This window comes from Alteromonas sp. ABV4_515 (assembly GCF_056160345.1).
The window spans coordinates 692,056-749,726 of record NZ_JBSWWZ010000001.1 but is presented as its reverse complement, the minus strand read 5'-3'; the positions used below and the strand labels follow the sequence as shown (position 1 = coordinate 749,726).

40 protein-coding genes (2 of these 40 only partly in view) are annotated in these 57,671 nt (G+C 46.9%); 30 read left to right on the top strand and 10 right to left on the bottom strand.

Annotated features, from left to right (window positions below; genetic code table 11):
* Together ACXAGX_RS03130 and tkt are read left to right on the top strand one after the other, a co-directional pair.
* A protein-coding gene (locus ACXAGX_RS03130; protein WP_474836526.1) for a carotenoid oxygenase family protein crosses the window boundary here: on the top strand, positions 1 to 870 show its 3' portion. 624 nt of this gene lie to the left of the window's left edge; only the last 870 of its 1,494 coding nucleotides appear in the window; its start codon lies off the left edge, out of view; its stop codon occupies positions 868 to 870.
* A gap of 319 nt (positions 871 to 1,189) precedes the next feature.
* On the top strand, positions 1,190 to 3,181 hold the full coding sequence (tkt, locus tag ACXAGX_RS03125) for a transketolase (protein WP_474818760.1): 1,992 nt from the start codon (positions 1,190 to 1,192) through the stop codon (positions 3,179 to 3,181).
* 147 nt (positions 3,182 to 3,328) lie between these two features.
* Here the strand turns inward: tkt and tal are convergent, their stop codons facing one another.
* Complete coding sequence (gene tal, locus ACXAGX_RS03120; RefSeq protein WP_474818761.1) at positions 3,329 to 4,282, bottom strand: transaldolase; 954 nt, start codon at positions 4,280 to 4,282, stop codon at positions 3,329 to 3,331.
* A 223-nt stretch (positions 4,283 to 4,505) separates the two neighbouring features.
* On the opposite strand from tal, the gene ACXAGX_RS03115 reads away from it, so the two are divergent.
* The 6 genes from ACXAGX_RS03115 to ACXAGX_RS03090 all read left to right on the top strand — a co-directional run bounded on the left by ACXAGX_RS03115 (position 4,506) and on the right by ACXAGX_RS03090 (position 12,330).
* Positions 4,506 to 6,164 (top strand): ribulokinase, encoded by a 1,659-nt coding sequence (locus ACXAGX_RS03115; RefSeq protein WP_474818762.1) that lies wholly within the window; start codon positions 4,506 to 4,508, stop codon positions 6,162 to 6,164.
* Positions 6,161 to 6,853 carry an L-ribulose-5-phosphate 4-epimerase gene (locus tag ACXAGX_RS03110; RefSeq protein WP_474818763.1) on the top strand — a complete coding sequence of 231 codons (693 nt, stop codon included), beginning with the start codon at positions 6,161 to 6,163 and terminating at the stop codon, positions 6,851 to 6,853. The genes ACXAGX_RS03115 and ACXAGX_RS03110 overlap by 4 nt, the downstream gene beginning before the upstream one ends.
* A 31-nt stretch (positions 6,854 to 6,884) precedes the next feature.
* Complete coding sequence (gene araA / locus ACXAGX_RS03105; RefSeq protein ID WP_474836524.1) at positions 6,885 to 8,384, top strand: L-arabinose isomerase; 1,500 nt, start codon at positions 6,885 to 6,887, stop codon at positions 8,382 to 8,384.
* 136 nt (positions 8,385 to 8,520) lie between these two features.
* The gene (locus ACXAGX_RS03100; RefSeq protein ID WP_474818765.1) at positions 8,521 to 9,105 is read left to right on the top strand and encodes a beta-phosphoglucomutase family hydrolase; all 585 of its coding nucleotides are present in this window, start codon (positions 8,521 to 8,523) and stop codon (positions 9,103 to 9,105) included.
* A gap of 90 nt (positions 9,106 to 9,195) precedes the next feature.
* Positions 9,196 to 10,395: an aldose epimerase family protein gene (locus ACXAGX_RS03095; protein ID WP_474836522.1), complete on the top strand. Its 1,200-nt coding sequence runs from the start codon at positions 9,196 to 9,198 to the stop codon at positions 10,393 to 10,395.
* A gap of 6 nt (positions 10,396 to 10,401) precedes the next feature.
* Positions 10,402 to 12,330 carry an RICIN domain-containing protein gene (locus ACXAGX_RS03090; RefSeq protein WP_474836520.1) on the top strand — a complete coding sequence of 643 codons (1,929 nt, stop codon included), beginning with the start codon at positions 10,402 to 10,404 and terminating at the stop codon, positions 12,328 to 12,330.
* A 147-nt stretch (positions 12,331 to 12,477) separates the two neighbouring features.
* Here ACXAGX_RS03090 and ACXAGX_RS03085 read toward each other — a convergent pair whose 3' ends face one another.
* On the bottom strand, positions 12,478 to 14,016 hold the full coding sequence (locus tag ACXAGX_RS03085) for an alpha-N-arabinofuranosidase (protein WP_474836518.1): 1,539 nt from the start codon (positions 14,014 to 14,016) through the stop codon (positions 12,478 to 12,480).
* A 1-nt stretch (position 14,017) separates the two neighbouring features.
* Positions 14,018 to 14,983, bottom strand: coding sequence for a glycoside hydrolase family 43 protein (locus ACXAGX_RS03080; protein WP_474818769.1), 966 nt, complete (start codon positions 14,981 to 14,983; stop codon positions 14,018 to 14,020).
* Positions 14,984 to 15,308: 325 nt separating this feature from the next.
* On the opposite strand from ACXAGX_RS03080, the gene ACXAGX_RS03075 reads away from it, so the two are divergent.
* From ACXAGX_RS03075 to ACXAGX_RS03040, 8 genes are all read left to right on the top strand, one after another.
* Positions 15,309 to 18,743, top strand: a complete 3,435-nt coding sequence (locus tag ACXAGX_RS03075) for a LamG-like jellyroll fold domain-containing protein (protein WP_474836515.1) — start codon at positions 15,309 to 15,311, stop codon at positions 18,741 to 18,743.
* A 90-nt stretch (positions 18,744 to 18,833) separates the two neighbouring features.
* On the top strand, positions 18,834 to 21,755 hold the full coding sequence (locus ACXAGX_RS03070) for a TonB-dependent receptor (RefSeq protein ID WP_474836513.1): 2,922 nt from the start codon (positions 18,834 to 18,836) through the stop codon (positions 21,753 to 21,755).
* Between the two features lie 573 nt (positions 21,756 to 22,328).
* On the top strand, positions 22,329 to 25,127 hold the full coding sequence (locus ACXAGX_RS03065) for a TonB-dependent receptor (protein ID WP_474818772.1): 2,799 nt from the start codon (positions 22,329 to 22,331) through the stop codon (positions 25,125 to 25,127).
* Between the two features lie 438 nt (positions 25,128 to 25,565).
* Complete coding sequence (locus tag ACXAGX_RS03060) at positions 25,566 to 28,235, top strand: TonB-dependent receptor (protein WP_474818773.1); 2,670 nt, start codon at positions 25,566 to 25,568, stop codon at positions 28,233 to 28,235.
* A 205-nt stretch (positions 28,236 to 28,440) separates the two neighbouring features.
* Positions 28,441 to 29,862 (top strand): MFS transporter, encoded by a 1,422-nt coding sequence (locus ACXAGX_RS03055; protein ID WP_474818774.1) that lies wholly within the window; start codon positions 28,441 to 28,443, stop codon positions 29,860 to 29,862.
* Positions 29,862 to 30,803 carry a glycoside hydrolase family 43 protein gene (locus ACXAGX_RS03050; protein ID WP_474836815.1) on the top strand — a complete coding sequence of 314 codons (942 nt, stop codon included), beginning with the start codon at positions 29,862 to 29,864 and terminating at the stop codon, positions 30,801 to 30,803. Before ACXAGX_RS03055 ends, ACXAGX_RS03050 begins: the two co-directional genes overlap by 1 nt.
* Before the next feature lie 8 nt (positions 30,804 to 30,811).
* Complete coding sequence (locus tag ACXAGX_RS03045; RefSeq protein ID WP_474836511.1) at positions 30,812 to 33,274, top strand: beta-L-arabinofuranosidase domain-containing protein; 2,463 nt, start codon at positions 30,812 to 30,814, stop codon at positions 33,272 to 33,274.
* Between the two features lie 72 nt (positions 33,275 to 33,346).
* Positions 33,347 to 33,784 carry an FKBP-type peptidyl-prolyl cis-trans isomerase gene (locus ACXAGX_RS03040; protein WP_474836509.1) on the top strand — a complete coding sequence of 146 codons (438 nt, stop codon included), beginning with the start codon at positions 33,347 to 33,349 and terminating at the stop codon, positions 33,782 to 33,784.
* 35 nt (positions 33,785 to 33,819) lie between these two features.
* Here the strand turns inward: ACXAGX_RS03040 and ACXAGX_RS03035 are convergent, their stop codons facing one another.
* On the bottom strand, positions 33,820 to 34,845 hold the full coding sequence (locus tag ACXAGX_RS03035; RefSeq protein ID WP_474836507.1) for a family 43 glycosylhydrolase: 1,026 nt from the start codon (positions 34,843 to 34,845) through the stop codon (positions 33,820 to 33,822).
* A gap of 115 nt (positions 34,846 to 34,960) precedes the next feature.
* Here ACXAGX_RS03035 and ACXAGX_RS03030 point away from each other — a divergent pair, with 115 nt between their 5' ends.
* Positions 34,961 to 35,983, top strand: coding sequence for a glycoside hydrolase family 43 protein (locus ACXAGX_RS03030; RefSeq protein ID WP_474818778.1), 1,023 nt, complete (start codon positions 34,961 to 34,963; stop codon positions 35,981 to 35,983).
* Positions 35,984 to 36,064: 81 nt separating this feature from the next.
* Here ACXAGX_RS03030 and ACXAGX_RS03025 read toward each other — a convergent pair whose 3' ends face one another.
* On the bottom strand, positions 36,065 to 37,693 hold the full coding sequence (locus ACXAGX_RS03025; RefSeq protein ID WP_474818779.1) for a sodium:solute symporter: 1,629 nt from the start codon (positions 37,691 to 37,693) through the stop codon (positions 36,065 to 36,067).
* 244 nt (positions 37,694 to 37,937) lie between these two features.
* Between ACXAGX_RS03025 and ACXAGX_RS03020 the strand changes: the two genes are divergently transcribed.
* The 4 genes from ACXAGX_RS03020 to ACXAGX_RS03005 all read left to right on the top strand — a co-directional run bounded on the left by ACXAGX_RS03020 (position 37,938) and on the right by ACXAGX_RS03005 (position 41,256).
* Positions 37,938 to 38,657 (top strand): FadR/GntR family transcriptional regulator, encoded by a 720-nt coding sequence (locus ACXAGX_RS03020; protein WP_474818780.1) that lies wholly within the window; start codon positions 37,938 to 37,940, stop codon positions 38,655 to 38,657.
* 42 nt (positions 38,658 to 38,699) lie between these two features.
* On the top strand, positions 38,700 to 39,479 hold the full coding sequence (locus tag ACXAGX_RS03015) for an SDR family NAD(P)-dependent oxidoreductase (RefSeq protein WP_474836505.1): 780 nt from the start codon (positions 38,700 to 38,702) through the stop codon (positions 39,477 to 39,479).
* Between the two features lie 116 nt (positions 39,480 to 39,595).
* Positions 39,596 to 40,303 carry a TSUP family transporter gene (locus ACXAGX_RS03010; protein WP_474818782.1) on the top strand — a complete coding sequence of 236 codons (708 nt, stop codon included), beginning with the start codon at positions 39,596 to 39,598 and terminating at the stop codon, positions 40,301 to 40,303.
* A 47-nt stretch (positions 40,304 to 40,350) separates the two neighbouring features.
* Positions 40,351 to 41,256, top strand: a complete 906-nt coding sequence (locus ACXAGX_RS03005) for an SMP-30/gluconolactonase/LRE family protein (RefSeq protein ID WP_474818783.1) — start codon at positions 40,351 to 40,353, stop codon at positions 41,254 to 41,256.
* A gap of 5 nt (positions 41,257 to 41,261) precedes the next feature.
* Here the strand turns inward: ACXAGX_RS03005 and ACXAGX_RS03000 are convergent, their stop codons facing one another.
* Positions 41,262 to 42,686, bottom strand: coding sequence for a sensor domain-containing diguanylate cyclase (locus tag ACXAGX_RS03000; RefSeq protein WP_474836504.1), 1,425 nt, complete (start codon positions 42,684 to 42,686; stop codon positions 41,262 to 41,264).
* A 214-nt stretch (positions 42,687 to 42,900) separates the two neighbouring features.
* Here ACXAGX_RS03000 and glmU point away from each other — a divergent pair, with 214 nt between their 5' ends.
* A complete protein-coding gene (gene glmU, locus ACXAGX_RS02995; RefSeq protein WP_474836502.1) occupies positions 42,901 to 44,259 on the top strand; it encodes a bifunctional UDP-N-acetylglucosamine diphosphorylase/glucosamine-1-phosphate N-acetyltransferase GlmU in 1,359 nt (452 codons plus the stop codon).
* Between the two features lie 48 nt (positions 44,260 to 44,307).
* Here the strand turns inward: glmU and ACXAGX_RS02990 are convergent, their stop codons facing one another.
* Positions 44,308 to 44,799, bottom strand: coding sequence for an acyl-CoA thioesterase (locus ACXAGX_RS02990; RefSeq protein WP_070123454.1), 492 nt, complete (start codon positions 44,797 to 44,799; stop codon positions 44,308 to 44,310).
* Between the two features lie 169 nt (positions 44,800 to 44,968).
* Here ACXAGX_RS02990 and ACXAGX_RS02985 point away from each other — a divergent pair, with 169 nt between their 5' ends.
* From ACXAGX_RS02985 to ACXAGX_RS02950, 8 genes are all read left to right on the top strand, one after another.
* Positions 44,969 to 46,015 (top strand): Gfo/Idh/MocA family oxidoreductase, encoded by a 1,047-nt coding sequence (locus ACXAGX_RS02985; RefSeq protein ID WP_474836500.1) that lies wholly within the window; start codon positions 44,969 to 44,971, stop codon positions 46,013 to 46,015.
* Between the two features lie 65 nt (positions 46,016 to 46,080).
* The gene (locus tag ACXAGX_RS02980) at positions 46,081 to 46,908 is read left to right on the top strand and encodes a DeoR/GlpR family DNA-binding transcription regulator (RefSeq protein ID WP_474836498.1); all 828 of its coding nucleotides are present in this window, start codon (positions 46,081 to 46,083) and stop codon (positions 46,906 to 46,908) included.
* Positions 46,909 to 46,911: 3 nt separating this feature from the next.
* Positions 46,912 to 48,744: a glutamine--fructose-6-phosphate transaminase (isomerizing) gene (gene glmS, locus ACXAGX_RS02975; RefSeq protein WP_474836496.1), complete on the top strand. Its 1,833-nt coding sequence runs from the start codon at positions 46,912 to 46,914 to the stop codon at positions 48,742 to 48,744.
* Positions 48,745 to 49,109: 365 nt separating this feature from the next.
* Complete coding sequence (locus ACXAGX_RS02970; RefSeq protein ID WP_474836494.1) at positions 49,110 to 49,439, top strand: helix-turn-helix domain-containing protein; 330 nt, start codon at positions 49,110 to 49,112, stop codon at positions 49,437 to 49,439.
* Complete coding sequence (locus tag ACXAGX_RS02965) at positions 49,439 to 50,725, top strand: type II toxin-antitoxin system HipA family toxin (protein ID WP_474836492.1); 1,287 nt, start codon at positions 49,439 to 49,441, stop codon at positions 50,723 to 50,725. The genes ACXAGX_RS02970 and ACXAGX_RS02965 overlap by 1 nt, the downstream gene beginning before the upstream one ends.
* Positions 50,726 to 50,876: 151 nt before the next feature.
* Positions 50,877 to 53,051 carry a TonB-dependent receptor gene (locus tag ACXAGX_RS02960; RefSeq protein WP_474818791.1) on the top strand — a complete coding sequence of 725 codons (2,175 nt, stop codon included), beginning with the start codon at positions 50,877 to 50,879 and terminating at the stop codon, positions 53,049 to 53,051.
* Between the two features lie 10 nt (positions 53,052 to 53,061).
* Positions 53,062 to 53,619: a hypothetical protein gene (locus ACXAGX_RS02955; protein WP_474836490.1), complete on the top strand. Its 558-nt coding sequence runs from the start codon at positions 53,062 to 53,064 to the stop codon at positions 53,617 to 53,619.
* A gap of 1 nt (position 53,620) precedes the next feature.
* A complete protein-coding gene (locus ACXAGX_RS02950; protein ID WP_474836488.1) occupies positions 53,621 to 55,057 on the top strand; it encodes a PepSY-associated TM helix domain-containing protein in 1,437 nt (478 codons plus the stop codon).
* A gap of 57 nt (positions 55,058 to 55,114) precedes the next feature.
* Here the strand turns inward: ACXAGX_RS02950 and ACXAGX_RS02945 are convergent, their stop codons facing one another.
* The 3 genes from ACXAGX_RS02945 to ACXAGX_RS02935 form a co-directional block, all read right to left on the bottom strand.
* Positions 55,115 to 55,825: a DUF6445 family protein gene (locus tag ACXAGX_RS02945; protein ID WP_474836486.1), complete on the bottom strand. Its 711-nt coding sequence runs from the start codon at positions 55,823 to 55,825 to the stop codon at positions 55,115 to 55,117.
* 6 nt (positions 55,826 to 55,831) lie between these two features.
* The gene (locus ACXAGX_RS02940) at positions 55,832 to 57,346 is read right to left on the bottom strand and encodes a glycoside hydrolase family 30 protein (protein WP_474836484.1); all 1,515 of its coding nucleotides are present in this window, start codon (positions 57,344 to 57,346) and stop codon (positions 55,832 to 55,834) included.
* A gap of 77 nt (positions 57,347 to 57,423) precedes the next feature.
* A protein-coding gene (locus ACXAGX_RS02935) for a carbohydrate-binding protein (RefSeq protein WP_474836482.1) crosses the window boundary here: on the bottom strand, positions 57,424 to 57,671 show its 3' portion. 2,308 nt of this gene lie beyond the right edge of the window; only the last 248 of its 2,556 coding nucleotides appear in the window; its start codon lies beyond the right edge, outside the window — the gene reads right to left on this strand; the stop codon is at positions 57,424 to 57,426.

The window sequence follows — 57,671 nt, the reverse complement described above, 5'->3', positions numbered from 1 at the left end:
GCAGACAGATTTGGCAATTTATGGAATTTCGGTGATCTATCGTTCTTTGGGCACCAGGGAATGATGGTGTATCAGATGAGTCCTCAGGGTAAAATGTTGAACTATAAAGTGGTGTCCGCACCGGCCAGCTACGTGCATGATTTTGCGGTAACAGACAATTATTTGATTTTTTATTTTCCGCCAATCAATAAAGTTCATGGAGAAACCCTTATCGACGGCATGCAATGGCAGGGTGATAAGCCGGGACAACTACTTATTGTTGATAAAAATACCCTTGAACCTACGCTGCAACTGCCTTTCCATGCCGGATTTATCTTTCATTTTGGTAATGCCTGGCAGCAAGGACAATCGCTGGTGGTGAATGCCTGCTGGTACAATAATGCAGATGTAATGTTGCAAGGGGTTGAGCAAGTTTTTAGCGTTGATGGCGGGAATCATGACAGAAGTACTGCCGCTCAAATTCATATTGATTTAGCCGCAAGAACAGTCCGCCTTGAAAATACCGCGCATATTATGGAGTTTGTTCAGTTTGACAGCCGGTTTACCGGCGAATTCACTTCACATCAATTTGGCGTGTATGCTTCAAACACCGTCGGAAGAGGCGATTACAATAGTATTGCCAGTCTGAATACAAACACCGGCGCACTGGATTTGCATGTGCTCGGTAATGACTTCCTCACAGAGGAGCCGCTGTTTATTCCTGTTGGCAGTAAACAAGGGGAAGGGTATCTGGTAAATACCGCACTAAATTTCGTAGAAGGAGCGACCTATTGCATGGTATTCGATGCTCAACACGTAAGCGACGGCCCCGTTGCCTGGGCAAAATTAGATACCTATATGCCGATGGGATTTCACGGCGCAATTATATAAATACGTGTGACGTAGCCGCAGTGAACGGCGAATCAGTGTCGAAAAACTAAGTATTTCACTTCTAATGTTGCAAGGTAAAGTGGGAGGGTGATTTATGATTTGCCAAACAATTCTGCTGCTCAAAAAGAGGTGAAAATCCCTCCACTTTATATGTTGGAGTTAGATCTGAATACAGAAGGCGGCGCGCTGATTATCCTATAAGTGATAAAGCGACCTCTCTTTCTTGTTTTAAACTTTTGTTGAAGGTTTTTAAGGTTGTATTCAATCGTTAATTTTGTCATATTAATTATAATATAATAGTAACAAAGTGAAGATAAATATGACCTTTAACGGTACACCTTCTGCAAATGCAATTCGTGCTCTGGCAGTTGATGCTGTTCAGAAAGCTAAATCAGGCCATCCTGGCGCACCTATGGGAATGGCTGAAATTGCTACTGTTCTTTGGCAACAGTTCTATAACCACAATCCCGCTAATCCGGAATGGGCAAACCGTGACCGGTTTGTATTATCGAATGGCCATGGTTCAATGCTGCAATACGCATTGCTACATTTAAGTGGTTACGATTTACCTATGGATGAGCTGAAGCAATTCCGTCAGTTGCATTCCAAGACGCCAGGGCATCCTGAATATGGATATACGCCGGGCGTAGAGACGACAACGGGTCCTCTGGGGGCTGGAATTGCCAATGCTGTGGGTATGGCTATTGCCGAGAAAACCCTGGCTGCACAATTTAATAAAACTGAATATAACCTTGTCGATCATTATACTTACTGCTTCTTAGGCGATGGGTGTTTGATGGAAGGCATCTCTCACGAAAGCTGCTCATTGGCGGGAACTCTTGGATTAGGCAAGCTGATTGCCTTTTATGATGATAATGGCATTTCCATCGATGGCCATGTGGAAGGTTGGTTTACTGACGATACAGCAAAGCGCTTTGAAGCATATGGTTGGCAGGTTATCGCTAACGTTGATGGTCACGACAGTAATGCAATTGCAGGTGCTATTGAACAGGCTCAGAAAGAAACCAGTAAGCCTACGCTTATTTGCTGTAAAACCGTAATCGGCTTTGGCTCGCCTAATAAATCCGGTAGTCATGATTGCCACGGCGCTCCACTAGGTGACGATGAAATTGCTCAGATGCGCAAATTCCTAAAATGGGACCATGCTCCCTTTGAAATCCCTGCATCTGTCTATCAGGAATGGGATGCGAAGGAAGCAGGGGCCGGTAAAGAGTCGCAATGGCAATCCCTGTTTGATAAATACTGCGAGGCATTCCCTGAAGATGGTAAAGAGTTTAAGCGACGGGTAATCGAAAAGAGATTACCAGACAATTTTGATAGACGCGCTGATGAGTTTGTAAAGCAATGCCAGGAAGCTTCAGAAGGTATCGCTACCCGCAAAGCTTCGCAAAACGCGATTGGTTTTTACGCCAGTCAGTTACCCGAACTGCTAGGGGGATCAGCAGATCTGGCGGGTTCTAACCTGACACTATGGCCTGAAGCAAAAGGCTTGCAGGATGATGATGCTGGTAATTACATTTATTATGGTGTTCGTGAATTTGGTATGAGCGCCATTATGAACGGCATTGCCCTTCACGGTGGGTTTGTACCATATGGCGCCACATTCTTAATGTTTATGGAATATGCGCGTAATGCAGTGCGTATGGCCTCACTCATGAATGCAAAAGACATCTTTGTGTACACTCACGACTCTATCGGACAGGGCGAAGACGGCCCGACACACCAACCTGTAGAGCAACTGGCCAACTTACGCATGACGCCAAATCTGTCTACCTGGCGCCCTTGTGATGCGACTGAAACCGCCGAAGCCTGGCGACAGGCTTTAAGGAAAGAAGGGCCGTCAGCATTGGTGTTTACCCGTCAGGGTACAAAATGCATGGAGCGGAATGAGACTCAAGTAAAAGATATAGCTAGAGGCGGTTACGTGCTAAAAGAAGCAGCGGAGCCGCAGCTTATCCTTATTGCTACCGGGTCTGAAGTCGGCGTTACAATGGAAGCGGCGAATTTGCTAGAAGCCGAAGGCATTGCTACGCGTGTGGTATCTATGCCATCAACCACTTACTTTGATGCGCAAGATAGGGCCTACAAAGAACTTGTTCTGCCTGTAGCTGTACCTAAATTAGCAGTGGAAGCGGCTCATGCAGATTATTGGTACAAGTACGTTGGCCATAACGGCGGGGTAGTAGGAATGACGACTTTCGGAGAGTCTGCACCGGGTGGCATTCTGCTTGAGCATTTTGGCTTTACCGCTGAAAATATCAGTGAGAAAGCAAAGGCTTTGCTGAAATAGCAAGTAAAAAAATAGCTAAACAGTTCTGTCCGATAAAGCGTCCCGAGGATATCCGAAGGGCGCTTTTTTTGTTATTAAAGAAAAAAAAGGCCCAAGGAAAAGGGCCAAAGGTTGGGACCTGCCCGAGAGCAGGGTTTTGGGACTAGATTAATTGGCCAGTGCGTTCAATAATGATTCGAGCTTTTCCTGGTCAATGGCGAACTGACGAATGCCTTCTCCTAGTTTATCGCTGGCCATTTTGTCTTCGTTCATTTGCCAACGGAAGGTCTGTTCAGTAAGAACCTTTTCCTTTGGTTGCGTATTTTCAGCAGGTACCAGCCGGCGTGACAGAGGGGCATCAGTATTAGCCAGTTCATCTAGTAGCCCCGGGCTGATGGTAAGACGATCGCAACCCGCAAGGCCGATAATTTCACCAATGTTGCGGAAGCTGGCTCCCATAACGATTGTGTCGAAGTCATGCTTTTTAAAATAGTCGTAAATGGCGCTGACAGACTTCACACCAGGATCGTTGTCGCCACTAAAATCAGCTTCAGGCTGACTGGCTTTGTACCAGTCCAGGATGCGTCCAACGAAAGGCGATATCAGATAAGCGCCTGCTTCAGCACACGCTCTGGCCTGAGCAAAGGAAAATACTAAAGTAAGATTACAGTGAATTCCCTGTTCTTCCAGGATACGCGCAGCTTGTATACCTTCCCAGGTGGCTGCAATTTTGATAAGCACTCTTGAAGTATCAATCCCTTGTTCTTTATATAAGGCTATTAATTTCTCTGCCTTATTGACCGTCTCCATAGTATCGAAGGACAACCTTGCATCTACCTCAGTTGATACCAGCCCGGGTACTTCGTCCATCAATTTTGCGCCAATTAAAACTGCCAGCTTATCGGCAGCTACTCGACCAACGTCTCCGGCTCCTGACTGTTTTTGTGCCCACTGAACAGCTTCTATACCCAAAGGTCGATATTTTTCTATTTGCATCGCCTTGAGCAATAGAGAGGGGTTAGTTGTGGCATCCTGCGGCTGATATTTCTTAATCGCCTCAAAATCGCCGGTGTCGGCTACTACAGTGGTCATTGATTTAAGTTGTTCTAACTGGCTGGTCATACTTATCCCATAAACATATTAAATGATAATTGCACGCTAAATTTCAGAGGCGAGAAGCTACTGAAACACAAGTTTGTATGCTTTTTGGTCATTCCGGCCCGAATGACGCAAAGTAACGGTGTTAATATTATTTTTATATTACCTTTACAACCTGACATTGTTGATATTATCATACAAATAAATGAAATGACTATCGATGTTAACAAATAGTTGAAAGGTATTTATGTCTCGTTACACGTTGGGATTGGATTACGGCTCAGACTCGGTTCGTGCATTGCTCGTTGATGTAAAAACCGGTGCCGAATTGGCCAGTCATTTAATAAACTATCCGCGTTGGGCTGAAGGGCGATTCTGCGAACCGTCCGAGGATCAATATCGTCAGCATCCACAAGATTATATAGATAGCCTTGTTGCCGTTGTACGCGGCTTATGGGAACTCGTACCTGCTGGAACAGCAGATAAAGTAATTGGCATGAGCTTTGACACGACTGGCTCTACGCCAGTGGCAGTGAATAAACACGGCGTCCCCTTAGCGCTGACAGAAGAGTTCAGTGAAAACCCGAATGCTATGTTTGTGCTATGGAAAGATCATACGGCAATTCAAGAGGCTCGTGAGATTACCCAGGCTGCTACTGAAAATGCTATCAACTACCTCTCTCACATGGGGGGCATTTATTCTTCAGAGTGGTATTGGGCCAAAGCACTGCATATTTTCCGCAAAGATGCAGCGGTGAAAGCCGCTACCTATGCGTGGGTTGAGCATTGTGATTGGATGACTGCGCTGATGTGTGGCACTACACATCCTGACCAGCTGGTACTCGGCCGCTGCGCATCCGGGCACAAAATGATGTGGAATGAAGCGTGGAATGGTTTCCCTCCGAACGATTTTTTCACCAGCATCGATCCGTTGCTAGATGGCTTAGTGAATCACATCAATCCCGCTACCCAGTCAAGCGATAAAGTGGCCGGAAGCTTAGTTTCAGAGTGGGCCGAAAAGTTAGGTTTGCCAGCGGGTATTGCGGTCGGATTTGGTGCTTTTGATTGCCACATGGGGGCTGTTGCAGCAAATGTCCGCCAAGGTGTTCTTACAAAAGTAATGGGAACGTCTACCTGTGATATCACTGTGACATCTAAAGCGCACCTTGGTGATACCTGTGTCAGAGGTATTTGCGGTCAGGTGGATGGCTCAGTCATCCCAGACATGATTGGTCTCGAGGCTGGTCAGTCTGCATTTGGCGATCTTTATGCCTGGTTTAAAAACGTTGTGTTATGGCCAACTCGCCAGCTTGTTTCGGAACTGACTGAGAGAGGGCAACTTGAGCTGGTTCAAAAAATTGAAGACAGCGCTCTGATCCGCCTCTCCGAAGCGGCAGCAGCATTGTCGGTAAAATCGACAGATATAACTGCGCTCGACTGGGTTAACGGCAGGCGTACGCCAGATGCTGATCAAGGTGTTTCTATGGCCATTGCCGGAATCAAAATGGGAACCGGCGCGCCGCAATTATTTAAAGCATTGGTGGAAGCGACAGCATTCGGCGCCAGAGCGATTACCGAACGGTTCCGTGAAGAAGGGGTGCCAATCGAATCGGTTGTAGTAATTGGCGGTATCTCAAAGAAATCTGATTATGTTATGCAAACCTGCGCAGACATTTGGAACTGTCCTATCGACGTACTCGAAAGCGAGCAGAGTTGCGCACTCGGTGCTGCCATTATGGCCGCTGTGGCAGCGGGTGAATATCAGACTGTAGAAGCCGCACAGAAAGTGATGGCATCGCCGGTATGTAAACAGTATCTGCCTAACCCGGAACGTTCTGAGATTTACGACGAACTTTACAGTAAGTACCAGACTTTAGGTGCACATGTAGACGGAGGAAAAATATGAGTTACAAGGAACTTAAACGCGAGGTTTTTGAGGCGAATATGGAGCTTCAACGCCGAAACCTTGTGATATATACCTTCGGCAACGTGTCTCAGGTTGACAGAGACAAAGGCGTTGTAGCCATCAAGCCTAGTGGTGTGGCTTATGAAGATATGAAGCCGGAAGATATTGTTGTCGTGGACCTGGAGAACAATATTGTTGAAGGCTCAATGCGGCCTTCATCTGATACAAAAACCCATACGCACTTGTACCGCGCTTTTGAAAGCATAGGTGGTGTTACCCATACCCACAGTACCTATGCCACAGCATGGGCACAGGCAAAGCAGAGCATTCCCTGTTTAGGTACTACCCATGCCGATTACGTATATGGCGATATTACCTGTACCCGAGAGCTTACCGACGAGCAGGTGAATGGAGATTATGAGGAAGAGACCGGTGTGCAGATCACCGATGCTTACAAAGACAGAAATCCTGCCGAAGCGCCAATGGTAATTGTAGCTGGCCATGCGCCTTTTACGTGGGGAAAGAGCGCCGCACAGTCTGTGTATCATGCGGCGTTATTAGAAGAAATTGCCAGAATGGCCTATTTAACGCGTACGCTCGATCAGAATGCTGCACCGTTAAAGCGCGCTGTGATGGATAAACACTATTTACGCAAACACGGTAAAAATGCCTATTACGGCCAAAGCTAATTAGTACCGTGACGATAGAGAGGATTTAAATATGACGACGATAACGAAAGAAGTTTGGTTTGTCACAGGTTCTCAACACCTGTATGGGCCAAAAGTATTAGAAAACGTTGCAGCAAACAGCCAAGCCATTGTTGCCGGTTTAAATGAGTGCGGCAAGCTGCCAGTAAATATGGTTTTCAAACCTACCGTAAAATCACCGGAAGAAATCCATGCGGTGTGTCAACAAGCCAATGCGAATGCTGACTGTGTCGGTTTAGTATTATGGATGCACACGTTTTCTCCAGCAAAAATGTGGATAGCCGGATTAAGTGAATTAAGAAAACCCTGGCTACACTTACATACCCAGTTTAATGCCGCCCTGCCGTGGGACGACATTAATATGAACTACATGAACACGCACCAAAGTGCACACGGTGACCGGGAATTTGGGTTTATTGGCACACGCATGCGAAAAGACCGAAAAGTTGTAGTTGGACACTGGCAGCGTCCGGAAGTGCAGGACCAGATTGATGATTGGTGTCGCGCTGCGCTAGGTTGGGCTGAAAGTCAAAGCCTGAAAGTTGCACGCTTTGGTGACAACATGCGCCAGGTGGCGGTAACTGAAGGCGACAAAGTTGCAGCACAAATCCAATTTGGTTATGAAGTGCATGCTCACGGGTTAGGTGAGTTATCTGATGTAGTAAACGCCGTTACCGATGCTGATATTGCAACACAGTTAGATCTATATCATCAGGAATACGTGATTTCAGATGCAACGTGGAAAGACACTTATAACGTTGACATGCTGAAAAACGAGGCTCGTCTTGAATTAGGTATGCAGCGTTTTCTTGATGGTGGCAACTACAAAGCATTTACTAACTGCTTCGAAAACTTATCAGGGCTAACTGGGTTACCGGGTTTGGCAACTCAACGCCTGATGGCCAAAGGCTATGGCTATGGTGGCGAAGGCGACTGGAAAACCTCAGCGATGGTTCGCATCATGAAAGTAATGGGGCAGGGTCGTGAAGGTGGTTGTTCGTTCATGGAAGACTACACCTATAATTTTGGTGCAAAAGATCAGGCGCTAGGTGCTCACATGTTAGAGGTTTGCCCATCAATAGCTTCAGCCAAGCCTCGCCTGGAAGTTCACCGTCATACTATTGGTGTTAAATGTGATGTTGGTCGCTTATTGTTTGAAGCCAAACAGGGCCCGGCGATTAATGTATCACCAATTGATATGGGTAACAGGTTCCGTATTCTGATCAATGAAGTTGATACGGTTAAGCAGCCTGCAGAAACGCCTCATTTGCCAGTTGCTTCAGCGCTGTGGGAGCCTAAGCCGAATCTGTCAGTTGCAGCTGCGGCGTGGATTCATGCAGGAGGTGCGCACCACACTGCATACAGCCAGGCGGTTACTACAGATATGATTATCGATTATGCAGAAATGGCTGGCGTAGAAACTGTCGTCATCGACAGTGATACGACGATTCGTTCGTTCAAGTCTGAGTTACGTTCAAATGCAGCATACTATATGCTTAAGCAAGGAATCTAACTGAAGGGACTTCTGCTCTACTTTGTACTGCAATATAGCAGCAGTAAAGTTGCTTTACTTTTTGAAACTGACGCCATGTGCGTCAGTTTCTTTTTCCGGCATCCGAATCTGTCTGTGAAATAATTGAGGATCTAAAATGGTAAATTTAAGCGCTTACGAGGGCATAGTGTTTGATATGGATGGCACGCTTATCGATTCCATGGGGGCACATATGGAGGCGTGGCGAATGACCTGTGAAGAGTTTGGTATTCCGTTCGATTTAAAATATATGTACGGACTAGGCGGTGTACCCACGCGTAAAACTGTAGAGATCCTGAATGATAAATACGGACTAGCACATAGTCCGGATATGGTTGCATTGCACAAGCGTAAAGTTTGGGAATCCATGGATTTAATGCCAGAAATCATTGCTGAAACCGTTGATATTTTTCATCACTACCGCCCTGACTTGAAGATCGGTATCGGAACTGGCTCAGAGAGAAATCACGCGCTTCATTTGCTGGAACATCATGGTTTATTAGATAAATTAGATGCACTGGTAACGGCGACAGATGTGACACATGGGAAGCCGCATCCTGAAACATTTTTGAAAGTGGCTGAGCTAATGGACGTTGCACCTGAAAAATGTGTTGTTTTTGAAGACACCGAGATTGGTTTTGAAGCCGCGCAGCGTGCGGGAATGGATTGTATCTTGGTAAAAGACGGTAGAGTCCAAATTTAACATTTTTTTAAACGAAATCGGAATCACCCCTTGCTTTACTTATGCTATTTGTAATATAAAAGTATAAAATTAGTTAGGGAACTGTATTTCATGTCTGTATCCGAATATCAATATAAAACCATTTCTTCTTTTTCTCAGGGCAGTTTTAAAACCAGCGTGAAAATGGCCGTGTTGTTCATGACCAGCCTGGTACTAAGCCCTTCACAGGCACAGGAAGTCAAAAACGTGAATAATCAACCTTCTGCTAGTTCAAGTTATTACGGGGCGATGCCAGACAGCACGCCGGTCTATAGGGTTACGTTAAAAAACAGCAACGGCGTGGAGGTCGATGTTATAAGCTACGGCGGCACCATCACCCGTTTACTTACACCAGATAAGAAAGGTCAATTAGGCAATATCGTGCTGGGGTTCGACAAACTGGAAGACTATTTGTCCGCTGGTTATTACTTTGGTGCCATTATCGGCCGGTATGGTAACCGTATTGCAGAAGGTAAGTTCACTCTGAACGGCACAGAATACCAATTAGCAACCAACGATGGTGATAATCATCTTCATGGCGGCGTACAGGGTTTCGATAAGAAGGTGTGGCAGATGGCTCCCTTTGTCACTGAAAATAGTGCCGGGGTTGTGCTAACGCTCACAAGTCCTGATGGGGACCAGGGTTACCCGGGAAAACTAGACACGCAGGTGACATACACACTGACCAACAGCAATACGCTGGATATGGCATTCACTGCAACCACTGATAAGCCAACTATTACGAACTTTACTCAGCATTCTTATTTTAATCTGCAGGGTAAAGGCGACATTCTTGATCATAAACTGCAAATTAACGGCGACAGATACACGCCGGTTGATGGCGGCCTAATCCCTACCGGTGAAGTCGTATCTGTAAAGGGAACTCCGTTTGATTTCACACAGCCTAAAGCGATTGGAAAAGACATTGACGCTAAAGATAAACAGCTGTCTCTTGGTCAGGGCTTCGATCATAATTTCGTGATTAAAGACGCGCCCAGCGATGATTTAATAGAGGCAGCAAATGTCTATGAGCCTAAAACCGGTCGTACTCTTACCGTGTACACCGTTGAGCCCGCTGTACAGTTTTACTCAGGCAACTTCCTTGATGGCAGCACTCAGCAGGAAGGCATGAGCCATACACTGCGTTCCGGCTTCTGCCTTGAGCCTCAGCACAACCCTGATTCACCGAATCAACCTGATTTTGCCAGCACTGTACTCAACCCGGGTGAAGTATACTCCACACGCATTGTTTATGAGTTTGGTACGAAGTAGAAGGGAATGAATGATTCAATGAAATCTATGAAGTTAAAAACGCTTGCGGCGTCATTGCTGGTGGCTTTTGGTTTGACTGCATGCTCATCGACGCCGGCTACGCCGACCGGTGAAACTGCAGATAAAAGTGATATTCGAAAAAGTGGTACGTTCACAAATCCACTTTTCCCTAATGGCGCGGATCCGTGGTTGGAATACTGGGATGGTAATTACTACCTTACTACTACAACCTGGACGTCTGAATTAGTGATGCGCAAGTCACCGACACTTGCTGGTCTTGCCGATGCAAAGCCGGTGAATGTGTGGTCGGCTACCGAGTCTGATCGCTGCTGTAACTTTTGGGCTTTTGAGTTCCACCGTCTCAAAGGACCAGACGGCTATCGCTGGTACATGATGTACACGGCAGGCAGAGACGGTACGCTGGACTTTCAGCATTTGAACGTGCTGGAAAGCGCCGGCGATGATCCGATGGGACCATACCAGTATAAAGGCGCGCTGATGCCCGATGTGTGGAATATCGACGGCAATTACCTTGAATACAAAGGGAAATTGTATGTGATTTATTCGCAATGGCGCGGTGATCAGCAAATGAACATCATTGCTGAAATGGAAAACCCGTGGACGCTCAAGGCTGACCAGCCTCACACCGTGCTTACCCGGCCTGAACTGGACTGGGAAATCAGCGGACGCAAGGTAACTGAAGGCGCTGAAATTCTGCAGCACGATGGTCGTACATTTATGACTTACTCTGCCAGCTTCTGTAATACCCCGGATTACAAACTGGGTATGCTTGAGCTGGTTGGTGATGATCCGATGGATGCCGCAGCATGGAAGAAATTTGATGATCCGGTATTTGTGCGCACAGACAAGGTATTCGGTCCCGGCCACAATGGCTTTTTCACCTCTCCGGATGGCGGGGAAGACTGGCTGGTTTATCACGGTAATGATTCCGTGGAGCATGGTTGCTCAGCAACCCGCTCTTTGCGGGCGCAAAAATTTGAGTGGCAACAGGACGGATTACCGGATTTCGGTGAACCGTTGACCCCGGGAGTCGTTGTGCCTCCTCCTTCTGGAGAAAACGGGCCGTTAGTAACAAGAGTACAGGGACAGCGCTATCAGTTAGTTAATGCAACGAGCGATTTGTGTCTGGATATTTCTTCCGATCCGCAAGATAACCGTGCGGTGCAGCGTCAGTGTGCAGCAACTAACGGACAGTGGATTTTAGATGCCACTGCAGATGGATTTGTGCGCCTAGCCAACCGTGAAGACAGTAAATTCCTTGAAGTGGCGAACTGCAGTACCAGTGAGAATGCCCGTGTGCAATCGGCTGCGTGGCGGAATAACTTCTGTCAGGAGTTTAAAGTAGAGAGCGGTATCGATGGCAATGTAACATTGACGAACCGTTACTCTGGTAAGCCTCTTGCGGTGGCTGGATGTTCTGCTTCAGAAAATCAGGCGGTACTTCAACAAAACGAAGACAGTGCCTGTTCACAATGGCAGCTCCGGCCAACTGGTGATGTAGTGATCCTGAGTGAGCAAAGCGGTAAAGCGTTGTCTGTTCACAATGATGCACTGTCGGATGGTGCGAATGTGGAGCAGCGGGGCTTCGATAAGACACCTGCGCAATACTGGCAGTTTGTGCCCACAGATACCGGCTACGTTAGTTTAAAAACGGCAGGAAACGATGCGCTGTGCATCGGTACAGATGACAATGCCGTCGTGCCCGGCGCGAATTTGTCCATGGTGAGTTGTGGCGAGCCCACTGCACAGTGGCGTATTAGCCCTGCAGATGGCGGTGGTGTGATGTTATTTAACCGATATACCAAACAAGCTATGGGCGTAAGTGACTGCGGGTTAGCCGAGGGGACCAATATAGCCCAGCAACCTGATTTAGGCACAAAGTGCCAAGTGTTTCATTTGCGTGAGCCGCAATAGAGCCTTAAACGTATTGTCGCAGGTTTTTCGTTGAAGAGAGGGTATCCGATTGTAGGGCGGTACCTTCTCTTTTTTATGGCCGTAAAAGAGCAAAAAACGGGCTGGTGAATACACACCAGCCCGTTTTTATTTGGTTATGCTGTTTAATCAGTTTAACGTCAGTACCACCACTGATTTCGCCGGAAGCACCAACTTATCAGCCCTTGCTTTGAATGGCTCAGGCTCTAAGTTATGTTGATCGTCGAAAGTGTTTTTTGCGGTAATGATATCAGCGGTGAGAATACTGCCGGACAAGGTTTTATTTACCTTACCATCAAGGTTCAGATCAATGTCGGCATCTTCCGTCGGGTCCATATTAACCAAAGCTAAATACACATGGCCATCCGTGCCCATTGCCAGTGAACCTGTTACAGCCGGTAAATCTTCCCCGTTCATTGAATAGCGCGATGTATCCAGATTGAAAGGAATGGATGTGGCGTCCTGAAACACCGTATACATGCCATAAACATGATAGGTGGGTGTTTTCACCATCTTCGCGCCATCCGTTAAGATCATCGCTTGTAATACGTTTACCATCTGCGCGATATTCGTCATATGAACACGTCTGGCGTATTCGTGGAATAGATTCAAGTTTACTGCGGTTACCACAGCATCACGAAGCGTATTTTGCTGATACAGGAAACCGGGCTCCCGCCCTTCTTCAGCGTCGTACCACGTACCCCATTCATCCACATAAAAGCCCAGCTTACCGTCAGGATCATTCTTATCCATGATGTCGATATTATTCTTCAGGTAAGTTTCCATCCGATAAGTGCGCTCCATGGTTTTAAACCACATGGCGTTATCGAACTCGGTAGCATGCCCTTTTTTCTGCCAGTCACTGGTGGGAAGGGTGTAGAAGTGGTAACTGATACCATCCATATTACGGTCGATGTTTGCACTCAGAACGTCTGTCCATTCCGTATTATCTGTGTCACCACCGCTACCCACCAGGAGAGGCCTCTTGCCCTTAGGGGTTTTGATAAACGTGGCGTACTGACGATACAGGTTTACATAGTAATCAGGGTCCATGTGACCACCACAACCCCATGATTCATTGCCAATGCCGAAGTATTTAATGTCCCAGGGTTCTTCGCGTCCGTTAGCGCGTCGCTCATTGGCCAGGGTAGAGTTTTTATCAGACGTCATGTATTCAACCCATTCCGCCATTTCCTGCACGGTACCACTACCCAGATTCCCGTTAATGTAGACATCTGCACCAATGAGTTCAGCTAAATCGAAGAATTCGTGAGTACCCACAGCATTGGTTTCTTCAACGCCACCCCAGTGCGTGTTAACTTTTACCGGGCGTTCATCTTTGGGGCCAATCCCTTCGCGCCAATGGTATTCATCGGCGAAACAGCCTCCTGGCCAGCGGATCAGCGGTACTTTGATGTCTTTCAGGGCCCCGACAACATCATTCCGGAACCCTTTTGTGTTTGGGATTTCCGAGTCTTCACCGACCCACAACCCTTCGTAAATTCCGTGCCCGAGATGCTCGGCAAACTGGCCGTAAATATCTTTATTAATGACAGCACCACGGTCTTGAAGGTTCGCGCTGATTGTTACTTCATGGTTGGCAGCCGATGCGTTACCCGCCAATATCGACGCAGTTAATAGTGAAATTTTCAGTAGTTTACGTTGCATATTAATCTTCCTTGGTTGATCGAGTAACGCCTTCTGTTGTCATAATGACCCGTTGCAGCGAGCCATCTTTATTGTAGTGAAGAGGATCCACTGCAACTGAGCGGCGGAACCGTCCGCCACTTGGCTTATCGCCTTTCGGAGGCAAAGCACCGGTGTGATAAATGAAATAATCCTGGCCCTTAAATTCAATAATAGACTGGTGATTTGTTTCGGTATTGCCCGCGACTTCATTCAAAATGCCCTTATACTCCCACGGACCGTGAATACTTTTACTCATCGCATAGCAAATCTTTTCCGGAAACTCGCAAGCGTAGGAAAAGTAGTAGTTATCGCCTTTTTTATGAACCCAGGAAGCTTCTGTATAATTTGGGACATCAATGACTTTTATCTCACCATCCAGTTCCAGCAAGTTGTCTGATAACTTGACGTATTTCGGTACCAGATTGCCGAAGAACATGTAGGTGTCGCCATTTTCTTCAACATAAATTGCAGGGTCGATATCATCCCAGTCATTCGGCGTCTGTTTGGTCATATCATCTGTGACAAGGGCATGACCGATGGCGTCCTTAAAGGGGCCTGTCGGAGAGTCTGATACCGCTACCCCAATAGCAAAACCGGGTTTGTCGTCTTTGTGACGGACGGTGGTGAAAAAGTAAAATTTGCCATCCTTTTCAATCATATGTGACGCCCAGGCATCGCCTTTCGCCCAGCTGAAATCAGTGGCTTTCATAATGGGACCATGTGACTTCCAGTTCACCATATCGGTGGAAGAATAGGCTAGCCAATCGTGCATTTCGAAGAAGACATCGTTGTTGGGCGCCTCATCGTGGCCCGTGTAGAGATATACCGTACCATCATGCACCATGGCTGCCGGATCGGCAGTGAACACATCGGTAATAATCGGATTCTGTGCGAACACTTGCCCGCTTAAAAGCAAAGCCGCTGAAGATAACAATACACGTTTCATGTAAATTCCTTGTTGTGACCTGAATTCACCATGCCAAATTTTTAACAACACATGGTGTGGCACTGGTTAAATAGTAAGGTTCTGATATTACGTTGATATTTTGACGTTTCCCCACGTCTGGCCGCCAATCAAAACATCTGATTATTAGAACTAATGTAAAAAAATTGTTTAATAGTATTGTAATATTAATGTAGAAGATGTAAATATTTTAAAAATACTATTGTATTACTTTATTGCGATGTTGGTCACTTTACTTTGCCATTCGTCGTATGACAACGCTCTTTATCGTAAAGAGCATAATAATAAATCCTGAGGGAAAACGAGAATGAAACCTAGATCGGCGCTCATCGTGAGCAGCATCCTCTGTGTCACAGGGTGTGGCGGTTCAGGGGGAGATAGCACTCCCCCTGAAACCATCACGGTAGTTGACAACCAAACGTTGGCTAATCCCACGACTTCAATTGCCGATAGCAGTGGATATATGGATATCGGCGTACACGACCCGTCTGTTGTAAAGGTAGATGGTACTTACTACATATTCGGTTCGCATCTGGCAGCCGCGAAAACAACAGATCTACAAACGTGGGAATATATTTCGTCATTAAGCGCCAATAATTTGGTGGATGAATCTCCGTTATTTAATACTTATTCCACGGAGTTTGCGAAAGGTATCGCCTGGACCGATGATTTCACCGGCAGTTGGGCATCTGATGTTATACAAGCCCCAGATGGTGAGTTTTGGTTTTATTATAATCACTGCGCACAGGACAACCCTGACACGCCTGAACGTGACGAGGTTTGCTGGCACCGCTCGTATCTCGGCCTGGCAACGTCCGACTCTGTCGAAGGCCCTTACGTGGATAGAGGCGTTTTCCTGAGATCTGGGTATCGCGATGAAGCAGAGCTAGCCGCCTACCCCGTAGACGGCGTGGAAAGCTATAATCCGGCTGTGCATCCCAATGCAATAGACCCTGCAGCGTTTTATGATAAAGACAATAATCTGTGGATGGTATACGGCTCTTACTCCGGCGGTATTTTTGTATTGGCGATGGATGAGCAAACAGGTATGCCGGAAGCCGGGCAAGGTTACGGTAAACACCTTGTGGGCGGCAACTATAACGCCATTGAAGGTGCATTTGTCATCTACAGCCCCGACAGCGATTATTATTATTTGTTCTGGTCAAATGCGGGATTTGCAGCCGGTGACGGTTATAACATCCGTGTTGCCCGCTCAAGAACGCCAAACGGCCCTTACCTGGATGCGGCAGGTAATGATATGACCGGTGCGACTGTTGCTAACAATTACGGTAACAAACTCCTAGGTAGTCATCTGTGGTCGTCGGCCTTCGGTGAGACTTCTAGTCAGTACGGTTATAATGCGCCGGGCCACAATTCAGCTTTATATGATGAGGAGCTGGATAAATATCTGCTGTTCACCCACACCCGTTTTCCTGATGAGGAAGGTCGCTACGACAATCCGGAGGCGCATGCCGTGCGGGTGCATGAGATGTGGATTAACAACGACGATTGGTTGGTCGTTTCGCCACATCGCTACGCGCCAGTTGACGGAGAGAATGTCACTGATGCAGAGGATGTTGCAGGTGATTACCGTCTTATCCTGCAAAGCAATGATAGCAATGGCGATGAACACGAGTCTGTTTACGTTACCTTAAATTCGCAAGGGCGCAGTATTCAGGGGCAGCTGACCGGTACATATAAACTATACAGTGACGAACCGTCGCGGGTCCGCCTTACCATCGATGATGACACGGTTTATGAAGGCGTCGCCAAGTGGCAGTGGAACGTGGAAGATGCCCGTTTTGAAGTTGTCATAACTGCATTAAGCGGTACTGGCGAGAGTCTGTTGGCAGCGAAACTGCCTGAGCAGTCTGTCGCTGACGTGGTTGATGACATCAGTAACGCCATTGATGTTGCATTTGCCAATCCGGCAAACCCTGATGCTATGCTGGAAGTTAAAAACGACCTGTCTTTGCAAAGCACCGGAGCTCGGGGAGCTGTTATCTCCTGGGAGTCCAGCCACTCGCAATTTATATCTGCTTCAGGTGAAGTAACACGGCCTAACGTGGATGAGGGCGATCAGGTCGTTACGCTCACAGCCAACGTAGACATCAACGGACAAACACTGTCTGTGGCAAAAGACGTCAAAGTGATTGCCCGTTCGACGTACAACCGCACAGCGTGGTACTCCTTCGAGGACAGCCTTGATGACTCATTAATGAATTATGACGATGCCCAAGCTGTTACGGACGTCAATTCGTTCACCAATGCCAGTGCTGTTTTCTCGGATGGTGCTCAGGGTCGTGCCGTTAACCTCGATGGTTCGTATGGCATATTACTACCAGAGAACCTCATTGACAGTTACCAGTACACCGTCTCATTCTGGCTGAATACCGCACAAACGCAGTTCTTTAGTCCTGCTTTTTTCGCAGCAAATCAAACCGATCGCTGGATAAGCTTCCTGCCTGTTAGCTGGAATGCAGAGCTTATGGTCTGGGCTAACTACGTGGATGATGAAGGTGCTGTAAGCTGGTTTGACGGACTCACAGGCGTTGCCTTCCCGCTCAACGAATGGCATCACGTAGCATTCTCGGTAGAGCAGGGCTTCGTCAGCATTTTCTATGATGGCACGCTGGTGGGAACAGCGTCGTCTGTCAGGGATATTTTTACTGTACGGCCTGAAGGCGCAATCATCTCCCTTGGTCTTAACTTCTGGGATGTCCCCCTGAATGCTCAATATGATGAATTGAAAATTTATGACGAAGCATTGTCTGCAGCTGAAATCTCAGCGCTGGATGTTGAGCAGTTACCGGCAGAAGCACTGGTGAATATTGCTCAGGCAGATTTGGATCTTGGCAATCTGGACTTCGTTATCACCGATATTGCACTGCCACATACCGGACCGTTTGCTTCGGCGTTGAATTGGGAATCAAGTAATACTGCGGTTATCGATCCTGCTACCGGAAAAGTTACCCGTCCGGCCCGTGGTGAAGCGGATGCAGAAGTGACCCTGACTGCGACAATTTCTCTGGCTGGTCAGTCGGTGACGAAGTCTTTCGTAGCCAATGTCATTTCAAACACCCCTCCTGAAGCCATTGCGCGCTTTAGTTTCGAGGAGAACCTCGAAGACGCGCAAGGCAACTTTGCTGCCGGCGAAGAAGCGACTAAAACTGCAGACGCGCCCCTTATCGTTCCAGCAGATACGTCGCTGACTTATCAGGCTGGTGTAGTCGGCTTGGCTGCGGAGTTCAAAGGTGATCAGGGACCGGGCGTCAAGTTACCAGATGGTCTTATTTCAGACTACAGCTATGCAGTATCGATGTGGTTGAACCCTGCCTCGTTAAACCAGTTTACGACTACGTTTTTTGGCTATGCTGCGTCGAACAGCTGGATAAGTTTAGTACCGTTTGGTCCAGGCTCCGGTGACACCATGGTGTGGTCTGGAGAACAATGGTTCGATGGCACATTAAACGCGCAAATACCGACAGGTAGCTGGACACATATCGTTTTTGTCGTCAACGAAGGCACCTTTTACGGATACATCAACGGTGAACTGGTCAGCGAATTGGAAAATTTCCCTGACGTGTTTACAGCATCCGGAGCTAATTCGGGCTTTTCGCTGGCCACGAATTTGTTCCCCTGGGATGCAAACTTTTCAGGCTTGATGGATGAGTTGGTTATCTACGACGACCCGCTGTCTGCAGACGATGTACAGGCGCTGTTTACTGAAGGCAGCAACTAAGAAACGGGTGAGGCCGGGAGAATGCTCTCTCGGTCAAAGGACAACAAGATAAGACCCGAAAAAAGGGTACAGAGAATCCGGGAGAAAACCATGTTTAAACCCACTTTTTTAAGCACAGCCGTGGCTGCATCTTTAATGACGCTCACCCCTGCTGCTATTGCACAGCAAAATGAACAAACAGAAAATAGTGAAGAGGATGCTGTAGAAGTCATTCAGGTCTCCGGTATTCGCGGATCACTGGCAAAAAGCCTAGATATTAAGCGGGAAAAAATTGAAGTAGTCGATTCAATCGTTGCCGAAGATATCGGTAAGTTTCCTGACAACAATGTAATAGAGGCATTACAGCGAGTACCCGGCGTACAGGTAACTAACCGGGATCGGGGTGAAGTAGGTACGTTGTCAATTCGCGGCTTAACCGATATCACTACTACAGTGAACGGGCGACAAATGTATATCTCCACAGGCCGCTTTTATACGATGGCTGATACACCGGCTTCGCTGATTCACCGGGTTGATGTGTACAAAGCGCGCTCGGCAGACAAAGTGCCTAGCGGTATTGCCGGTCAGGTTGATGTAATAACCAACCGCCCCTTCAATTTCGAAGGGAGTAAGTTCGCCTTTGCGGGACGCGGAATATACTCTGATCAGGAAGGTACCGTTGATCCGAACCTGAGTGTGATGCTTAGCAACAACTGGGATACTGATTACGGTAAATTTGGAGCGCTGGTTAATGTAGCTTATGCACGCACAAACTGGCGTGACCAGGGTATTACCGCTGGTGCCGTGTTTCCGTATTTTACCGCAAGTCCTGAAGGAGAGGGACTAGACCGGTTTGGGAATAGTGGTGAGTTCCCTGCTTACGAGCGAATCAATTCGGCTTATTGGGATCCGGGCTTAGAAAACGGGCTGCCGTTTGCCAGTGGCTCTACCCTGAATACCAATGGCTACGAAAATGATTATATCTTGTCCAGAGATGCTATTTTTGCCTCCGATTTATCCGGTAAACGGGAGCGACCTGCGCTGAATCTGTCGTTTCAGTGGGCGCCTGACGATTACTCAAGTTATGTGTTCGAGGTGTTCTATAACGGCTATCGTGAGCGGGTAAGAAACAGTCTGTTTTTTGCCTATCCCGATTCTGCTTATAACGTAAATTTCAATGACGATATTGTCTTTTATGAGGGTACAAATATCGTGAAAGAGCGCACTGTCTATGATGGTGACCCCCGCTATGGTGTATGGGAGACTGACTTTAACAGTACGGACGTTGATGAACGCCAAACAGACACCCTGATGTTTGCTTTCGGTGGAGAATGGTCTCTTACCGAAGAATTCACACTATCTGCAGAAATAGTGTCGCAAAAGAGCGTGTTCACCTCAGACTTTTTTGCGGTTCGACTGTTGCACGATTACTACGCAATGACTGCCGACTTCAACACCGGTGAGGGAATTGCCGGCTTAACCTTCCATGATAACCCTGCGACCGGCGAAATAGATGAATCTGACCTTTACGACCCGCGTTTATATTCGATGGGGCCTGCGTGGGACAATGGTTCTCGCGATGAAGGTACGTCGAATGCGCTGTATGTGGATGCAGAGTGGCTTACTGATTTCGCTGGAATAATGGAGGTAGATTTTGGTTTGCTGTATGAAAAACGAGAGTTAAGTAACGAAAGTCGCGCAGCAAATGTGATCGTTAATCAATATGATATTCCGATGACAGATATGCCAGAAGAATTTCTCGACAGAACCGAAAACTTCTTTGATGGCCGGGCAGAGTTTCCTGATGGCTGGTTGATTGGGAATGTTGACTACATGGTTGATAACGTAGATTACTTTAGGGAGCTTTACGGTTTTACCGATGAAAACGGTCAGCCTGTAGATGATTACTTAACCGGTGGCGCATCGCTGATCTTACGGCCTACATTTGAAGCCGACGAAACTACACTCGATTTATATGTGCAGGCGAAATATGAATACGATGTTCCTGGCGGTTTCCTCGATGGCGCCATCGGGGTGCGTTATACCGATGCCAGCACGCCTTATAGCTTTGTTCGTGTAGACACCGTTAATCAGATTGTTGAGCAGGACAGCGGTGAGAATGAAAGTAGCGAAGTGCTTCCGACATTCCTCGCCCGCTATAATTTTTGGGATGACTACATGCTTCGTTTCTCATACACAGAAACAATGCGTCGTCCGGACTTTGGGTCACTTAACCCTTATACCACGTACACCAAAGGTGTGACTTCAGTTGGTACGGGAACGGCTTCATCAGGCAACCCTGCACTTGCGCCGGTCATCTCAACAAACCTGGATATTTCGCTGGAATACTATTTTGGCGAGGGCAACGCTATTTATGCTACCTGGTTTAAACGTGACATCGACGGCCTTGTGGTAAATTCCCGCTCTGAGGTGTATTACGATTACCCGGACGACACTGATGAAAATGGTGAAGAAATTGGCGAGTTGCTGCATATTCTTACCCAACCGGCTAATTCAGCGAACGGCAGCTTAGAGGGTATGGAGCTTGGCCTGGTCTATTTCCCGGATGATCTGCCTGCATGGCTACAAGGAGCAGGTATTCAGGCTAGCTATACAACATTAGATTCGTCTCAGGATTTGCCAATTTTCGACTTAGAAGATCCGACCAACCCAGATCCTATTGACTATGAAACGGTAGAAATGTTTGGTGTCTCTGACGAATCATTAAGTGTTGTTCTGGCGTACGAAAGGGAAAAATTCAGTACTCGTTTGTCCTACGTATGGCGGGATGCCTTCCGATACGATAACGAAGCGGCTATCTTTGCGAACCCATTGGCGCGCTATCGTGCTCCGGAACAAAGCTTAGATTTCCAGCTTTCGTACAATGTGAACGATAACCTGGTGCTGACATTCGATGCTACCAATCTTACTGACGAGGTATTTCAGGCATATTATCAATATCCTGATATTTATAACTTCTCGAGTGGGATTTACAGTCGCACTTATGCACTGGGAATGAGGTATCAACTTTAATATCAGTTTTTTTCACAGTTTTACTGAAGCCCGGTCAAACCGGGCTTTTTTAATCTGAAATTTTATTACATTTCTTGAACATAGTTTCGTACTCCGGAAGTTCATTTGAATACCATAGTAAGGATACGAGGCCTGCAAAGCATTCATTTTATACGGAATGTACTATTGTAGTATTTAATTGAAGGGGTTCTGCCGAAATACCGGTAAAAATGAAGTAAATTGGCGGATAATCTTTTGAAATAAAGCAACAAGTCAAGCATAAAATTTCCCGAATCTTTGCGATAGATCATCGCTATTACACTGAAAAAAAGCCAAATTTCTTGGTGCATACGCATAATGCAAACCAGATAATCGAATTTAAGCAGTCTAGCGCTGCATGTTTATAATTCGTTAAATTAATCCTGTTGACAGAAAATATATCATACAATAGTATCAAAAGGGGGTAACAAATCTTTAACAGGGAAAATGGTCTGCCAGAACTGCTACCCGACGTGCTGATTGCCTCAGTAATGTGTCTTTTTTTTGGATATCGCGGACCATTTTAGCGACATCTCAACCGGAGTACTTAACTAAATGTTTAACCGAACACACCTTGCCAGTGCTGTTTTATTTGCACTGTCATGCAATGCTGCAATTGCGCAGACAGCACCGTCCAATACATCAAATGATACTGGTAACCAATCTGATGACGTTGAAGTAATTGAAGTTTCAGGTGTTCGGGCCAGTTTAAGTAAAGCGATAAATATCAAAAGAAATAACGTTCAAATTGTCGATGCTATTGTGGCTGAAGATATTGGTAAGTTTCCGGATAACAACGTAGTTGAAGCATTACAGCGTGTAACGGGTGTTCAGGTTACCGACCGTGGCGCTGGGGAAGTCAATACTGTAACGATACGCGGCCTGAACGATGTTACAACGACAGTGAATGGCCGCAACGTGTTTACAGCTTCTGGCCGAATGGTTGCTCTCGCCGATATTCCGGCAGCTTTGTTGCGTAATGTCAGTGTTTATAAAACGCGTTCAGCATCGCAAATAGGTAGCGGTATTGCCGGCCAGATTGATGTAGAAACACAAAGACCGTTTAATTTTGACGATAAAACATTTGTATTTGCAGGTCGTGCTGTTCATCAGGAACAAGCTGACAAAACTGATCCACAAATTAGTATGTTGGCATCTGACCGTTGGGATGTGGGTGATAAAGGGGAATTGGGTGCGTTGTTAAACGTTGCATACACCCGCACTAATTTCAGAGACCAAAGCATCACGGCTGGTGCAATGTTACCTTTCACAACCTCTTCACCTTCAGGTACGATGTTAGGCGGCACAGAATATGGTCCTCTTCAACGTATTTACCCTGCAGAATGTTCGCCTGAATGCTGGTCTCCCGGACTGGATGCCGGACTGTCTTTTGCTCCCGGTTCAACACTTAATCTGAACGGTACTGACGCTGAGTATTATTTGAGCCGCGATGCGATATTTGCATCCGATTTTACCGGCAAGCGTGAACGTCCAGCCGTTAATCTTTCCTTGCAATATGCGCCAAATAGCGATTCCACCTATACGTTCGAAGCGTTTTATAACGGTTATGAACAGGAATCTTTTAACTCGTTATTTTTCCAATTTGTAGACTGGTGGGGTAACGTAGATCCGAATGATCCGGTCACGCTTATCGACGGCACAAACATTATCCAATCCAGATATGTGAATGAGGCTTTTAACTTTACGTCTGGCGACGTGTCGAAAGCAAAGACAGATACTTACCTTTTCGCTCTAGGTGGTGAATGGCAGATTACGGATTTTCTAAAAATCGAGTCTGAGGTCTACTATCAAACATCCGAATATACGACAGAGTTTTTTGCGCTTCGTGGCACAACGGTGCAGCCTCGCGTTTTCATGGACGTTAATGACGGTAGCGGAATCCCATCATTGGAATACCCGGAAACAGATCCTGCAGATGCATCTCTTTACTCTGTCGGTGAGGCTTACGATAACGCTTCGGCGTCAGAAGGTGATGCGATTACTTGGACACTAGACGGTGAGTACCTCCTTGATAGCGACATCTTTACGAAAGTCAGTTTCGGAAGCTTTATCGACCGCAGAACTGCCAAAGAAGGGGCTTACGATTATGTAGGTTCTGCAATAGGCGGGTTGCTCACCGATTATGATGAGAATTTGCAGTACACAAATAGTAACTTCTTTGACGGTAATGCTAACTTTCCTTCATCATGGGTTTCTGCAGATGGTTATTACGCATTCAATAATCGTGAACAGTATCGCGAATTAGCCGAACTGCCGACAAACCCTGAAGTTTTCTATAACTTCGATATTGAGGAAACAACTATTTCTCTTTACGGGCAGGTAGATTTCAATACTGAAATTGCTGGGCGCGTTTTAGACGGACAATTTGGTCTCCGTTATGAAATGAATGATGCAGACATGACCTTCTTTACTGAAGATAGCAGTCTTCCTCCGCAGAGCTTCGCTGAGCGAAGTGATAACACACTCTTGCCAAGCTTAGTACTGCGTTATGAACTGGCTGAAGATGTCATGTTACGTGCTGCGTACACCGAAACAATTCGCCGGCCGGAAATGTCGCAACTTAATTCGTACGTCAGATACTTCCCTGATGTTACTGACATTGGTTATGGCACAGCGACAGGTGGTAATCCGAATCTTAAGCCTGTCGAGTCCACTAATATCGACTTTTCATTAGAGTGGTATTTTGCGCCGGAGAGCTCTCTGTATGCGACTTATTTCACCCGTGACATCGAAGGTTTTGTTTACGATTCTGTCGTTGCACAAGACTATCAGGGACCAACAGATGATGAGCCATACACCTATATTGTTAGCCTGCCGGATAATACTTCAAATGGTAAATTGGATGGTTGGGAGTTCGGAGCAATATACTTCCCGGATTATTTACCAGGTTTATTAGACGGACTGGGTGTTCAGGCGAGTTATACTTTGCTTGATTCCAGCCAGGATATTCCCATTTTTGATCGTGAAACCGGTGAGCTCAATGGGTACAGCAACCAACCAATCTTTGGTGTATCAGATAGTTCTTATTCAGCTGTACTTGTTTACGACAATAGTAAGCTAAGCATGAGGCTGTCATACGTATGGCGGGATGACTTCCTGAATAATTACGAAGCGCGTTTATTTGCTAATCCTTTAGGAGTGTATCGCAAACCTGAACGTTCAATGGACTTTCAGCTGACCTACGATGTAACTGAAAACTTCACTGTGACATTCGACGCAACAAACCTGACCGAAGAGATCTACCAAAGTTACTATCAGTATCCTGATACCCATAATTTTGGCAGCTCCTTATATAGTCGTACGTTCGCATTAGGAGCACGCTTCAAGATTTGATATTGAAGTGCAACAATTTAAATAAGCGACTGTTAGGGGTCGCTTATTTTTTAATAATGATTTGATTTCTCTTTTTTCACGACCCCCATCAACAAAACTTCAAACACTACGTTGTATTCGTTTACATAATCTTAATGAATGGATGCTAGACGCAATATGTTTTGAGCTATCTTTGTAAGCACAAATCAAAATATCGTTTCAAATTGCAATTAACTGCTTGAAAGTTATGTATATTTTCATTTCTCCTGATTTCTTAGCTTATACTAAAGTATTGTTAATGCAATGTTGACTATATTATTATCATACAATACTATCTAGGCTGTTTTTAAATCATTCATCGGCATAAAAACTGCGCCGAAACACACATTTGATAAAGCACCAGACCACTATGCAGGAATATATAGTGAATCGTGCACAGGACATACCCGGAGAATTTCTATGTTTAAGCGTGGCCAACTTGCTTCAGCCGTATTATTCGCACTGACCGCACAGCCTTTGCAGGCACAGGATAATGGTAGTGACAACAGTGACGACGATATTGAAGTTATTGATGTCCGCGGTGTTAAAGCCAGTCTTAATTCCGCCCAGACAATGAAAATGAGTGCCACAAATGTTTCAGACGTTATTGTGGCTCAGGATATCGGGAAACTACCGGATAATAGTGTGGCGGCTGCACTGCAGCGAGTCACGGGTGTACAGGTAGCAAGAACCAACGGCGAGGTTAATCAGGTACTGATACGTGGGTTACCAGATATAGTGACTACCATGAGTGGACGCAATATATTTACTACCACGGGCCGCTCGATCTCACTGGCCGATATTCCAGCAGACTTGGTGTATTCTGTCGACGTTAAAAAATCTATCAGTGCGGCTGATATCGAAGGTGGCATCGCAGGCAGTATTGATATTCAGCTAAGACGCCCTTTCGACTTTGACGATGGCTTCTCAGCAGCGGGGAATCTACGCTATGAATACAGTGATGAAGCAGCTTCGTGGAATCCCGTTGGCAGTGTCACAATTAATAATAATTGGGAAAATGGAAGTGGTAAATTTGGCGCGATGCTGAGTGTTTCACATCAGGATCGTGATTTTCAGGATCAGGTGAATTTCGTTACTGCGCCTTTCATATTGCCAGACTCAGTTGTGAATAATTCTAATTCTGCGCCACTGAATGTGGCCGGAGAACCAGCCATGGCACCTAACGTAATTGGCGGATATTTCCGTTACGGTGACAGAGTCCGGGATTCATTTAATGCTTCTTTCCAATGGGAACCGAACGCAAACAGTTCTTACTATATCGATATATTCGGCGTGAACTATGAGCAGAATAGTCAGCTTAATTTTTGGGTGCCATTACCCAGTTGGGGAGGTTGGGGCAATGGTTATGTTGAGTCGTATAAAGAAGGCTCGAATGTAGCACAGTCGGTAGTGCGTCCGGATGCACCAGGCACAATTACCAGTAATCAGTCTTTCTTCAACGAGTCAGATACCTATCAATTCGCTCTAGGAGGCAAATGGTATTTCGATAATGTGACTATTGAATCCGATCTTGCCTATACCGATACAGAAGCTAATAGCCGTGGATTCATTCTGGATCTGGCCTTCTTTGCAGACACTATTATTTATGATTTTGATAAAAATGGTGCTGGTATTTCAGATGTTCAGATTTTGGATGCCAATGGTCAACCTTACGATATGACTGATTTAAGTCAGTATAACTTATGGACCTACTTCGATTCTCGGGGTCACCAGGAAGGAGATGCTATAGATTGGACGCTTGATGCAAACATCGGATTAGATTCGTGGATTCATTCTGTCGATATGGGATTGAGAGTCAACGAACGCTCGGCATTTAATCAGGAAGCTGATACGGCAGGGCGCGGTAACATTTCGGGCCGAAATATTTCACTAACGGAATTTCCAGGAATGGAGGATTACTCTCCATCCGGTTATATGAGTGACGTAACCAGCTTGAATAATACTCAATGGCTTACTCCCAGCGCTAGTTATATTATGGAAAACCGTGCAGACATTCGCGAAGCAATGGGGTATTCCCGCGAAGAACCAGAATTTCTTCCGGCTCGCTATTATGATAATACCGAAAAAAATTATGCTATTTACGCGCAAGCTAATTTCACTCAAGAATTCAATGACATGATTCTTGATGGGCAGGCCGGCGTCCGAGTTGTTCGTCTAGAATCCGAATTAAACGGTAATAGCATCACAGATGGCGTGGTTTCGCCTGTCACCGTTGATACGAGTGCTACAGAAGTTTTACCTGCGGTAAATATGCGCTTGCAGATGACCGACGAAGTGTATTTGCGTGCAGCTTACGGTAAAACGATTAAACGACCTAACTTCGCAGATCTAAATCCTAGCGCTTCGTACTTCCTGCCTACGGAAACCGGCTCAATTGGATATGGTAATGGCGGTAACCCTGAACTAAGTGCTGTAGAGTCTCAAAACTATGACCTGGCTGCAGAATGGTATTTTGGTGAAGCCAGTTCTCTTACCGGGACAATTTTTTACCGCGACATCGATGGATATGTGAAATACGTTGCCAATGAAGAAGTTGTTGATGGCCGTGATTTTGCTATAACTCGACCTGTCAATTCTGGCGCAGGCTCCCTTGAGGGCGTTGAATTAGCTTATACACAGTTTTTTGAAAACCTTCCGGATATCCTGGACGGTCTCGGCGTACAGTTGAATGCTACGTTCATGGACCATGAAGCCGAAAATGCGGACGGGGTTATGGAGCCATTGCCGAATGTTTCTGACCGCTCATATAACGCAATCTTGATGTATGAGCGTGATGGTCTCAATATGCGTCTGGCTTATAACTGGCGAAGTGAGTGGTATGGAAGCTTTAATGAGGTGGGCGATCAACCAGGAAGTTCAGTGGTACATGACCCTATCAGTTCGCTTGATTTTTCCATTAATTACGACGTTAACGAGAGACTAACAGTAAGCTTCGATGGCACAAACCTTACCGACGATGTTGCAAATGACTATTTTGGCGGTGGTTCTGCGGATGATGCAAGGCTTTATCCGCGCGACACCTACATTCGCGACCGAACGTTTGCGGTGGGTGTCCGCTACAGAATGTGATTTCCCTGTAACTTAAAATGTTAAATCCATGATATTGTAATCTCTACAGCGGGATGATTTACTAAGTAAATCATCCCGTTTTCAATAGTAATGCCCTGATAGAATTCCCGCACTACATAAAAGCAGAATAAAGGTTGTAACTTAATTGGTATGATAATAGTATATTTGTCGTATTAACATTTGATTTGCAATCCGGAAACGCTTAATGACTTCCCAGAAATTATCAAAAATCGAGAAAATCGGTTTCGGTGCAGGCGACATGGCAGTGAATGTTGTTATTTCCTCCATGATGCTCATCATTACCTTCTTCTATACCGATATCTACGGCTTAAAGCCATCAGACATGGCGTTAATGTTTCTCTTAGTGCGCTTTCTGGATGCGGTTAGCGACCCACTTATGGGCACTATTACAGACAAATACACCAGTCGGTGGGGGCGATACCGACCGTATTTTCTGTTTCTTTCCATTCCTTTTGGGATCTCAGTCTTTCTGACATTCAGTACACCGGATGTTGACTACAATGCAAAGCTGGTATGGGCTTATTCCACTTACATTTTTGTGACACTGATGTTTACTGCGGTAACGATTCCCTACATCTCGCTTATTGGTGTGATGACGGCAGATCCTAAAGAAAAGCTATCTGCCAATGGCTACCGATTATTCTTCGCTAAAATTGCTGCTTTCTTGGTTACGATTATTGTGCCAAAACTAGCCGGTGCTGATATGTGGGAAGGGAATCTGGCGGAAGGCTACCGCGTGGCTATGGGGCTAATGGCAGTGCTGGCCGTGATAATGTTTCTATTTTGCTTTTTCACAACAACCGAGCGCCTGGAACACAGCGTTGACGAAAAGCCGTTTAAGGAACAGTTCAGGTTGCTGATGAAGAATGATCAATGGTTAATTCTGTGTGGGGTATGTGTCCTTGGTACTGTTGGTTACGTAGTTCGAGGCTCAGTGGCTATTTTTTATGCCAAATATTACCTTGGTGGTGGCGCTGACATGCAAGCTAATTTCATGGCTACTGGTGTCGTGGCTGCTATTTTGGCGATGATAGCCTCAACCTGGATTACTAAACGCTATTGCAAGGTTAAGTTGTTCCGCTTTAGTCAAATGGCAGTAGGATTACTTAGTGTAGCCATGTACGTCACAGTGGGACAGGGTGATGTAGTGCCTGCTTTTATCTTCTACTTCCTGATCTCCTTCGTTGTAGATCTTCATGCCCCTATATTTTGGTCAGCAATCGCTGAAGCTGTCGATTATGGCCAAAGTAAATCAGGCAAGCGAGTTGCGGGCCTCTCGTTTGGCGGTATTTCATTCTGCCAGAAAGCTGGTATGGGCTTCGCTGGCGCGATGGTCGGCTGGTTGTTGGCATGGTTCGATTATGCTCCTGAGCAAGTGCAAAGCGAGTTTACTCTTACCGGACTGGCATTGATGCTAACCATTATTCCCGGAGTATTTCATTTTCTCGTTGGCTGGCTGATGAATCGCTATCGCATCACTGACGCAGAATATCAGCGTTTGGTATTAACGCTTGACGCAGAATATAAAGCGCCTGGTGAAAGCCACAGTAATAACGAAGAGCACCTTAGCAATAACCAAAACATGACAAGAGGAGTCCAGTCATGATGAATTCAAATACACCGCTGATCCCTCAGCGCGCAGATCCGTTTATTTATAAACATACTGATGGCTATTATTATTTCGTTGCATCGGTACCGTCTTACGAAGGCATTGAGCTGCGCCGTGCTCGCACTTTAGAGGCGTTGGCAGAGGCTGAAACGCGTATGGTGTGGACAAAGCCGGAGACTGGTCCCTACTCAGATCTAATCTGGGCTCCTGAAATTCATTTTAACGATGGCGCATGGTATGTCTATTTTGCTGCCGCCCCAAGTCGTGAAATTAAAGACGATCTGTTTCAGCACCGTATGTATGCTATTTCCTGCCTGGACGATAATGCAGTAACAGGAGAGTGGTCATTTTGTGGACAGATTGACACAGGTATCGATACTTTCTGCCTGGACGCGACAACGTTTTATCATAAAGATCAGCTCTATTACTTGTGGGCGCAAAAAGGCCCAGGCATTAAAGGTAATTCTAATCTCTACATCGCGCCGATGTCTTCACCAACAACAATATCCGGCGAACCTGTTCTGTTGACTAAGCCTGAATTGGAATGGGAAATTCGGGGATTCTGGGTGAACGAAGGTCCTGCAGTTTTGAAAAAGAACGGTAAGATTTTTGTGACCTATTCAGCCAGTGCCACAGATGAAAATTATTGCATGGGTCTCATTTACGCTAATGAGAACGCTGACCTGCTAGATCCGGCGAGCTGGACGAAAGTGCAGGACCCCGTATTCCAGACTGATGAGTCCGTGACTATGTTTGGACCGGGCCATAACAGCTTTACAAAAACAGAAGATGGCGAAGATGTACTGGTCTATCATTGCCGCCAGTATACTGAAATTGAGGGAGACCCATTGTGGAATCCCGATCGCCATACTTTCGTGAAAATGGTGAAGTGGGACGAGAATGGCATGCCGGTGTTTGGGAAGCCAGGACAGCCGTAAGGATGACTATGGCCAATTCATTTTCAGTATTCAGGCGCCCATTAGTGTGCGCCTTCATTTCTGTAGCATTTCTTACAGGATGCGACTCCTCGACGCAAACTTCCTCTGGTCAGCTTACTTCTTCCAAGCAAGCCGTAACGGACAATGTCGGCCATGAGTCATGGCAGCAACAGATGGATTTTGCTATCGCACAAGTGCAGATTACTGATGGGCCGTTTCTTCACGCCCAGCAGACCAACATAAAATATCTGATGGCAATGGATCCCGACCGCTTACTAGCGCCTTATCTCCGTGAGGCCGGCCTTGAGCCCAAAGCTGACAACTACGGCAATTGGGAGAGTTCAGGTTTGGACGGACACATCGGTGGGCATTACCTCTCTGCACTAAGCCTGGCATGGGCGGCTACTGGCTCTCAAGAAATCAAGCAGCGTCTGGACTACATGATCAGTGAACTGTCTCGGGCGCAAGCCGCGACTGGCGGATATCTGGGAGGGATCCCAAACGGTAAGGCAATGTGGGAGGAGATAAAGGCGGGTAAGATTAAAGCCGATTTGTTCAGCCTTAACGAACGCTGGGTGCCGCTTTACAACATTGATAAGATATTTCACGGGCTGCGAGATGTCTATCAGGTAGCCGGCATCGAAAAGGCGAAAACGATGTTGCTTTCGCTGGGTGAATGGATGCTGGAAGTTACCGAAAATCTGACCGACGAACAGATACAGGACATGCTTTATTCAGAGCATGGTGGGTTAAATGAAGTGTTTGCTGATATGGCGCAAATCAGTGATGATCCGCGGTACCTAGAGTTGGCGCGACAGTTTTCTCATCTTTCCGTATTAAAGCCTTTGGAAAGACGCGAAGATAAGCTAACCGGGTTGCACGCGAATACGCAAATTCCAAAAGTAATTGGATTTCTGAAAGTTGCAGAAATTGCAGACAAAGACGCCTGGGAGCAGGCGGCAGCGTTTTTCTGGGCCACCGTTTCTCGAGAGCGTAGTGTCAGTATTGGTGGCAACAGTGTACGAGAACACTTTCACGATAAGTCTGACTTTACTCCCATGATTGAAGATGTTGAAGGCCCTGAAACCTGCAACACCTACAATATGATGAAGTTAAGTAAAATGTTGTACCTTCATACTGGTGAAGAACGCTATCTGGCATTCTATGAGCGCGCTATGTACAACCATATTCTGTCTTCACAGCACCCTGATCATGGTGGCCTGGTGTACTTTACACCAATGCGCCCGGGTCACTATCGCAAGTATTCTTCTGTTCAGGATTCAATGTGGTGCTGTGTAGGATCGGGTATCGAAAACCATAGTAAATATGGTGAGTTGGCATACACTCATAAGGGGGACGAGCTATGGGTGAATCTTTATGTGCCTTCACGATTAAATTGGCAGGAAAAGGGCTGGACCGCTTCTCTTGACACGCTCTTCCCGGACGACAATGCAGTGACTCTTACACTGAATACTGATGGTCGTGCCGCGACGTTTTCCCTGCATCTTCGCAAGCCACGCTGGTTATCTGCAGAGATGCAGATAAATGTTAACGGCATGGTGGCAGATTATAAAGAGCAGAATCAGTTTCTCACTTTAGAGCGCGAATGGCAGGATGGCGATAAAGTTACCTTTTCATTACCTGCAGCACCGTACGTTGAGCAACTTCCAGACAGCCAGGATTATTACTCTCTACTCTACGGGCCAGTAGTAATGGCGACCAAGGTACAGGCATTTGCAAACGAACAACTTAGTTTTGTTGCAGACGACAGTAGGATGGGTCATATAGCTTCAGGTCAGGTGTGCCCGCCAGAAGCGTTACCAGTTATGTTAGGTGACCCGGAAACTTTTCTGGCGGGGCTTGAGCGTAGTGAAGACACGAAACTGGCTTTTATCACCAGAGAAAATGTAGCGATCGCTAATCAGCCTGAATTAGACAACCTAAAATTTATTCCGTTTTTCCGGCTGCATGATAGTCGCTATGAGGTGTATATGCCGCAGTTAAGTAAAGACGGTTTTAAACGCTTTGTCGCGAATGCCAAGGCTGAAGCTACGAAAGCCGAAGCGTTACGCAGAATCACGGTTGACTCTATTAACCCGGGCGAGCAACAGCCGGAAGTTGAGCACAATTTCAGTGGTGAGAAAACACGTGCAGGTGTTAATAATGGTCATCACTGGCGGGATGCCACTGGTTGGTTTGGGTATGATCTTAAGAACCCTCAACAAAAGGCCACTATGCTGCGGCTAACCTATTTTAAAGGTGACGTGGATCGCGAATTTACAGTTTACGTGAACGACAAGGTTTTGGCTGAAATTAGTCTACCGGTAAAGGGGGCCGACAGTGAGTTTTACACAGTAGATTATCCGCTGCCAGACTCATTGCAGAGTAGCGAATTGTTGCGAGTGAAGTTTGTAGCTAATGCTGATTCTGTTGCTGGTGGGCTCTACGGGATACGTTTAGTTTCTGAATAGAATATTATAATATTATACGCCGCGTCTGGCTTGTCAGTCGCGGCGTTTTTCGTTTCGTGTTGTGGTTAATCAATGGCTAAAAATAAACAGAAAAAGCAAAGCAAAGGATCTGCCGGGCAAAACCGAAATCAGACTGCCGCTTTTCTTGAGCGCTATGCCCATAGAGAGGGAGTTATCAGTACGGGTTCGGGACTGATGTACCGTGTTATTGAAGATGCCGTCAATCCGTGTCCGGACCTGAATCAGGTTGTAAAAGTACACCAACGCATTCTGCTCGCTGATGGTAGCGTAGTTGATGATACCTACAAGAAGGGGCCACCCGAAAATTTCCATTTGGCCGAAGCGATAGAAGGGCTAAAAGAAGGCTTTCAGCTTTTACCAAAAGGTGCACGATATGAGTTTGTTATCCCTCCCGCACTGGCATGGGGTAAAAAGGGAAATGGCGGTAAAATTGGTCCTAATGCCGTGATGATCGTAGATGTGCGACTAATTGAATTTGAGGCAGAATAACCTGCCTGCAAAAGTACGGCAGGCAGGTGAGTCTGTTAGTCTTTGCTGAGTGTGGTAGTGCGGATGTTAAGATCTTCCGGATCAACCTCTGGCCAGTTTTCATTCCATTGAATGGGCAGAATTCTCAGTTTCTGTTTAGCGTTATCTGCAGTTTCATAAGCGTGAAATACAAGATAATCTTTACCGTCAAAGGTATAAGCAGCGTTGTGTCCAAGTGCAACCCAGTCTTCATTCCCTTCTAATACAAGCGTGCCGCCACCATCATTTAACGGCTTGCCACTTTTGTCCAAGTAAGGCCCTTCGACCTGTTTACTGCGACCAACGCGAATATTGTACGTGCTATCCATGCCGCGGCAGCATTTATCGAAAGATACGAATAAATAATAAAAACCATTCTTCTTGAAGATATAGGGGGCTTCAATAGCACCTTCGCCAGGATCTGAATCGTCATTAGTATCTCGTCCAGGGCGTTTGGCAATAGTGTACCACTCCTGAGGCTCTGCCAATCTGACCATGTCATCATCCAGTTTTACCAGCTTCAGGCCGCCCCAAAAGGAACCGAAACTCATCCAGGGGGTGCCATAATCATCTTCTACAATCGCAGGATCTATCGCGTTCCAGAAATCCCGGTTTGGCACCGACTCAATCACAATACCATGATCAACCCAGCGGTAGTTTTCGGCATCGGGATCAAGAGTTTCATTGACGGTGACACCTATTCCTGAGGTATTTTTTCCAAACGCTGAAACTGAGTAGTAAAGGTAAAATTTACCGTTTTTCTGGTAAACATCAGGGGCCCACAAGTGGCCGTTAAACCCTGGGGCGACCCGCGCTGCCCAACTGGGCTCATCAGGGAAAACCCGTCCGGTGAGTTTCCAGTTTTCCATGTCATCAGACTCGTAGTAGGTGATGCCCGGGCCAGTACTAAATACATAGAAAGTATCACCTTCTTTTGTCATCACCGGATCGTGAACCTCGACCTGTTTAGCGCTGACATCACTGCAACCTGTTAACAATAGGATTGCTGAAGACCAGCCGATTTTTTTTAATCCATTTGGCATATCATTTCCCCAATAACTGAATTTGGTATAGGAAGTTTATCAGGTATCATGTTAAATATGTAATACAATATTAATAATTGGTTTTCAACTTATCGTCTTAATTTAAGGAAATGCTATGTCAGGGTGCAAACCATCTTTACTTGCAGGTTTCATGTTTACCTGTTTTTCAATTAATGCCTCATCCGAAATTCAGTTACCTGCGCCACCAATAGATAATCCTATCGTACTGCAACGCGCGGACCCTATGCTAGTGAGACACCCGGATACCGGCTGTTATACCTTTATTGGCACCTCGCCTGATTTTGATGAGATTGAATTGAGGCAGGCTTGCCGGCTCAATGACCTTAAACTGGCGAAGCCAGAAGTAATCTGGAAAAAGCGGGAAAAAGGAGAAATGAGCGCAAATATTTGGGCACCAGAGTTGCACAAAATAGAGGGAGACTGGTACATCTATTTTGCAGCTGGTGATGCAGATAAACCATTTAGCATCCGAATGTATGCACTAAAAAATACCAATGACGACCCAATGAAAGGAGAGTGGCTGGAAGCTGGAAAAATAGAAAGTGGCTGGGATACTTTCGCCCTTGATGGCACCACATTTGAACACAATAACAAGCGATATTATGTTTGGGCACAACAAGACAGAGCGCGCTCTTACAACTCAGCATTATGGATTGCAGAAATGCTTTCACCAACCACACTCAAGCTGCCAGCCACATTGTTATCAGAACCCTCACTTGATTGGGAAGTGCAGGGATATAAAGTGAACGAGGGCGCATCGGTTATTTCGCATCAGGGAAAAGTATTTATGACTTATTCAGCCAGCGCCACCGACCACCGTTATGCCATGGGATTATTGTGGGCAGATGCCGATGCCGATTTACTCAGTCCTGGCAGTTGGCACAAGATGGCCGAACCTGTGTTTACCACCAATCCGGAGGTTGGACGTTTTGGCCCTGGCCACAATAGCTTCGTAAAAGCTGAAGACGGTACTACCGATTTGATGATTTACCATAGCAGGGACTACGAGACGCTTAGAGGCACGCCGCTGACAGACCCTAATCGGCATGCCAGGGCTCGAGTACTGCGTTGGAATGACAAAGGCTTTCCAATATTTGGCGAGTCTATTGCAGACTAGCGGCATGAATTTGGCGAAGAGAAAAAAAGCCCCGGTATATGCCGGGGCTTTATATGTGTTTTACATGTTATCCGTTTACGATCACCAGAATCGAATGTAAATAAACGCAGTGATACCAAGAATACCGGCTGTGTGAATATAATCCCACTTATCAATATTGTTGATAACCTCACGGTAAGTGCCTTTATCAAGAGTAGAGAAAGTCAGTCCGGCTAATTTTTCTTTACTTGCTGGCTTTGTAAAGATACTCGTTACAATAATAATCCCCACAACTATCACAAACAGCAGAATACAGAAATATAGCCAGTTCATAGTGACAATCCATTCAAATGGACTCCCTGCCAGGTTATCTCGGAAAGGTAGCATTGCTAGACGAATCATACCCAGTACAAAGCCCGATACAAGGCCGACAAAACCAGCTGTTGGCGTTACCCTCGTGCTACATAAACCAAGCAAGAATACTGCAGCGATACCTGGTGCTATGAGTGATTGAACACTCTGTAAATATTCATACAGAACATCTGCAATTAGACGCATAACAGGAATCCATAGAATACCGAGAAATACAATAACAATCGTAGCGATGCGACCAACCCGAAGGAGATGCTTTTCACTGGATTCTGGCTTGAACTTTTTATAGAAATCGATTGTGAACAGCGTAGCCGAAGAATTAAATAGTGAAGCCAGGGAACTCATCAGGGCAGCCACCAGGCCGCCGATAACAATACCTTTTACTCCTGCCGGCAGCAATTCAGAAACCAGCGTAGGAAACGCTTGATCAGCACTTTCGTAGGAAATGATGCCTTTCGCGTTTAGGGCATATGCAATCATGCCCGGTACCAGGAAAATAAATACAGGTAATAGTTTCAGGTAGCCGGCGAACATCGTTCCTCTTCGAGCTTCCTTGATGCCTTTTGCTGAAAGAACACGTTGCACAATATACTGATCAGTACACCAGTACCAAAAACCAATAATAAAAGACCCGAAAATAATACCTGGCCATGGGAAATCGGGATCCGAAGCGGACCGAATAAGGTGCATTTGTTCAGCATTGAGGCGCTCTACTTCTTCCCAGCCTCCCACTTTATCAAGGCCAACCCACAGAATGACCACTGAGCCAATAATTAAAACGGGTGTTTGCAGCACAGAAGTCCACATAATGGCTTTCATGCCGCCCAGTACAGTGTAAATGCCGGTAATGATGACCAGTCCCAGAGCCGATATCCAGAAGAAATCAATGCCCCATATACTTTCAATGCCAAGTATTGTTTTGAATGCGATACCGCCAGCATAAACAGTAACTGCAACTTTAGTAAGTACATAACTGACTAGAGAAATGACTGACAGAAAAGTTCTGGAGGAGGCATTAAACCGGCGCTCCAGAAATTCTGGCATGGTATAAACCTTACTGCTCCAGTAGAAGGGAACAAATATCCAACCAAGCAGGATTATGATCCAGGACTGAAGTTCCCAGTGTGCCAGTGCCATGCCTGACTGAGCTCCAGACCCAGAAAGACCAACCAAGTGTTCTGAACCAATGTTTGAAGCGAAAATTGATGCCCCGATAACAAGCCAGCTAGCATTACGACCAGCGAGGAAATAGTCCGCAGTATCCTCTTCTTTCTGGCGCATAGAAAAGATAACGACGGCCAAAAGCAGTACAAGAAAACCAGCAAGAACGAGCCAGTCAAGAGTGCTAAGTTCTACCATTTTGAATCCATATGACTTCCCTGTTAAACAGGATAATTTTGAGATATAGAAATATTATATGATAATTAATCGAATGGGAAGAACTTGTAAAAAGTAGGTTAAGTTTACGGCTATTTAATTTGATATCTGAAATTTCTAACGTAATTGCACTATTTCAGCGACCGATTTCGAAGTCTGAGCCGGTAACAATGACTAGCTAATATTATCGTAGTATTATAGGGTTTCTGACTACGAAGGAATCACCATGGCGCGCATTGAAAACCTTAATTTGTCTCAACGGGTAACGAATGAGCTTGGCAAAGCTATCATCTGTGGATCGTACAATACCAATACTGGCTTACCTACTGAAGCTCAGCTTTGCGAGGAATATGGTATTAGTCGTACTGCAGTGCGTGAGGCGGTAAAAATGCTCGCTGCCAAAGGACTTATTTCATCTCGGCCCCGGCAGGGAATTCGTGTCGAATCTTCTTCTAATTGGAATCTTTACGATACCAGCGTTCTGCGCTGGTTGCTGGATAGTAGTCCTTCTCTCTATGTGCTTAAAGAGTTTCTGCAGATGCGAATGGCAATTGAACCTCAAGCCGCTGCCCTTGCTGCCCGAAATGGTGATAAAGAAGCAATAAGCAGAATTAACGATGCACTGCTGGACATGCGAAAAGCCGTAGATCAAAAAGAAGGCAGTCTGCATGAAGCCGACCTTGCATTTCACACGGCAATCTTGTCTGCATCTGGCAACCGCTTTTTCTTTCAGCTTAGAGAGTTCATCATTACTGCCCTCAATGTCAGTATTCAACACACAACGCCAGCAAAGGGTAACAAAAGCACCATTGTTGAGGAGCATGAAAAAGTGTATGCCGCTATTCTAGCCGGGGAGCCTGAACGCGCTAAGAACATGATGGCCTATCTTATTGATGAAGCCATGGCCTTCATTGAATCAGAAATTGCACAATCTCAAAGTGCGTAAATGCCCTTTAAATCTTTTCGAGTTTAAGCTTCCAGGATGGCAATGAATCAATCGTCCGATCTACAAGCCGTATATCCCAGTTTGTCAGACAAAATTGTCTTCATTACCGGTGGTGGTACTGGTATTGGAGAGGTGCTGGTACGAAAGTTTGCAGCACAGAATGCACGAGTTATCTTTGTCGACATGGCCGTTGAGCAAAGTGAGTCACTGGTAACTGAGCTAAAAGGCAGGCATCGCTACGATGTGATGTTTTATCAGTGTGATATTCGCAATATTGCGCTCCTTACATCAATACTTTCAGATGTGGCTGATGATGTCGGGAACATTGCTGTGTTAATCAATAATGCTGCAGATGATACTCGACATTCGGTGGAAAATTTGACAGTAGAATATTGGGATGACCGCTTTGCGGTTAACCTTCGTCCATCATTTTTTGCTGCGCAAAGCGTAGCCCCGCAGATGAAAGTGCGTGGCGGTGGCTCTATTATCAATATGGGGTCAGCAAGTTGGCGTATGAAACAAAGCTGTATGCCTGCTTACACTACCGCGAAAGCGGCAATTGAGGGATTGAGTCGGAGCCTCGCCGGAGCACTTGGTGGCGATAATATTAGAGTAAATACACTCATCCCTGGTTGGGTAATGACTGAACGTCAGATGAGCCACTGGGCCAATCCGGATATTGTTGAAGAAGTAAAAAAAGAACAATGTTTGCACGACACTCTTCGCCCTACACATATTGCTGATGCTGCGCTTTTTCTGGCCGCAGACGAAAGCAGAATGATGACAGCACAGACACTTACCGTAGACGCTGGCTGGACCTGATATAAGTATTTAAAAAGAAGGTTGACGAAAATTCATATTTACAATAAAAAGTAATATAATATTAAAAGTGAAAATATTGTATCTATTTCGTTAATTGTTGAAGGTTGTTAGCTGCTTTGTCTGAGTTTGTCCTCGTTTACGTTATTTTAATTATTGGCTCCTGCTTACAAAGCGTGATCGGATTTGGCCTTGGCCTGTTGTCTGCGCCCTTACTCTATTTTCTAATGCCTGAACTGGTTCCTGGTCCAATGATTCTCAACGCTCTGCTATTAACATCACTACTTTCAGTAAAACATCGAGGTGAAATAGATTTAAAGATGACGGGGTTTTCAATTCTTGGCGGTACTGCGGGTGTTCTTATCGCCGGTAGTGTACTGTCGTTCATCGACAGCCATCAATATCAGTTGCTGTTCGGTGTATCTATTTTACTTGCTGTAGCGCTTTCCTTTATAGGTATCATGCCGAAAGTATCAGTGATTTCTAATCTCGTTGCTGCTATGGCATCGGGCTTTATGGGAACAACTACATCGGCGGGCGGGGCCCCAATGGGTCTTTTGTATCAATCTAAAGATGCAGACACTATCAAAGCGAATCTTAGTATCTTCTTTGTTTATATTAACTTCTTCGGCATCAGTGTGTTGTGGTGGAATGGCAAAGCCGGTCATGACGATTTACAGTTGTTCCTTAAATGTGTACCCGCGCTTATTCTGGGCTGGGCAATTTCATTTATCTTTAACCGGCAATTAAATGAAAAGCTTATTAGGCTGCTCATTTTATTTATTGCAGCATTATCGGGGCTGCTACTTATTCTTTTCCACGGTTAATCTACGCGTTAATATGACGTTCGATCTTTCTCAAAATGGTGCTCATTATGCAGCAAGGTTCTAATACGAACATGGAGCAATTCACTCTTGTACATACTGTGAAATGTCAATGTGTGCTAGGAGAAAGTGTTTTTTATAGCGATGATCGGCAGCAAGTCATTTGGAATGATATTGAAGGCAGAGTCATCCACACTCTCGATTGGGATACTAAATTCCACAGAACCTATGGCGTATCTTCGCGCCTTTGCTGGCTGATTCCTTTTGAACATGGTGGTTTTGTAGGCGGTTTTGAGAATGAAATTTGCCTTCTTGACGACAATTTCTGCAGACAGAAAACGCTTTGGGTGAATAAAGATTTCGCGGAGCGAGTACGCCTGAATGATGCTAAAGCAGACCGTTCAGGACGAATCTTCTTCGGCACAATGGATGATGAAGAGAAGGAAGCGAAAGGGAATATTTACCAACTAGTGGTGTCAAAGGAGCCGAGGATCATACAACGTGATTTTACGGTTTCTAATGGTCCTGCTTTCAGTACATGCGGAAAGTATATGTACGCCGTGTCATCGGCCGAAAAGTGTATTTACCGTCTCTTCCTTTCAGCTGCAGGCGAATATCACTCTCCTGAAGTGTTTATACGATTTGGTGAATGCTTTGGTTGGCCAGACGGTGTTACCGTTGATGCTGACGATCATCTCTGGATAGCTGGATGGGATGGTAAAGGCGTATTCAGATTTACTCCCGAAGGCGAACTAATTGCAAAATTGTCTACACCCGCGCCACTGACAACATCTGTCGCATTTGTGGGGCCGACCAGAAGGCATATAGCCGTTACTAGTGCATCAAGAGACTTAACTAATGAGCAGCTTGCCCTTTACCCTGAAAGTGGGAATCTTTTCATCTATTCAGTAGAAGCAACCGGTGTGGTGGAAACACCGGCAACGCTATCTGACTAACAACGTCAAACACCAATAAGCTGTTTACACACCCGGTTACTGCCGTCTCGTCTTGCTTGATACAGGGCATCTTCGGCATTCGCGGTAAGCTCGTTCAACGACTTACTTGATGCAGAGAACGATACCCCGAAAGAGCCTGTGATTTGAATTTGTGATTGCAGATCACTGGTATCCATTGTGGCCAACCCTACGCGCAAACTCTCGGCGATATCCATTGCTTCGTGGGGGCCGCTTTCTGGCAATAGAATAATGAATTCTTCGCTACTCCAGCGACCAATAATGTCCTTGGTGCGGATGCTGGCAAGGAGATTCCCCGCCACTTTATCAAGCACCTCGTCGCCAGTATTACGGCCGTAGGTATCATTGATTACCGCGAAATTATCGATGCCTGCGATCACAACGCTGATAGAGGAGTACGCTTCCAGCAATTCTTTGTACTGCATTTCAATGCCTGGTCTATCTGGCAAACGCTGGCTTTTGCGTACCACCATTTCAGGCTGCATATCTTTGCGGAAATAGTAAAGCAGGTGGTAAATCATGAGGAACAGCGAGAACACCACAACCAGTAAGGTCACTACACTAACCACAAAGGCCTGTGAGATATCAGCCTGACGTTTATCCAGCGGGCTTAGCAGGTACACCGTCCAGTTGAACTGGTTAAGTTTAACTTCGGCGATTAAGTATTCCTGCTGATTAATGGTGACAAGGCGGTTATTCAGCGCGCGCTGATCTTTTACATCTACCGGTAAACTGGCAAACCACGGCAACTCTGAAAGATTGGTAAAATCAGAGTATTCGGCCATGAGCGACGATTCTGAAGACAGCATGATGTCGCCTTGCTCATCGACGAAAAGGAAATCATAACCATACTGTTGTTTGTAGGTATCGAAGATACTGATAAAGCTCTTTAGGCTTTTGGCGATACCAAAAAAGCCAAGGAACTCATTGTCTTTGTTGTAAATCTTAATATCGATATAGAAATGGGTGTCCTCCCACTTACCGATATCCGCGACTCTGTCGGCTGGTAATTTTTTATACTTGAAGTACCAGCTTACTTTGCCTTTGATCAGTGGAATGGTGGTACCATCTGAATTGTACTGCATGCGGGCTTTTTCACTGGCAATGAAGAACTTCATGCCAAATTCATCTTCTAGGCGGGCCAGGGCCGACTGAATTTCAGGCACATCGAGTTCTTCGCTGTCCATTAGCGCCACTAATTCTGTTGAGCGACCCAGAGCTTCAGACACATGCAATGGCTTTAATAACTGATTGACGATCAGGGAAATGGCTGGAGAAAGTGACTGTTGTTGCGCCCGGCTTTGCTCGGCAACAATTTTATTTACACTGAAGTGGACCAGCGTAACGATAGCGATCACCACTACTGCAAACAACAGTAAAATACTGCGGTGAAGTGTCCTAAATGTGTTCACAGATTACCTGCTCTCCCTGCCTGTTTCTGTAAATGATTTTGACCTAATTAATAGACAAAAGAGTATACCTTTTCACCAACAAAACTGCTACCCAACGCAATTAGATTTAATATTCTCTCTCAATTTTTCATAACGATGTCGCTGACTTGTTCTCATCCCTTGGTTACACTAGCGCCATTAAGTAGGTATGCAGCACTTCAATTAAGGATTATAAATGGCTTTTTCTGTAGTTGTTCTCGCCGCTGGTAAAGGCACGCGAATGAAATCTTCTTTGCCCAAGGTATTGCACCCCATCGGCGGTATTCCCATGGTTCAGCGGATCATCAATACAGTGGAAGCACTTAGCGCCAGCGCGGTTCATCTTGTTTATGGTCATGGTGGCGACCAATTGCAGGCGGCGGTAAGTGGTAACAACCTAAACTGGTGTTTGCAGGCTGAGCAGCTGGGTACAGGTCATGCTGTGCAGCAAGCTGTTCCACACATCAAAGACGACGAAGATGTACTGGTGCTGGTGGGCGATGCCCCATTAATTCAGAAGGCCACACTGGAGCGGCTGGCTGCAGTAAAAGCAGAGTGTGATTTAGCGTTACTTACCGTGCAACTGGATGATCCTACCGGCATGGGCCGCATTGTGCGTGAGAACAACAACATCACCGCCATTGTCGAGCATAAAGATGCCACCGACCTGCAACGCGAAATCAAGGAAATTAACACGGGCATGATGATGATGGCCGGTGCCGATCTGAAACGCTGGTTGGGTAACCTGAGCAACGATAACGCCCAGGGCGAGTTTTATTTAACCGACGTTATCGCTATGGCGGCTGCCGAAGGAAAATCAATTCAATCTGCGCAGCCCGATGCGGTTGAAGAAGTGGAAGGCGTTAACAACCGTGCGCAGCTTGCGGCGCTGGAACGTGCCCTCCAAGCTCGCCAGGCTCACGAACTCATGATGAATGGTGTGACGCTGGCTGATCCTGCCCGCGTAGACATTCGCGGTGAAGTCACTACCGGCAATGACATCGTGGTTGATGTAAACGTGATCTTCGAAGGTAAAGTGACGTTAGGCAGCAACGTGAAAATTGGTCCGAACTGCATTCTTAAAAACTGCACCATTGCCGATAACGCCGCTATTGAAGCAAATTCGATTATTGAAGAAGCCGAAGTAGGCGAAGCATGTACCGTGGGGCCGTTTGGTCGTTTACGTCCGGGGGCGGTGATGAAAGCGAAAGCCAAAGTCGGTAACTTTGTGGAAATGAAAAAAGCCGTGCTGGGTGAAGGCGCGAAAGCAAACCATCTTACGTATCTGGGAGATGCCGAAATTGGCGCTGGCGCAAACATCGGTGCCGGCACCATTACCTGTAACTACGACGGTGTGAACAAATCGAAAACGGTAATTGGCGAGAACGCTTTTATCGGTTCCAACTCTGCGTTGGTGGCACCGGTTACCATTGGGAACGGTGCAACCGTGGGAGCGGGGTCGATTATCACTGCTAAGGTAGAAGACAATGCACTGGCCATTGCCCGCTCAAAACAGCGTGTTATCGCCAACTGGCCGCGCCCAACTAAGAAGTAAGTGTTTACTTATTGAGCGGTGATGTCTGAAAAGGCATCACCGCTTTTTTTATGCTTCGCCGTCGAGTTTCGCCAATGTCTGCGACATCTCGTCGTTAATTTCGGTACGCATCTTCGCTAAGCGCAGCGCATAGTCGCGCAGGTAAATGTCCCGCTCGGTGGTGGGTTTCCATTCCGGTACTTCTGCCGGTTTCCCGTCTTCATCTACTGCCACCATGATCACAATACAGTGGGTCGTTTTATGGCCGTCTTCCCGTTTCGGATCGCGGGCGTTCACATCAATAGACAAGTGCATCGATGTGCGGCCGGTGTAAATGACCGATGCTTTTACTTCAACCAGGCTGCCCACCAAAATAGGTTTCATGAAACGAATACCGCCCACATAAGCGGTGATACAGTACTTACCGCTCCAGCCCGCTGAACACGCGTAGGCCGCAAGGTCAATCCAGCGCATTACAGCCCCACCGTGAACCTTACCACCAAAGTTCTGATCGCCGGGCTCGGCGAGAAAGCGTAAGGTGACTTCTCTGTTATCTGACATCTACTTCTCCGTGGGTCATCAATCATTTGTTCTCTTTATATTCACACTATTACCATTCTGAATGGCAATGTCACCCTTTTTACTTATTTGAGGCCACTGGTCCGTCAGGCTTTGAGGCTTTGGGCAATATGCGATAATGTGCGCAAATAGTTTTTCAAACGAGACCGTTATGATCCGCACGCTTTTAGTGGGCTTTGGTTTTTCAGCCACCACCTTTCATCTTCCTTTTCTACAGCAGCTTTCCGGGTTTTCACTTACTGGCGTAGTGTCGTCCCGGCCCGACGATGTAAAAGCCGTGGTTGACGATGTACCTGTTTATGCCTCGCTGGCCAAAGCACTGGCAGCAGACAGTTTCGATTTAGTGGTGATCACCACGCCGAATACCCTGCACGCCCTGCAGGCAAGACAGGCATTGATGAACGGTGTCAATGTGCTGATAGAGAAGCCGTTTACGCTTTCTGGTGACGAAGCCGACGAACTGGTTTCATTGGCTACCCGAGAAAACAAGAAGCTTTGTGTTTACCACAACCGTCGCTTCGATGGCGACTTCCTAACCGTGAAGTCGTTAATTGAGACAGGCACGATTGGTAATGTGAAACGGCTGCAATCCCGGTTTGACCGATTCCGGCCGCATCCGCGAAACCGCTGGCGAGAAAATGCGGGGCCCGGCGCGGGTATCTTTTGGGATTTAGGTCCACATTTGATGGATCAGGCCGTGCAGCTGTTCGGTGTACCAAAACAAATTCATGCTGATGTTCAAATCACCCGTGAGGGTGGTGAAAGCGACGACAGTTTCGATATTACCCTGTTCTACGGTGACAAAACCGTGTTGCTGGGAAGCTCGCCCCATCAAGCCAATACGACATTGCGCTTCGACCTTCAGGGTACAGCAGGCAGCTATCGAAAATTCGGCTTAGATCCGCAGGAAGATCAACTGAAGCAAGGGCTCACTCTCGACCACCCGGCCTTCGCCACTGAATCTGAATCAGCTTATGGTGAAGTTGCTGATGGCGAGCAGGTGATAAAGCACCCCACGCAAAACGGCGACTATATCGGCTTTTACCAGCAACTCGCCGGCGCCATTACCGAAGGCGAGGCATTACCTGCCGATGCTGAATCGGTGGTACCGGTTATTCGCCTTATCGAGCTGGCTTTCGAAAGTGCGGAAACGGGCAAAGTGATGCCTGTATACCTGGATATGAAAGCAAATAACTAATTTATCTTGCATTTCGAAACCTTATCTGATTAAGTTCTTTCACTTCGTAAGATAAAAGTTTCGAAATGCAAAAAAGAAATACACAGCAGCGTCGTGAAGACATTGTTGAATGGGTGAATCAAGCTGGCCAGGTTCAGGTAGATGAAATGGCCGCCCGGTTTGGCACCTCTGAAGTCACTATTCGTAAAGACTTAACGGTGCTGGCCGAGGAAAAAAGAGTGCTCCGCCAGTACGGAGGCGCTGCGCCTATGCCCATGCTTCAGCAGTTCGGTCCGGCTCAGCAGTCCGGTTCGGCTGAGCTATCTGGCTCCGGGCCAGCATCGCAATATGCGCAGAGGGTTTCACCGTCTGTGAAATCTGCCATTGCTCAACTTGCCGCCCAGCTTGTTGATGACAGCAGAAAACTTATCCTCGATAGCGGTAATACCACCGCAGCCCTCATTCCGTTTCTTACCCAAAGTAAATTGGTGGTAATGACCAATTCTTTAAGAAATGCTAATGAATTAACGATCGCCGACAACGAACCTACCGTACTCATGACCGGCGGAACCTGGGACGCGCACTCGCAAGCCTTTCAGGGCCGCATGGCAGAGAACATGATTTCCGCTTATAGCTTCGATATCGCCTTTATTGGCGCGTCTGGACTGGACGTTGCTCGCGGTACGACTACGCTGAATGAACTTACTGGGCTTTCCAAAGCTATGGCTGGCGTTGCCAGCAAAGTGGTGATTCTGGCGGAATCCGAAAAATTTACTTATCGCATGCCAAACCTTGAACTGGCGTGGGATGACATTGATGTGCTGGTAACCGACAGCGGCATCGACGAACAGATTAAACAAAAGATTGAACAGCAGGGCGTCACCGTATTGGTCGCGCCGGCAAATGGAGAATAACCGATGTGTGGAATTGTAGGCGCTGTTGCAGAGCGTAATGTAGTTGAAATTTTGCTAGAAGGTCTGAAGCGCCTTGAATACCGTGGTTACGATTCCGCCGGTGTCGCGCTGTTACAACCAAGCGGTGAACTTACCCGTATTCGTCGTACCGGCAAGGTACAGGAACTGGCGGATGCTGTAGCATCTGGCGAAGCGCTGGGTTCTACCGGTATTGCGCATACCCGCTGGGCAACCCACGGTGGCGTAACTGAAAAGAACGCCCACCCGCACTGTTCAAGCGACCGCATCTCGGTGGTTCACAACGGCATTATTGAAAATTACTTGGCTTTGCGTGAAGCGCTCACCGCGCAAGGTTATACGTTCACCAGCGACACCGACACTGAAACCATTGCCCACACCGTGCATGCAGAAATGCAGAAAGGCGGCACTCTGCTACAAGCTGTGCAGAACAGCGTGAAGCAGTTCCACGGTGCTTACGGTACGGTGATCATGGACAGTGAAGACCCAGGTCGCGTCGTGGTTGCTCGCTCAGGCAGCCCGTTGGTCATTGGTTTAGGTTTAGGTGAGAACTTTATTGCGTCTGATCAGATGGCACTTTTACCGGTTACCCGTCGTTTCATCTTCCTGGAAGAAGGTGATGTGGCAGAGATTACCCGTCGTGAAGTGCGTGTTTACGACGTAAACGGCGAGCCTGTTGAGCGTGAAGTTATCGAATCAAACATCGAGCATGACGCTGGTGACAAAGGCGGCTATCGCCACTACATGCTAAAAGAAATTCACGAGCAACCTACGGTAGTTCGCAACGCGTTACAGCATCGTTTGGATGAAAGCGGTTTGCTGCCTGATATCTTTGGCCCGGGTGCAGAAGAAATATTCTCGAAAGTAAAACACGTGCAAATTATTGCCTGCGGTACCAGTTATCACGCAGGTATGACCGCGCGCTATTGGCTGGAACAGTACGCCAATGTGTCTTGTAGCATCGAAATTGCCTCGGAGTTCCGTTACCGTAAATCGGTGGTACACGAGAACAGCTTGCTTGTGACTATTTCTCAGTCTGGTGAAACTGCCGATACCTTGGCAGCATTGCGTTTGGCCAAAGAGCTGGGTTATATGTCTAGCCTGACTATCTGTAACGTGCCAGGCTCATCACTGGTGCGCGAGTCTGATTTGTCGTTTATGACCCGCGCCGGTGCGGAAATCGGTGTGGCGTCGACCAAAGCATTCACCACCCAGTTAACTGCCTTCCTGATGCTGACGTTGGCGATAGGTAAGCACAGCGGTATCAGCGAGCAGGATCAGCAAAGCATTGTGAGTGCGCTGCACAGCTTGCCCGCAAAACTGGAAGAAACCCTGACCATTACCAAAGGCATTGAAGATCTCGCAGAGGAGTTTGCCGACAAGAACCACTCACTGTTCTTAGGTCGTGGCGACCAGTATCCCATTGCCATGGAAGGCGCGCTGAAGCTGAAAGAGATTTCCTACATTCACGCTGAAGCCTACGCTTCGGGTGAACTCAAACACGGCCCACTGGCCCTGATTGACGAGGAAATGCCAGTCATCGTAGTAGCTCCGAACAACGAACTGCTGGAAAAGCTGAAGTCTAACGTGGAAGAAGTGCGCGCCCGTGGCGGTATCATGTATGTGTTCGCTGATAAGGATGCACACTTTGCCAGCGACGAAACCATGCGGGTAATCAACGTGCCGCACTGCGAAGCGCCTATTGCGCCCATCGTTTACACCTTGCCACTGCAGTTGCTGTCTTATTACGTAGCGCTGATTAAAGGTACCGATGTGGATCAACCTCGTAACCTGGCCAAGTCGGTGACGGTGGAGTAGGGATACGGAGTACTCTGAATGAGTGCATATTAAACGATGTCCGAAACATTGTTTAATATGCACATCTCTTTTTAAACTCAAATACGACTAACTTCCCACTATCGAAAGTGTAAATCAGCTTTGTGAAATTCGAATAGACCTCTGATTTGAGAGCATAGCTGCACAGAGGATAACAAGTGGTCTTCCTCACTTGAGCAATAATTCACATTTTGCCAACAGCACGTTTCTAGCAAATATCGTCTAATTAAAATCAAACTATGTGATATATGGAATATCTCTAATTATTCCAAAAAAAGAATATTGCGAAATATTCCTTATAGAGTATATTTTGTATTATTCACTATAGCGAATACTGAGGTCTAGCCATGAAAGTGATTACACCAATGGATTTTGGACATTTCATTGCGTCAACACGCAAGGCAAAGCAGTGGTCGCAGGTCCAGTTAGCCCAAAGGATAGGTAAAGACCAGCGCTTTGTGTCAAAACTGGAGAAAGATCCTTCGAGCGTGGCGTTCGGTACGGTTATGTCAACGCTGACTACACTGGGTATTAAAATGGAACTAAATAACGACGCAAATACAGCAGGGCCATTAGGCAAAAGACAGGCTAATGATAGAAAGGGTACAGCTTTAGCTGGCAGAAAAAACTTCAAGAAACCTGCAATTGTTAGCTCCGAGCCGGGCGACAAAAGCTAGTGAGCAAGAAACGCAAGACTAACCTTTTGCATGTCGGCATTAACGGACGCCACGTGGGTACCTTTGAGCGCAAAGGTGGTACTCATGCGTTTAACTATGATCTTGAGTGGTTAAATAGTAAAGACAGTCATCCTATTAGTCTATCGATGCCACTGACTATGCAGCGGCATACCGGTGAGGCGGTGCGCTTTTATTTTGAAAATCTACTGCCAGATCACACCGACATACGAAAGCTGATTGTCGATAGAGTAGGAGCGTATTCTGTTGATGCCATGGATTTGCTCAATGAGATTGGGCGGGACTGTATAGGATCCTTGTCGCTGACCGCGGAGCCCGTTGACGGTATGACGCGCATGGAAATGCAACCGATGTCGGAACAGGAGGTCGCCGAACACCTGAGAAAAACGGCGCGGCGTAAAACGCTGGGTATGGATAACGATGATGTGTTCAGGATATCGCTAGCTGGGGCCCAAGAAAAAACGGCTCTGACGTATATCGATGGGAAGTGGCATAAGCCAATAGGTACAACACCGACTACACATATATTCAAATTACCTTTATCGGATCTCGGTAGCGGACTTAACTTCAATCACAGTGTGGATAATGAATGGTTCTGTTTACGGGTTCTTCATCATCTGGGCTTTCATGTTGCGCAAGCTGACATCCAAACCTTTGATGATCAAAAAGTACTCGTCGTTGAGCGCTTTGACAGGGCTTTTGGAGAAGATGGCAGATTGTATCGTCTTTCCCAGGAAGACATGTGTCAGGCGATCGGAAAGGGAGGGCAAGCCAAATACGAAAGCCAAGGTGGCCCTGGTGCAAAAGAAATATCGAATCTACTTCGTTTTAGTAATAACAGCGATGTAGATCCCTATGATTTCTTCCTGGCGCAGTATGTGTATTGGCTGATGATGGCTATTGATGGTCATGCCAAGAACTTTAGTGTGTACATTGATCACTCGGGATACTGGATGACACCGTTGTACGACATTATGTCGGTGCATCCAATGAAAGATCAATTTCGACGCCGACAGCTTAGGATGGCAATGCGCGTGCTATCTAAAAATAGTCACTATATTTGGTCGGATATTCAAAAGCGTCACTGGGTGTCACATGCTAAGAAAACAGTCCTGGACCCTGTCACGGCAATGGCGTATATGCAAGAAATTGATGCGACTCTCGATGATGCAATTAGTCTAGCTTTTGCTGATGCGGATGAGCAATTTGACCAGTCGACCGGCGAGAAGATTGCCGAAGGAATGCTTCTGGCAAAGACAAAACCATAGTACGCCTGCACTTTTCGCAAGGTTTGGCTATTCCCTTCACTAAACCCGCAATAACCGCCATTCATCTTTCACTTTTGAATGATTCATTGTTTATATTTCTGAAAATAACTATCATTTGCATTCTTTTTTAAAGGTTCGACTCGGAGTATCAATGAAGTCTCGTAAAAGTACGCTCGCGCTAATGATGAGTTTAGCCATGGCAAGCCACGTTGCTCAGGCGCAGATAACACAAGAAGACGTTGAAAAGGACGACGAAGTCGAACACATCACAGTAAGCAGTTCACAGGTAAAACTTAACGACAGTTTTGCTGGTGGTCAGGTTTCTCGCGGGGGCCGCGCCGGTATCCTGGGTAACCTGGATATGATGGACTCGCCTTTTAACAGCATTAACTTTACCGCCGATATTATTCGTGAGCAGCAGTCGCGCAGTGTGGCTGATGTACTGCAGAACGATCCGGTTGTGCGGGTAGCAAAGGGCTTCGGGAACTTCCAGGAATTGTATGTCATGCGCGGCCTGCCGGTGTATTCCGACGATATGACGTACAACGGACTATTCGGCATTTTGCCCCGTCAGTACGTGGCGGCTGAATTACTAGAGCGGGTTGAAGTATTCCGTGGTGCCAGTGCCTTTTTGAACGGCGCAGCACCGGGTGGTAGCGGCCTGGGTGGCTCGGTGAACATCGTGCCGAAAAGAGCCGGTGAAGAACCGCTGAACCGCTTTACTCTGGGCTATGAATCTCAAAACCATTTTGTTGGTGCGGTAGATGTAAGCCGTCGCTTCGGTGAAGAAGATAACAGTACTGGCGTACGAGTAAACCTGGTTCAACGCGGTGGCGAAACCAGCGTAGATAATCAGGATCGCGATTTAAGCGTGGCATCTGTGGGTATCGACCACGAAAGTGAGAAGGCACGGGTATCGCTGGATTTAGGCTATCAGGATCATCAGGTGGATGCGCCGCGTCCGGCCGTAACGCCATCTGGCGGTATTCCTGAAGCACCAGAAAGCGACACCAATTTCGCACAACCATGGACCTACACCAATGAACGCCAGTTGTTTGGTGCCGTACGTGGTGAATACGACTTTACCAATAGCATGACAGGTTGGGTTGCCTACGGCTTCAGAGAAGGCGAAGAAGATAACATTTTTGCTAATCCAACGGCGCAGGTGAGCGGCGAAAGCAGTGCATATCGCTTCGATAACGTACGCAATGACAGCATTCGTTCTGGTGAAGTGGGCCTGAACATCGAGTTTGAAACCGGTGAGGTTGCACACACACTAATCACATCGGCTTCTGTTTTCTCATTGTCATCTGAAAATGCCTACGCGTTCTCTAGTTTCGCTGGGTTCCCGGGCAATATTTATAATCCACAACCTGCAGAAATGCCGGCTGCTGACTTTTTCATAGGCGGGGAGCTGGATAATCCACTGGTTACCGAAGAAACCGATTTGTCGAGCGTGGCTATTGCCGATATGCTGTCACTGATGGACGGTAAATTACTGGTTACCCTGGGTGGCCGTTTCCAGAATATTGAAACTCAAACGTTCAACTATAACGATGGTTCATCGCTGTCTGCTTATGACGAATCTCAATTCACGCCAGTGGCTGGCGTGGTGTACAAGCCTTCTGAGCAATTGTCTTACTATGCCAACTACATCGAAGGTTTATTACCAGGCGAAGTAGCACCTGCCAGTAGCGGTGGTGAGCCTATCGATAACGCCGGTGAGGTATTCGACCCGTATCGTGCAGAACAAATCGAAGTGGGTGTGAAGTACGATGCCACTGACTTTGGTGGTGCATTCAGCGTGTTCAGTACCTCGAAGCAAACATCCGTGGTAAGAAATAACGTGTTTTCTACCGATGGTGAGCAGGAAAACCAGGGTGTTGAATTAAGTGTCTTTGGTATGCCGTCAGACAACCTGCGAGTGGTTGGCGGATTTACCTGGTTAGATGCTGAAATGACCAAAACCCAGGACGGCCTGCTGGACGGAAAAACCGCTATTGGTGTGCCTGACTTGCAAGTAAACGTGAATGTTGAGTGGGATGTGGTGGCATTACCAGGCTTAACACTGGATGCCCGCGCTGCGTATACGTCTGAGCAGTACGCCAGTGCAGACAACAGCCTGGAAGTGGATGCTTCAAACCGCTTCGACATCGGCGCCCGATACAGCTTTCTGGTTGGCTTAACCGATATTACCCTGCGTGCACGCATCGATAACGTTTTTGATAATAACTACTGGGCATCGGTTGGTGGCTACCCAGGCTCCAATTATCTGGTACTCAGTGAGCCGCGTACAGTTAAGTTATCTGCTTCAGTAAGCTTCTAACAGGCTCTCCATGATGTTATCTCTCGCTGCCTTTTCAGGCAGCGCTTTTGCTGTCGGACTGTTTTATTCAGCCTGGCGCTCTCATCAGCCCGCAACTGGGCGATTCATGAAGCTCTTTGCCGTAGCATTGATGGTCGCGAGCCTATGGCTATGGTGCAACCAACATGGCCCAGAGCTGGGTACTTGCTACGCCGTAGTGGCGCTTTCCCTGCAAGCCTGGACCTGGATTTTCCTCGCCAGACAACGTATCGACAAAGACATCAAACGCGTAATCTTACCCTTTGAATCTGGTCTGCAGTTGCCCAAATACAGTGATATGACCTTGCGGCTAGCAAAAGCGGCTGCGTGTATCTTCTTGTGTGCAATCAGTGCCATGCTGCTTACCGTGGTGTGGACTACAGCTTTGCCCATGGATAAGGTAGACCAAATTGCCCTTGGCATTTACACCATGCCATTGCTGTGGGGGGCGTTTGTTTACTGGCTGTGCGCCGACGATGCATGGTGGCGACCGGCTGTATCACTGAGTGTGATTGGCGTGTTGAATTATTTGCTGATTTATTATGTGTAGTATGAAAATTTCAATTTCTCCCAACGCCAATAAAAATGCACTGAAGAGCCATGCCTGGATTGGCTTGGCGGTGAGTGTGCTTATGTACTGGGTTTGCTTGTCTGGCGCGCTCTCTGTGTTTTCCCAGGAGCTGTTGCGCTGGGAACAGCCCCATATAGCCGACAACCTGGATTACTCACCTGAGACTATCCAGAAAGTCTATGAGCAGTTCTTGTCTATACAAGGTGGCACAACACAAGGCAATATCGTTGTGCGTCTACCCACCCAAGATCTCCCTCGCGCGCGTATCAGTGCCGACGATGAAGTGTGGAACATAGCCCCAGATGGCACGCTCAGTGAGCCGTCCAGTACCCCGATTACCGATCTCATTGTTGATTTACATGTGGCGCTGCACCTGCCCGAAGATACGGGCATGATAATTGTGAGTATGCTGGGTGCCATGTTAAGCGCGTTGATACTGTCCGGCATCGTCGCGCACCGGCGCATCTTTAAAGATGCCTTCCGTTTGCGAACCGGGAACAACGAGCAGTTAACTCAAGGGGATTTGCATAACCGAATGAGTGTTTGGGGTTTGCCTTTTCATTTGATGATTGCACTAACGGGTGTGTACTTCGGGCTAGCGTCGTTTATGACGTCGTTATATGCCGACACTTTATACGATGGCAACAAGATGGCCTTGTTTGCCGATATTTACGGCTCGCCCATTGAGGTAGAACCGCAGGCGGGAGTAGCTAATATCACCCGGGCGCTATCGGAGCTAGAACGCATTGCGCCGAACACCCAACCGATTTTTGTTACCCTGGAAAATGCGACCCGCGACAACCAATACATTCTGCTTAGTTCTCAGCATATGGATAAGTTGATTTACGCCGAGCAATATCGTTTCGATGCGCAAGGGAATTACATCAACAAAGTTGGCTATTCTGATGGCAAAGCCGGTCAGCAGGCCATTTTCTCTGTTTACCGCATCCACTTTGGTCACTTTGGCCCCGGGGCAATGAAAATTTTCTTCGGCCTCATGGGCTTTGCACTCACGATTATTTCTGTAACGGGCATAAATCTGTGGCTGGCGAAACGACAAAAACAAGACATGTTAAATCAGCTGTGGATGGGCATTGTGTGGGGAACGCCCATTGCGATGGCCGTAGCCGGTATCGCTTCGCTGGGTGTTGGCTTGCCCACAAAGCCCGTATTCTGGGTTGTATTAACCGCCGTACTGGCGGGTTCGCTGCTGCAAAAAGCGCTGGTTAAAACGCATTTGAATTTGCTGCAAATACTGACAGCACTGCTGGTCTTACTGCCGGTCACTCACTTCGCAGTGCACTACCCAGATGTACTGGTATTAAACTCACTGGTCATCGATGCCGCATTTGTGGTGTTTGCTGGTTGTGTGTGGCGCTATCGGATGTCTCGAATTCGCAAAGGCTGGATGAGCTAGGCCGGTCATTTCGCCTTGCTCGTCCACCGGCTAGCTATCTTTCATGAAGCCAACTCCTCAAGAAACCCCGGCAAATACATTCACCGTTAGCCTGCCATCAAAAGGAGAGTCAGACAGCGTTTGTGAACTGTCGATTAATCCAGAATGCAGAAGTGTGCCCGGATAAATCACCAGTCGGTTTGGCTTGTAGTCTATCTTGCCCATCAGGGTATATTCTTCGTTACTTCCATAAAAATAGGCTTGTGCGCGTGGGTTTCCATTGGAAGAGTATTCCTGCCGGGATTGTTCAAAAGCAGGCCAGCGTTCTGGCGTAATGTTTTCGAAACCGGTTGGATTGTGGCGATAAAACCCGGTGCCTTGAAAGCTCTGTGCGCTGGCATATAGCATGATGGCGAAGTCGGTGTGTCGCTGAGAATCGAAGTGTGGGACACATTGCAGAGGATGCAGCTTGTCGGGTGGGGTGCTGGCGATGCTTACCCAGGAACCCTGATCGGCTAAACCATCATAGCCAGATAGTCCGTAAGCCTGGCGGATAATACCACTGCTCATGGTCGTTAAGGCTTCTCGTAAAGCATCTGGGCAACGGGCGCGAACGCCCGGATAATAGGTGCTGGCTTCTTTGTCGAATGCGAGCTCATAAGCCATGCTCTGAACAGCAGAGATATCGACAAACACATCATCGACCAGCAAAACACGGGTTTTCTCATGGCCTATTTTCAACACATGCCAGCGTGCCCGGGAATTTAATGCGAGTGCGGATTCAGTCATGGTTAATCACCAGATAACCGTCGCGATACTGTTGCCCGGAACGTCAATCTGCCACAGTTTGTCATGCAGAGAGAAAGAGACGGTTTGCGTGCTGTCATTGGGATTTGTGATCACACTCACCACTGAGCCGTCAGGATTCTGAAAGGCGACATTTTCCATATGATTAATGGTTTCTGGTGAGGAGGCGATACGAACAGCACCCCGCCGAATGAATTTTGAAAATTGTCCGGTAAGCCAGTATTCCGGGGTTTTGTACCAACCTGCGCTGTTGCCTTTCTCCTGGATGAGCATGGTAGGGCCCACAACACCCAATTTGTTATACGGCCCCTGATTGGCTTCATCCACCTGTTGCGGCAGCATGGTAACCCAAGAAATATAGGCAGTAGACCAGTGACGAAAATGACGAATAACTGATTGGAAACCTCTGTTCAGGTTCGCATTGCCCACGCCCCACACGCTGCCTTCGGTGAATATCACGTCTTTTTGCGGATGGGCCTGATGCACACTGGCCATGGCCGAAGAGTCACCGGCGTAGTGATGAAATGCAGTGCCGTCGATATAGTGATACAGCCCCTTTTCAAGAAAGTCGTCTAGCTGTGCAACGGCTTGCTGCCAATAGTCAAAGTTATGGTCGAGAGTCCACAATTTCACATTCAGCTCTCTGCCATGATGCTGATTAACGTTATGGAAATTGTGATACACCGCAATCAGTAAATCCCGTTCTTGTTGCCATGACAACACCATCCCCGGATAAGCGGGTGGTTGAAACTGGCGCTCGTTCTGTAGCGTGAGTGCGTAAATGGGAATACCCTCTGCCGCATAAGCTTCAACAAACTCACGCAGATATTGGGCGTAAGCTTCGTAATACTCGGGCTTTAATGTGCCACCTTGAACCATGTTATTGTGCTCTCGCATCCAACGCGGTGGGCTCCATGGGCTTGCTACCAGTTTCACCGGATTATGGGTTTCCTTACCAACTTCCAAAGCCATTTGAAGCGTGTTTACAATTCCCAGCTCAATATTGCGCTGAATAGAAAACGCACTGTCAGCGGTATCTTGAAAACTGTACCAGCCTTTTTGGTTGTCAGGCGGCGTTTGTGCATGGGTGCCGTCGGAGAAATCTGAGGTACCAATGCTTATTCTGAAAAGATTCAGGCCAATGCCATTCACCGGGTCGATAAGTGCAGAAAGCAGGGCCTTTTGCTGTGCTGGGCTTTTATTTTTGCGGATGGCATAAACCGTGGAGTGCTCCAATGAGGCGCCTATGCCCAAAATGCGTTGATATTGCTGGTCTGGGTCAAGCACTATCAAGCTCTTCGCATCGGCATTACTGACTGCCTGAACAGGCAAATCATCGAGTCGGTGCGGCACCGCTTCTTCCGGCCAAGGCTCGCTATACCACTGCTTGTCATTGGGATGCCACTCGGTGGAAACCACGGCTTGAGGCGCTGAGTGGGTTGATGTATTTCCGCAGCTGACAGACAAACCGGCCACGGCAATGAATAGAAGCAATCGATACATAGTGAAAAAAGTCTCGGTTAAATAAAAAAAGCCGGTAAGCGCGCGTGACTTACCGGCAACAGGGCCAAACTAAAGGGCTAGTTTGTCGTAAACTCCATCCAGTTCAGGTTCCACGCGCCGCCTAGAGCGGTAAGTTGTAGTTCCTGATCGCCGGCTTCCAGCGTAACGGTGAGTGAAATGGTGGACCAGTTCTGCCAATCGCCGGTATCGGCCACCGCAATGCTGCCAATGCTGTTTCCATTCATTGTGAATGCAATGCCTTCAGAGCCGCCTGAACTGGCTACTCTCAGCGATAGTGTGTACTCGCCAGCTTCAGCAACCGACA

Coding starts and splice junctions, on each gene's coding strand:
- tkt (WP_474818760.1), top strand. CDS start 1,190: ATGACCTTTAACGGTACACCTTCTGCAAATGCAATTCGTGCTCTGGCA.
- tal (WP_474818761.1), bottom strand. CDS start 4,282: ATGACCAGCCAGTTAGAACAACTTAAATCAATGACCACTGTAGTAGCC.
- ACXAGX_RS03115 (WP_474818762.1), top strand. CDS start 4,506: ATGTCTCGTTACACGTTGGGATTGGATTACGGCTCAGACTCGGTTCGT.
- ACXAGX_RS03110 (WP_474818763.1), top strand. CDS start 6,161: ATGAGTTACAAGGAACTTAAACGCGAGGTTTTTGAGGCGAATATGGAG.
- araA (WP_474836524.1), top strand. CDS start 6,885: ATGACGACGATAACGAAAGAAGTTTGGTTTGTCACAGGTTCTCAACAC.
- ACXAGX_RS03100 (WP_474818765.1), top strand. CDS start 8,521: ATGGTAAATTTAAGCGCTTACGAGGGCATAGTGTTTGATATGGATGGC.
- ACXAGX_RS03095 (WP_474836522.1), top strand. CDS start 9,196: ATGTCTGTATCCGAATATCAATATAAAACCATTTCTTCTTTTTCTCAG.
- ACXAGX_RS03090 (WP_474836520.1), top strand. CDS start 10,402: ATGAATGATTCAATGAAATCTATGAAGTTAAAAACGCTTGCGGCGTCA.
- ACXAGX_RS03085 (WP_474836518.1), bottom strand. CDS start 14,016: ATGCAACGTAAACTACTGAAAATTTCACTATTAACTGCGTCGATATTG.
- ACXAGX_RS03080 (WP_474818769.1), bottom strand. CDS start 14,983: ATGAAACGTGTATTGTTATCTTCAGCGGCTTTGCTTTTAAGCGGGCAA.
- ACXAGX_RS03075 (WP_474836515.1), top strand. CDS start 15,309: ATGAAACCTAGATCGGCGCTCATCGTGAGCAGCATCCTCTGTGTCACA.
- ACXAGX_RS03070 (WP_474836513.1), top strand. CDS start 18,834: ATGTTTAAACCCACTTTTTTAAGCACAGCCGTGGCTGCATCTTTAATG.
- ACXAGX_RS03065 (WP_474818772.1), top strand. CDS start 22,329: ATGTTTAACCGAACACACCTTGCCAGTGCTGTTTTATTTGCACTGTCA.
- ACXAGX_RS03060 (WP_474818773.1), top strand. CDS start 25,566: ATGTTTAAGCGTGGCCAACTTGCTTCAGCCGTATTATTCGCACTGACC.
- ACXAGX_RS03055 (WP_474818774.1), top strand. CDS start 28,441: ATGACTTCCCAGAAATTATCAAAAATCGAGAAAATCGGTTTCGGTGCA.
- ACXAGX_RS03050 (WP_474836815.1), top strand. CDS start 29,862: ATGAATTCAAATACACCGCTGATCCCTCAGCGCGCAGATCCGTTTATT.
- ACXAGX_RS03045 (WP_474836511.1), top strand. CDS start 30,812: ATGGCCAATTCATTTTCAGTATTCAGGCGCCCATTAGTGTGCGCCTTC.
- ACXAGX_RS03040 (WP_474836509.1), top strand. CDS start 33,347: ATGGCTAAAAATAAACAGAAAAAGCAAAGCAAAGGATCTGCCGGGCAA.
- ACXAGX_RS03035 (WP_474836507.1), bottom strand. CDS start 34,845: ATGCCAAATGGATTAAAAAAAATCGGCTGGTCTTCAGCAATCCTATTG.
- ACXAGX_RS03030 (WP_474818778.1), top strand. CDS start 34,961: ATGTCAGGGTGCAAACCATCTTTACTTGCAGGTTTCATGTTTACCTGT.
- ACXAGX_RS03025 (WP_474818779.1), bottom strand. CDS start 37,693: ATGGTAGAACTTAGCACTCTTGACTGGCTCGTTCTTGCTGGTTTTCTT.
- ACXAGX_RS03020 (WP_474818780.1), top strand. CDS start 37,938: ATGGCGCGCATTGAAAACCTTAATTTGTCTCAACGGGTAACGAATGAG.
- ACXAGX_RS03015 (WP_474836505.1), top strand. CDS start 38,700: ATGAATCAATCGTCCGATCTACAAGCCGTATATCCCAGTTTGTCAGAC.
- ACXAGX_RS03005 (WP_474818783.1), top strand. CDS start 40,351: ATGCAGCAAGGTTCTAATACGAACATGGAGCAATTCACTCTTGTACAT.
- glmU (WP_474836502.1), top strand. CDS start 42,901: ATGGCTTTTTCTGTAGTTGTTCTCGCCGCTGGTAAAGGCACGCGAATG.
- ACXAGX_RS02990 (WP_070123454.1), bottom strand. CDS start 44,799: ATGTCAGATAACAGAGAAGTCACCTTACGCTTTCTCGCCGAGCCCGGC.
- ACXAGX_RS02985 (WP_474836500.1), top strand. CDS start 44,969: ATGATCCGCACGCTTTTAGTGGGCTTTGGTTTTTCAGCCACCACCTTT.
- ACXAGX_RS02980 (WP_474836498.1), top strand. CDS start 46,081: ATGCAAAAAAGAAATACACAGCAGCGTCGTGAAGACATTGTTGAATGG.
- glmS (WP_474836496.1), top strand. CDS start 46,912: ATGTGTGGAATTGTAGGCGCTGTTGCAGAGCGTAATGTAGTTGAAATT.
- ACXAGX_RS02970 (WP_474836494.1), top strand. CDS start 49,110: ATGAAAGTGATTACACCAATGGATTTTGGACATTTCATTGCGTCAACA.
- ACXAGX_RS02960 (WP_474818791.1), top strand. CDS start 50,877: ATGAAGTCTCGTAAAAGTACGCTCGCGCTAATGATGAGTTTAGCCATG.
- ACXAGX_RS02955 (WP_474836490.1), top strand. CDS start 53,062: ATGATGTTATCTCTCGCTGCCTTTTCAGGCAGCGCTTTTGCTGTCGGA.
- ACXAGX_RS02950 (WP_474836488.1), top strand. CDS start 53,621: ATGAAAATTTCAATTTCTCCCAACGCCAATAAAAATGCACTGAAGAGC.
- ACXAGX_RS02945 (WP_474836486.1), bottom strand. CDS start 55,825: ATGACTGAATCCGCACTCGCATTAAATTCCCGGGCACGCTGGCATGTG.
- ACXAGX_RS02940 (WP_474836484.1), bottom strand. CDS start 57,346: ATGTATCGATTGCTTCTATTCATTGCCGTGGCCGGTTTGTCTGTCAGC.